This window comes from Acinetobacter sp. AG3 (assembly GCF_022343575.1).
GTDB classification, from domain to species: domain Bacteria; phylum Pseudomonadota; class Gammaproteobacteria; order Pseudomonadales; family Moraxellaceae; genus Acinetobacter; species Acinetobacter guillouiae.
This window is the reverse complement of record NZ_JAKQZD010000001.1, coordinates 2,478,750-2,536,420: the sequence shown is the minus strand read 5'-3', so window position 1 is coordinate 2,536,420 and position 57,671 is coordinate 2,478,750. Positions and strand designations below refer to the sequence as shown.

The following is a 57,671-nucleotide window of genomic DNA, read 5'->3' as shown; positions in this document are numbered from 1 at the left end:
GCGATATGACGACTAGCATAATTTTCAACAGCTACAGGGTAAATAAAATTATTACAACTCAAGTTGCCTGAAGCCCAATGAACCATGCTTGTTACCGCATCTTTACCAAATCCTGACTTATGTCGATCTTCTCGAATCCAAATGCCTAATTCAGATGTTTCCGTTTGTATTTGATGCAGTCCTGCAAGGCCAAGAAACTCATAATTAGCAATGTTTCTGACGACGAAAATTAACTCATTCCCATGTTTAATATTCTCTAGCCATTTTTGCCAGATCTCATCAAACTCTTGACGGTTTTGCGGAGGATCCCAAGCCATATATCGAGTTAAGGTGGGAGTTATATGCTGAAATACCTCATCAGCATCTAAAGATGTAAATGGTTTTAAAACAACTTGAGAAAAATGGATCTCTATATTATTCCAGTTCAAAAAAACCTCGAAAATTCAAAATTACAGTTAATTTATCGTATAGCAGTCAAAAGGTACATGGTTAAAATCAGGATCGGTTTAAGCTAAAACTATCTTAAATTGAAGTCATCAATAGGGATATCGATCCTAACTCTCTGACTTTATTATTCTGAATATCAAGTTTCAATTTAAATCCTGTATTCATAGCAATCAGAATTTTTATTGATTTACTTTAATCAATAACCCGCGGAGTAAAAGGTTTAGTGCTGTTCTTCCAGACTTGAGTCTTTGATTATGGTCGTCACCATTGGCTATCCAAAACGCGGCTTCAGCTAAACTGCCATAAATTAAGCAGGCGAGTGCTTGCGGATCAGTTTGCTCAATGATTCCTTGCTGGATAAGTTGCGCTATCTGTCTTTGCATCGAATCAATACAGTGTTGTTGCGAATCTATAGATGCACTACCCAAGACCGCTCGTGCATCGCGCAGTACGATGCGTTGATATTCTGATTCTATTGCCATGTCCAGATAAGTATGACAACGCTGACTAAATCCTGACCAAATATCTTTAGCTTGTTCGGAGATCACATCTAAACGTTGATCCATTTCATGATCGATTTGTGCAACGACTGCAGCCAGTAATCCTTTTTTATCACCAAAATGGTGATACAACGCACCACGAGTGAAACCTGCCTGTGCGGTGAGATCATCCATTGAGGTATCGGCATAACCACGTTCACTAAAGACTTTTCGAGCCATCGTAATCAGTGCAGCACGGGTTTCTTCCATTTCAATACGAGTACGACGAACCATTAACTTCTCCTTACATACGTTTCGTATGATTATTTACATACACTGCGTATGAATGTATGCTTTATTCATACGCAGTGTATGTATTTTTGCTGAATCCTTATATGTTTGCAAGAGATTGTATTCAGGAGAGTCTGATGATTGGTCTATATAGAGAACTGTTCTGTGTCGCGGGTACCCAAGGTTTTGCTTTGGCTGGCTTATTGGCTCGGATTGCCTTACCGATGACCGGCATTGGTATCATTGTTATGTTATCTCAACTGAGGGGGAGCTATGCGCTGGCTGGTGCAGTGTCTGCGGTATTCGTATTGACATACGCATTAGTGTCGCCCCAAGTATCAAAGTTAGTTGATCAATATGGACAAAGTCGCATACTGCCTATCGTAACAACGATCAGCAGTATTGGTTTATTGATATTGGTATTTGCTTCATGGTGGCAGGCTGCTGATTGGACGTTGTTTGTGGGGGCATTATTGGCGGGTTTTATGCCCAGTATATCTGCCATGGTAAGGGCGCGTTGGACAGCAATATATGCTGGACAAGCTCAATTACAAACCGCTTACTCACTAGAAACAGTACTAGATGAAGTCACCTTTATTATCGGCCCGCCATTGTCTGTTGGTTTATCGGTAGCAGTGTTAGCACAAGCAAGTTTACTGGTTGCAACATTGTTGTTGATTATCGGTGTATTTTTACTGGTGTTACAACGGGGTACAGAACCCCAAATCGACACACAAGATTTAACTCATAAGCGTTCAGGCTCAATCATTATGCTTGTTCAGATACGCTTGCTGACATTGTTAATGGTTGGAATGGGGATCATTGTAGGCACAATTGATATCGTTAGTGTCGCCTTTGCTGAACATCTTGGTCAGCCTGCAGCTGCCAGTTTGGTGCTTTCTGCATATGCATTAAGTTCATGTTTAGCTGGCTTATTATTTGGTGCAGTTAAATTGAAAATGTCTTTACAGCATCTTTTATTATTCGGAGGCGTGGCAACTGCAGCGAGTACATTACCCTTATTATGGGTGAATAGTATTACGATGTTGGCAAGTAGTGTTTTACTGGCAGGGGTATTTTTTGCACCGACAATGATCGTCGCAATGGCACTGGTCGAGCGCATTGTGCCAAAACATCGCCTGACGGAAGGTATGACATGGTTACTGGCTGGGTTAAATGTTGGCGTGGCATTAGGCGCGGCAATCTCTGGACAAATGGTTGATGGCTATGGGTTAAGATCGGGTTTTCTCATTGCATTATGCGGAGGGGGTATGGTGTTGGTGATTGTGTTATGGGGACATTACCGTATGGGTAATGACAACATAGCCATATCAAATGATCCGTCATGATGATCAGCACGATTCTTTTTGCTGTGCTTTCTGGAGTGGTCTTCGATTGAGGACTTTAGTTTAAGTACATGCCATGATTCATAAAAAACCATTTCAGCGACTCAATGCGGAAATGGTTTTTATGAAATATGTGTGCTTAAGATAGCGTTAAAGGGTTTTATCTAAAGCGTATTCTGTTGGTTATAGTATAGTTGGTAATAGCGCGTTGGTTTTGCTGTAAGATAAAACTCTAATTTTTACCATGACTATGTGTTAATTGCGTTTTAATTGCCCAATTCATTTTTTGCCCAGTTTGGGTCATCTAACATTTGATGTACACGTTTCTTATCAACATCATTTTCCCATACACCAATCACTAAAGTTGCGACACAATTACCAATCAAGTTACTTACTGCTCTAAAAATACCAATCAGCCAATCCACTGAAAGGATCAATACCAAGCCAATCGCCGGGATAATAGGAAAGCTGGATAAAGTCGCAGCGAGTACAACGATCGCTGATGCGGGGATGCCATGTGCTCCTTTTGAGGTAAACAAGGTGATTAAAAGAATCATGATAAGGTCTGAAATTGTTAGATGAACGCCTGTCGCTTGTGCAATAAATACAACAGCAAGGGTGAGATAAATTGAAAAGCCATCTAAGTTAAAAGAGTAGCCCGATGGAATGACCAGACTTACCGTGGAGTCTTTTATCCCTAATTTTTTTAGTTTATACATCACTTGCGGTAGCACAGAATCAGAAGATGATGTTCCACATACGATGGTGATTTCCTCTCTAAAATAGCGAATGAGCTTAAAAATATTGAAACCTAAGAGTTTTAATACCAGACCAAGTATGACGATCACAAAGAAAATCACAGTTGCGTAATAAATTAAGACCAAATAGCCCAGATTAAGTAAAGTTTCTATTCCAAACTTTGCTACGGTAAAAGAAATTGCACCAAAAACGCCGATAGGGGCCAATTTGATGATAATGGACATGATTTTAAAAATAACTTGAGATATTTTATCGATAAAAGAGGCGACAGGTTCACTGACATCTTTAGACAGCATAGATAATGCAACGCCAAATAAAATTGAAAAGACAACCACTTGCAGAATATCATTTCCTGTAAATGCACCCACAGCAGTCTGAGGAATCATATTTAAAAAGAAATCAGATACACCTGTAACTGCATGGATATTTTCATTGTACTTGGTCATTTGGGACGCATCTAAAGTTGAAATATCCACGTGCATACCATGCCCAGGTTTAAATATATAGGCTGCGGCTAAGCCTAAAATTAGAGCGATAGTGGTCATGATTTCAAAATAAATCAGCGTTTTTATTCCCACTTTCCCAGCTTTTTTTAAGTCTCCTGCACCATAGATTCCTAACACAATGACGCAGAATATAAGTGGAGCAATCAACATTTTGACAAGTTTGACAAAGCCATTACCAAACACTTGAAAATTGATCGCAATATGAGGCAAAAAGTAACCGAATAAACAGCCAATCACCAATGCAATCATTACTTGTAAAAATAAAGAGCGTTTAATGAGCTTCATTGAGGAGATTCATAACTAAAAGGTCACTTGAAAAAGCAATAGTTATGCCATTTTTTGAATGAATAATTTTTGGTCTTTTCTGTAGTTTTTGTTGTAGTGTTATTTGATTATTTGATACATAGGTTGCTTAATAGCAGTATAGATAGAATAACAAAAAGGATATCTAACAAGCCTTAAAACAATATCCTAAAACATTTAACAATAAGAAGCTAAAACTTGTACATCTACAATCGTATTTTTTGTTAGCTTGAAATATACCGTATTGTTGGAGTAAGAAAATGACTAAAAAAGTACTATTCATCACTTCAAATTCTGGCGTTGAGCATGATGAGCTTAAAAAACCTTTAGACTTTTTGACGAGCAAGGGCATAGAAAGCATTCATGCTGCGATTGAATTAAAAGATGTACGAACCGTTGTTCATGATGATGAAAAATCGGTGTCATATAGTCCGCATGCAATTTTGGAAAAAGTAGATCCAAGTGATTATGATTTGCTGGTTATTCCAGGGGGAACGGTCAATGCCGATCAATTGAGAATTGATGAGAATGCTAAGAAAATCATTCAATCCTTTACAGACCATAAGAAACCGATTGCTGCCATATGTCATGGACCATGGACTTTAATCAATGCAGAAAGAATTAAAGATAAAAATTTGACTTCATATAAAAGTATTCGCATAGATTTAGAAAATGCAGGTGCAAACTGGATAGATGAAGAAGTTCATCGTTGTAATACGGGTGGATGGGTACTCATTACATCGCGTAGTCCAGATGATATTCCTGCCTTTAATGAGGCGAATTAAAAGAATTGGAATAAGTGAATAGAGTAGGCTAGGCAAAGTGTAAATTTTTGAGATAGCCCTTTAATCGAGGGTTATTTCATACAATCTTTGAATATGCTGGGTTTTAATTCCCCACACAGAACCTGATATTCTACGTTGATGATTTTCAAAGCTTTGTCGACTCTCAAAAACTTCATGCACATCCCAAATTAAGGGATTTTGACTTTGTTTAACTTCAAAAGAAACACAACCTCGTTCTTGTCTGGTTAACTTGATATGTTCTGGAAGATACTTGATTACGATATTTAATTCTTGTTCAGACACACAGATTAACTGACCACATAGCTTAACCATCGCATTCTCATTGATAAAATAGAGCTGTTGTTTTATGTAGGCGTAGTACTAGTCTTGCATAAATTATTATTTTTTGCGTAAAAATTTAATGCGCATTTTATTCGATCTTTCATAAATCAAAAATGATCATGTTGAGTGATTTATATTGGTATTGATGGTTAGAATCAAGGAGTGTGTTGATCTATGGTTTAGAAATGACTTATGAAAGAAGCCTATTGAATTGCTTATAGATAACTTAATAAAGAAGCAGATATTAAAAAACCACTTAGGATTAATGCATCTAAGTGATTGTCTTATTTGGTGGGCCCGCCCAGACTTGAACTGGGGACCAACGGATTATGAGTCCGCTGCTCTAACCAACTGAGCTACAGGCCCTTCATCAAGTGAATTGATTAATTATCAACTACTTGGAACGTGTGCAATACTATCTAAGATTTTAGAGTTTATCAAGTTTTTTTTACAAGTAGACTGTAGAGAATAGCTTGATATAGTGTTTAGCATTGCGACAGCTAGAGATTCTATATAGGTCAACACCAAGAGTAAAGCTGACAAAGACATTTATTGATCAATTGGAGCTTAGATCTGCGATTTATCGAGACAAGGAGTTGATTGGCTTTGTTGTACGTGTACATAACAGCGATAAAACTTACTATCGCTGAAAGAAAGTTCTTAGTAGATCTGTGCGCACGACTTTGGATTATATGGAAATATCAGTCTAGGGAAAGCGCATGACTTAGCACAGGGGAAATTGCTACAAATGGCATAAGGGATAAATCCCAACCATAAAAAAGCAAAAAATATTAGAGCAGCAACAACAATTAAATATCGAGAAAAAGAAGTCTACAGCAGCTATAGCAAACCAAGCTTTTATGGATTACCTCAATTTAAAGTCTCTTCAAGCAAGATCAATTATGGACTATACAATCAAAAATAGGTCGTTTAAAAATAACTACACATTACTCTAACTTAGCCTTGCCAGCTCGCAAGCATATAGATCACAATCGCAAGTAAAAATAGACCTACTAAGAGTAAAATATATTTAGGGATTCTACGCTTTTCTTGTGCTTTTTCAGATCTTTCTTGAGCGGTTGATGGGTTGTTATCATGTTGCATATTAACCTCTAAGATTTATCAAGTGATTAATTTATATGGTGGACTAATCTCATCAATACTGTGTGAATAAATGTTGTTCAAAAGTGATCAATGTAGATTAAATGAAAGATTAAGTATTAAATGAAATGATGCTTTAAAATAATGGCTAGTTATTTTTAAAATAAAAACATAGTGTTAATTGGTATTCTGTATTGAGTTAAAATAAATAAGCAGGGCTTAAATTCACAAGCACTTACAACACTAAACAGCGAATAAAATAATCCATGCTATAAAAACAATGCTTTTATTTAACATTATATGGAGAAGTGATTATGTCTGTAGGTGATAAATCAGCATATACAGCAAAGCAGAAAAGACAAGCGCAACATATTTATGAAAGTGAGAAAAAACAAGGTCGCTCAGATGAAGATGCAGAACGTATTGCTTGGGCGACTGTAAATAAGCAGGATGGTGGTGGGAAAAGAAAAACACAGCATTCTTAACTGATTAAATCCACCTCGGTGGATTTTTTATTTGCTAAATAAACTATTAATTTCCAAAAACTAAATGAGAGCATCCTAAAGATGATTTTTAAAGTTTACTTATAGGGTTATTTGAAATATTACACCGTTAGTCATTATCCATATTACTACTTATAAATTCTAGAATAGAAAATATATCAACAAGCAAAAAGAGTGAATATCAATATGCAATTCAATACTGGGGCAAACGCCTTGACCTTATCAATGAAGGCGAAAGACAACGCCAATTAAGGTTAGATGAAGATACGAAAGTCTTAATAATAAGATTTAATCAAATATAAAACGCTCGATGAAATTCATCGAGCGTTTTATATGAAATAAGTGTCAATCTACTTCAGAACGAGACACCTATAAAATTGAATATAACTCAGTTGTAATAGGCCAAATCTATACTTCTAGCCAAGTGTCTTTAACCTCTTGAGAATCTTTGGTTAAGATAACTTTTTCGCCTTTTATCTCACCAACCCAAGATGTTGGGATGAGATGGTGATGTCCATCGCCATGTTTAGTCAGCTTGATTTGGTCTGCTCCAACAAGGTGATCTACCTCACCAACTTTGGTTCCACAAGACGCAATAACATCGGCATGATTCTTAATACTTTCAACATTGATAGAAGTCATTTGATACTTTCCTATTGAAATGTGATTTGAATATTTACCTTATATGAAATAGGTAGGTGAGTCTTGGTCTGAAATGAAAAGGCTACAAGACAGCCAAAATAATTACTTAATGAATTAAATTTTATACATGGTAATTTTTTGAAATTAATTATAAATGAAGCCATTACAGTATTTAAGTTGCTGTAATGGCTTCAGGTTTTAACAGATAGACTTAGAAACGATAACCTACACCAAGGTAAGTGATCAGTGGGTCGATCTCAATTTTAGTTTTAGCCTGAATAAGCTTTGCATTGTTGTTGGTGTTGAGGACTGTAATGGTTGCAGTATTGTCTAACTTCGCATACGAAATAGAGGCAGTCGCAAACCAGTTTTGTTTAAAGTCATAGGTAAAACCAGCAGTAACAATCGGTGCAATGGCATCAGTAGCATCTACCTTAACTTTCATGTTGCCGCTTGATTGCTTTCCTTCTAGAGAAGCACCTGCTTTACCATCATGAATGTTTTGAATCATATGTCCAGCACGTATCAAATCATTTTCAATCCCTGAATTGATTTCGATCTCGTTGAAGTAGGCATACATTAAACCAGCACCTACAAATGGTCTGAACTTATTGACACCAGATTTACCAAAATAGTACTGCGCTTGTATGGCAGGCGTCCAAGCTCTAGCAGATGCAGCAGTGTTATAACTATCTAAATCTGTAATCAAAAGATTGTTTTTTAAATACAAATCGCCTACTAAGCCCTGAAGTGGCTGAGATGTTGCTGAAAAGGGTGCATAGACAGTACCTTTTCCTTTTAGATCAACTTTTGGTGGAATCCCTGCAATCAATTGAACGGCAACATTGTCAGTGACATTATAAGTAAACATCATACCTAGCGTGTCTACATCCTCAACTTCCAAACCAGCATCCGCTGACCAATTGGCAATCCCATTGATTTCAGCAATTCCTGTTAATTGGTCGATTAAGGTTGGGTCGTCTGCCATGATTACATCCAGCAGGTCATCAAATAAATATCGTCCTTCTTCATTACTTGGTGCATTGAGCAAGCTAATTAGGTTGGGATCCATCGCATCAATACGAGATTGATCGACATTATTTAAAATGGTTTGGCCTGTAATTACCCCCACAGCAGCTTTAGTACCATTACCCACAGAGGTATTAATCCTAAAAGGTTGTGCTTTCCCCATTGATGACATATGCAACCAACCCGAAGAAACCGAGAAGCGTTTAAAATCTTCAGCTTGGCTTATTCCCGCAATACACAAGAGTGAGGTAGTAACGATGGCTTTTTGAAAGATCTTTTTTATTTTCACTTTGATTCATCCTTTTAAATACAATCACTGTCTTCTTGACAATGAGATTATTAAAATTACATAAAACAACCAATAAGTAGAGTAAAAACTCTAATTTAAAAATGGTATTAAGACTTAAAAGTTAATAAATAATGATTGAAAAGTAATATAAAAAACATAAAATCATAGAGTTGTTTGAAAATAATGTATTTTTAATTATATTTTTCATATAAATAAAGTATTACAAAATAGTGACATAGTTTTACTTTTTGATAAATTTACTTTACTTTTGATTATATTGAAAAAATTATAAGATAAATTAGTAAATCTAAATTTAATTATTATTCATAGGATATTTTGGATGAATTATTAATATAAGTTGTATTATTTTCCTAGCTATAAAATACAACTTATAAAGAAATGAACGGTTATAAAACAGCGAATAAAGCATAAAAAGATCAGTTAATGCCTATTGATTTGCATTTGTTTAAAATCCAATACATGTGATTACGATTTGAATCGCCAAAATAATAAGACAGATTATTCCAACAGCATAAGAAATACTGCGCCATGGTTGAATTGCACTGAGATAGGTGACTGTATGTGTGATTCTTGCAATCGTAAAAATACAAAAGACCCAAACAATGAAATCACTGCTTAGGTTTAATACAATACAAAGTCCTCCAAGCACCCAAAACACGGGAATATTTTCTAGATCATTTGCCCAAGCTTGGCTGGCTCTGGTTACTTGTGGTAGTTCTTCGGGTCTGGCTTGAACACTGACAAAATTAGCATCTTCGGTATTTTTAAACGCTTTATTCTTTATACGATAAAATCCTTGATAACAAGAGATTGCAAGCATTTTAAAAAAAAGCAAAACCACACAAAATGCATAGATATGTAGTAAATTATTCATAGATCCCCATTTATTTTATATGCTTTAGAAGTAAGTGTATCTATTTAAAGTGATTTTCAAACTTTGTCGAGCGAAATTTTTAGAAGCAGTTTTAATGCTTGATGAGTCTGATTTATTTTTTGGTGAGAATAACTGAAATAGAGCCGAATGATTAAAAGCTTAACCAAAATTGAAAATTAATTGGATAGTTCTAACAATGATCTAAGTTTTGAGTCAATGAGAGCTGCTGCTGAGTGTGTTGCGGTATACGATGATCTAGCGAAGTTTGTGGCTATTGAGCGGGAATAATATGCAGTGTTACTTTTTTCGTTTTTCTAAATAAATTTCAAATACACTCCATGTACAAATCAAAACAAAGACTAAGGCACTTACGCCAAAGAGAGGCATCAACATATTGCAATCCTTTTGCAGGTAAAATTTTTGAGCTTATGGCGCAATTAAGACTAAAGTCTAAATGATTTTAACAAGATAAAGAATATTGATTTGAGTTTTATTATTGAGACTATGATTTATATGAATGTTTTTTATGAAGAATTTATATTTTTGTTCTAAAGTGAGTTAGATGACATTGGTGGATTTAACGATTTTACATTTTAATCACCCATTTCGGTATAGCAAAACAAGTCTTTAAAATGACAAAAATAAATATACAAATGTAAAAATAAGCACAATAGAGATTGTCTTTTTAAGCTTTTACTCGGACAATTCGCAAATTATGATTTTATGATATTAGGTATTTATGAAAAAGATGTTGGGAGAACTTACTTTTAAGCTCTCAGGTTGGTCATATGAAGTTGATCAAAGTGTATTAGAAAAAAAACAAGTCATTATCGGTTTTGAACATACATCCATGATGGATGCTGTATTGTCATTGGCAATTTTTCAAATTCATGACATTAAAATCCATACTTTAATTAAAAAAGAACTATTTAAAGGGCCATTGAAACCGATTTTAGAAAAAATTGGTGGTATTCCTGTAGATCGAAAGTCAAACAAAGACATCGTTTCTCAAATGGTTGATCTGTTTCAGAGTAATGAAGAGTTTAATTTAGTGATTGCACCAGAAGCAACTCGCGCAGAACGTGGACAAGCACGTAAACCGATCCGTACTGGTTTTTGGCATATCGCAAAAGCAGCTGGTGTTCCTATTGTTTTGATGTATGCAAACTCAAAAACAAAACAGGGTGGAATCTTTGGTAAAATTTACCCAACAGATCTAGATCAAGACTTAGCAGAAATTAAACGTCTATATAAACAACATACAGGGCTCGATATTGTGATTCCTGAAGCAAAAAATTCTTAATTTGCATTAAATCTAAAAAATAAGCACTTTCTCATAAAAAAGTGCTTATGGTAGAATTGCCGCAATTTGATATGGCATAAAGCCAATCTACAGGAGCATATTTCGCATGGCGGGTCATTCCAAGTGGGCCAATATTAAGCATCGCAAAGCAAAACAAGATGCAAGTCGTGGTAAAGTTTTTACCAAATATATTCGTGAATTAACCACAGCAGCAAGACTTGGCGGTCCTGATGTGGGAAGTAATCCTCGTCTACGTGCTGTTGTCGAAAAAGCACTTTCAGTGAATATGACACGTGACACGATCAACCGTGCTATCCAACGTGGTGCTGGTGGTGAAGACAACGATGATTTAAAAGAAGTCACTTATGAAGGTTATGGTGTGGGTGGTGTTGCGGTTATCGTAGAAACCATGACAGATAACCTTAATCGTACTGTGCCTGATGTACGTCATTGTTTTTCTAAAACTAATGGTAACTTAGGTACTGCGGGTTCAGTGGCATACTTGTTTACTAAACGTGGTGAGATTACTTTTGAAGATGTTTCTTTAGAAGACAAAATCATGGATGTGGCTTTGGAAGCTGGCGCTGAAGATATTGAAGTGAACGAAGATGAAATCTTAGTGATCACTACACCAGAAAGTTTTGGTGATGTACAAGATGCTTTGACTGCTGCTGGTTTAAAATCTGATAATGCAGAAGTGGTTATGAGCCCATCAACAAAAGCATTGATTGCTGATGTGGATCAAGCAAAACTCATTGTGAAAATGATTGATATGTTTGAAGATCTTGATGATGTTCAAAATGTATATACCAACGTTGAATTCACAGATGAAGTATTGGCTGAATTAGACAGTTAAGTCTGATTTGAGTTGATAAAACGCACCTTTGGGTGCGTTTTTTATTATTACCTGTTTAAATTTAATTTATTAAATAAAAAACAATGATTTATAAGTAGTTTTTCATTTGATTAAATTTAAATTACTTAAATAAAATCCTTCAACAAGATGAGATCAATATTGCTTCTGTTGATCAATCAATCAAAGATTTAATGGAAATTGGACGATTTGAATACTCTTTTAGCCTAAATGAAATTTCTGATGCACTGTCGATTTTAGTTAACACTGAAAATTTTGCCAAAACAATTATAAAGCTTGCGTATGGTGAATTTAAGATCGGATTTTGAGATGAAAACCCACTTACGGTGGGCAATGCTGGAGTTCTCTTTTTAGTTATGGACCACAGTCTTCAATAGTCAAAATTTTTATACATTAGAATGTTTAGGTAAATTAAAAAGAGTTTGAGAAGAATAAAAAAAAGTATACAATTACATCAAAATTACATTGCAATTATTAATAAAAGTAATTGTTTGAATTTTTAAACTAATAAGTATTCTTACAATGAAAAAAGGATTTTTATAATGAAAAAGGTATTTTTATCAAATGCTTTTTTGGGGTTAATCTGTTTTAGCAACCATTTAGTTTATGCAAGTTCTGAAACTTTTCAACCTATGTCAGAAAGTGAAATGTCAGCGACAACTGGTCAGGCTTTAATGAGTATGTCTTTTATTGCACCTAATGATTCAGATAACTTGGAAAGACAGCGTACTGGCGGTAGCCAGAATATCGGTTTTTATCGCTTAGGTTTGGAAGCAGAACTAGAGTTGAATGCTAATATTAAAAAATTACAGCTAGGTTGTGGGGGATTGAACGGGGCTGGTGGATGTGACATTGATATTGATAATTTAAGTTTAAGTGGTATTTCTGATACTAATTCTGGCAGAGCAAGTTCCAGTGCAAAATTAACCAACCCTTTCATTGAGTTTGCAATTAAAAATCCTGGTCAGTCATCAACAAGAGAAATGGTAGGATTGAGACTGAGTGCCGAGAAAATACTAGGTCTGATGACTTTGGGAACAGAAAACTCATCTGTTGCGAATGGACTAAATAGTTTCTCTGGATACATGAAAGTACAGTCAGGTATTGGTACTACTGTTGCAGAACAAAGTAAAATTAAAGGATATGCCGATACTGCTGCACAGTTTATGAATCTAGCTACATATCCAATTAAAGGCAATTTAGTTGCAATTGGATTAGCAAATGCAAGTTTCATCACAACTGGAGGGGGATTCAGTATTCCAGAAATGAATAACCTTCCTTTTGAAACCTCCCAAATTGTTGTTGTAGGAAATCGTAAGACATCAGTTGGTTTATCTGCATCTGTTGATATTCCAACTATCAATTTAGGGACAGGAAATGATTATCCAGCAATAGGTAGAACAACCTTTGATGCAAATGGAACCACAACAGCAGTATACACAGCTGGTAATCCCGTAGACGCTAAGATAACAGGATGTCAAAACACGGTTTTTTTAATTCCTGCTTGTTTAGCAGCACCAACAGGGCGTCAATTTACTAATATCAAAATGAGTGGTTCAGTAAGTGGTGCGAAAGCGACTGTAAATTTTCAAGAAGCTCTTGGCTTTATTCATAGTTTACAGGTGAATTCGGCTGCATCTTTAAGCTTACAAAATCAGAGTTTATTGTGGCCAGGTTCTGAATCCTTAAATATTGCACAGCCAGGTTGGTGGTTAGCACTTGCAGATCCTATCAGTATAGGTCGAGTAGAACCAACCCAAAAATTAAGTATTGAGCCATTGCTTGGTCAATTTGCTACGAAAGCTGGAGATTATTTACAGCAATATCCTGCTAGAACCAATGATCTTGGTGGAATTATTAGTGGAAATGGACTTGATGCAAATATTGGAAATGTAAATTTATCAAATGTTGCTCCCCTACAAATGAATCTATCTAACCTTCAGCTTAATGGGCAAAATTTTGCCCCAAATTGTTATGGTAGTCTTAAATTTTGTTAATCTTAATTTACTGGAATTCGTACAGAATTTAAAAGAGAACATTACGGATACTGACAATCTGAGCATCAGTAATAAATCTTATCCAGTTAAGAGTGATTCAGGCAGTGCAATAATGATAAATTTTTAATAAAACATGATTATTTTTTTAATTTAATAAATGAAAATATTGAGTGCAACAAAAATGCAACATATTGATTTAATTGAATGTTAATCGCACCTTTGGGTGCGTTTTTTATTCAGAGAATTTATTGCTGATTTAAAATTGCGGAAATAAATTTATTTTTTTCAATCCGATAATCGATCATATCTAAATTTTCACAACGCTTTTTTAGATCATTGTACGTTCGCACCAGTTCAGGCGATTGTCTGAGTTTATCTCTAAACTGAATAAATGACTCAAATTCAGAACCTTTGACAACCAATTGAAAGGCGACATCATCACCATTAAGCGATTCCAACATACACAGTTGATCCGTTCTCAGCGTTGCTAATTTTTCTTGAAAATTTAAGCCATAAAGTTTTTGAATTGCATCATTGAATTCAGATTGATCCACTGCAATATAAATATCTAAATCTCCTTTAGAGATTGCATTTGGAATCGAAGAGGCGCCAATGTGCTCAATCTCTGCATTGGTTAAAAGTGCTTTAATTTGAGTTTGATAATACGCAAACCGTGCATTGCATTGTGGTTGATATTCTTCGGCTAAATAAAATCTCATAAAAAGACCCATTCAAATACAATGTGATATCTTTGATTTTTAAATTCTACTTATTTAAAACATCATAAAACCAATGTTTAAGACCAATGAGAGTAGCTTTGCTTCGTAGACTTTTAAGTGCATTCTATTCAACGTGTAGAAACTAAACTAGCTCAATACATAATTTAAATTCGATTGAGTAGGCCAGTACAATTAAACACGCGTTTATATTCTTTAATCACAAAGCTTGAATGTAGTGCAACCACATGCTCAATTTTACCAATCCGTTTGAGTAAAATTTCACTGTAATTCTCCATATCTTTTGCGATAACTTCGACAAGGAAATCAGCGGTTTGCCCAGTCACTAAAAAGGCGTTAATCACTTCAGGGATGTTTTCGAGTTCTTCTAAAAATTTAGCAAAGGTATCGGTGTCATGTTTGCTTAGGGAAATTTGTAAAATGACATGTAATTTAAAGCCTAATTTTTCAAAATTAATATCACGCTTTAGATTGGTCATGATATCAGTTTCGATCAAGTGTTTGATACGACGATGGACAGAACTTACTGACAGGTTAATACGTTCTGACAATTCATTTAGATTGATGTCTTCATGGGTTAAAATTTCTAAAATTTGTTTGTCGTAACGATCCAGTTCCATATTTTTATCCAGCTTGAAAAAATTTTCTGTATTAATGTAGATTGATTTTTATAGTTTTTCAATATTTGAATCATTTTTGAGAATAAATATCATAAAACGCTAGGTTATGGAAAATGAAACAGTTTAAATCTGATTGTATGCTGTATTGAACCATATCATGATGATTTTGCAAATGACCTGTTGAAAACATTGAGCGAATTGCTAAAACTTAACCCAACGAATTAAAGATTATTTTTAGTTATTGCTCCCCTATAAAATTTTTACTTTATACTGTTTAAAATTGAAATGTTTATCCACCCATGCTTGAACACGATCTAGAACTTACCGAATCTGAAATGCATCTCTATTCCCGTCAAATTCTACTGGATGGTTGGGATATTGAGGCACAGGAAAAATTAAAACTCGCCAATGTACTGATTGTTGGTTGCGGTGGAATAGGGTGTACCACTGCCGAATTGTTGGCGCGTGCAGGTGTTGGAAAAATTAGTTTGATTGATGCTGATACGATTGAAATCAGTAATTTACAAAGACAAATTGCCTATGTTGCGCAAGATGTGGGTTTTTATAAATCGGAGATCTTGGCCAAGAGATTACAAACAATTAATCCTTTTATCCAAGTAGAAAGTTATACCAGTAAATTGGATGAAAATAATGCGCAAGCATTGATTGCTCAGCAAGATTTAGTCTTAGATGGTTGCGATAACTTTACCACCCGTTATCTGGTGAACCACATCTGTACCCAGCTGCATATCCCACTGATTAGCGCGTCTGCGATTGGTTTCCAAGGTCAGCTCTTTATGGTTGACGGTGACTCAGCTTGTTATGAATGTTTATTTCCCAAAGCGCAACAACATAATGAAAGTCTACGTTGTGCTGACTCTGGTGTATTGGCCACCACACCCAATGTTATGGCAAGTTTACAGGCACATCATGCACTTCTATATTTAGGTTTGGCGAAAACCCCACTGAAACAAAAACTGATGCTATGGGATGGATTAACAATGAAACAACGAATTTTAGCCTTTGAAAAAGATAGAGATTGTACAAACTGTCAGGCAAGCCATACTGCAAATGCTGATTAATTTGCTACACTTATACAAATTCAATTTAATGTTGACATTATGAAAAATAATATCTTTTTAGATGGTCTGCGTTCAGTTGCCCGAGTTGGGGAAACTGCAGTTATCGCTGCCAAAGCTGGCATTAAATACGCCACTGAAAAACCAAGTAATGCCAAACTGATGCGTGAAACCTTTGAATCATTAGGCTCAACTTATATTAAATTGGGTCAATTTATTGCCAGTACACCATCTTTATTTCCTCGTGAATATGTTGAAGAGTTTCAAGGCTGTTTAGATCAAACGCCTTATTTACCTTTTAGCTATGTTCAGGAGGTGTTGGAACAAGAATTTGCTGGACGTAATTTAAGTGAAATCTTTGCATCTATTGATGAAAAGCCTCTTGCTTCAGCGTCTATTGCTCAGGTTCATGCGGCCAAATTGGTGACCGGTGAAGATGTTGTAATTAAAGTGCAAAAACCAGGTGTAGAAACTATTCTTTATACCGATTTAAATGTATTGCACTGGGCAACAAAGGTGTTGGAAAAAGCGATTCCAAAAGTAAAATTCGCTTCATTGGCAGATATTGTTGATGAAATTAAAACACGTATGGTACGTGAAGTCGATTTTATTGAAGAAGCACAAAATTTAGATGATTTTGTGAATTATCTCAATGTGTCGCAAAACACCGCAGCAACCGCACCAAAGGTCTATCATCAATTTTCAACACGTCGGGTACTTACCATGCAACGCTTGTATGGTGTGCCATTGACTGATTTTGATGTGGTGAGAAAGGTCGCGAAAGATCCATCTCAAGTGCTGATTACCGCCATGAATACTTGGTTTGGTAGTTTGATGTTATGCCAGTCTTTCCATGCTGATTTGCATGCAGGTAATCTGATGTTGCTTGAAGATGGCCGTATTGGTTTTATTGATTTTGGTATCGTTGGACAGTTAAAACCTGAAGTTTGGCAAGCATGTATGGCATTTATGGATGCTTTGCAAAAGACTGATTACAAGTTGATGGCTGAAAATATGTTGGGTATGGGCATGACTAGTACTCAAGTTGATACGCAGGTTTTGGCAGAAGATTTAGAGCGTTTATTTAGTGGGGTACTGCTTGCAGATCCACAAAAAATTATGACGTCTAATCCATCGGATTTAAATGACATCATGATGGACATGGTGGGTGTAGGCGAGCGTCATGGTATTCGTTTCCCACGTGACTTTGCCTTATTATTTAAGCAAATGCTCTATTTTGATCGTTTTATGCGTGTCCTTGCACCATATACCGATATTTATGCTGACCAACGTTTACAGATGGTGCAAAATATTGATCCTGTGTCGCTGTTAAAACATTGATATAGATGTTTCCCCTTTGTGAAAAGCTGGCTGAGTTTGATTGTAAAATCTTACTTGGCCCTTTTAAAAAGGGCATTTTTTATTTAGATTGAGAATTTATAAACGTCATGGATGCAATTATCATTGAAGGGTTGAAAGTTGAGACGGTGATTGGCTGCTTCAATTGGGAACGGCAAATTATCCAACCTTTAATGTTGGATCTCCACATTCAAACCAGTTTAGAACAAGCGTCTAACTCAGATGAATTGGTCGATACGTTGAACTATGCTGAAATTTGTGAAATTTCTGCCAAAGTGATTCAGGATGCTGCGCCAAAATTGATCGAACATGCGGCCAAATTGGTGTTGAATACGCTTTTCTCTACCTTTCCGCCTATTGAATCGATTATGATTACGATCCGTAAGCCTGCCATTATCCCGCAAGCCAATTCTGTAGGAATTCGTCTTGAACGACACCGAAATGATATTCGCCCTAGCTCTAGCGAGTAATCGCGATCCACAACAAAATTTTCAAAAAGCATTTGCTCAGATTGCCCATTTGGGAATGGTGTCATTTTCTTCAATCTATTTAATTCCATGCCGTGATGGAATTGGTGCAGATTATTGGAATGCTGCATGTTTGGTTCAAAGCCAGCTGTCTGTAGATGAAATGCTATCTTTATTAAAAAAGATGGAAGCAGACTCAGGTCGTGTACGCCCATCACATCAAATTTCCTTGGATATTGATCTCATTGCATGGGGATCTCATTTAACTGCAATGCAATTTAATCCAAAGAAACTACCATTGGCGTTGGATGTTAAAGTGCCGATGTCTGATCTTTGGGAAGATGCATTATTCACACATTCTACAGATCAATTTCCAGTTATCATTTTATAGTCTTTAAAATAACTCGGTTAAAAACAATGTATTTTAAGCCCTTGGCATTATTCAGTTGTGTGCTTTTATTCAGTGCATGTCGCCATTTACCTGAACAATCCGTTACACCAGCACAAGCTGTAAGTGAAGTGCAAACCTTACAACAGCGAGATAACAATCTTAAGCAAAAAGTGAATGCTTATACACAAGATCAAGCTTTATTTGATGTGGCATTTGATGATCTCAATCAAGATGGGCAAGATGAAGCCATCGTGCTTTTAAAAGGACAAGATTGGTGTGGGTCTGGTGGTTGTACAATGCTGATCTTTCAAGGCAAACCCAATCAACAGTTTGGCTTTTTAAGTAAAACAACCTTGGTGGATACGCCAGTTTACGCCACAACATATCTGCATAATGGTTGGAAGCAATTGCTGGTTTATAGCCGAAAGCATGGGCAAGTGATGTTGAAATTTGATGGAACTCAATATCCGCTCAATCCATCTTTATTGCCTGTTGCAACTGCAAAGTTGGCACCGAATACAGCTAAATTACTTTTGGGCGTTGCTGAGTAATTTTTTATTTTAATCCATATTGCTACATCAAAATGTGAGTTAGGCAGACCTTTGTAAAATGCTAAAAAAACAAGCCCAGCAAGTGGGCTTGTAAATCAGTTAAATCATGATGTGAGATAAATTAGATAAAATAACTGGTCTTGGTCATCAGTTTAGAAATTGCAGTCATGGTGATCTTCACTGGAATAGGCAGCTCTACACCACCAGCAGTTAATGCTGTATCACGATGATGCAGTTCATCTTCATTCATCTGCACCAATATTTTACGTGAACGTTCGTCTTGAGCTGGAAGCTGACTGATATGGTGTTGTAAATGTAAGCTAACTTGGCGTTCAGTTTCAGCTACAAAACCTAAACTATATTTATCACCAGCAATGCCAGCAAGCGCACCCATACCAAAAGAAAGACCATACCATACAGGATTCAGCAAACTGGTATGACTGTCGAGCTCTTTTAAGCGATCCTCACACCAAGCCAAATGGTCTTGTTCTTCAATTGCTGCAAATTCCATTTCCCGACGTACATTTGGAAGTTTGGCCGTTAATGCTTGCCCATGATAAAGCGCTTGAGCACAGACTTCACCACTATGGTTGACGCGCATTAAGCCTGCAACATGACGTGCTTCACTGACAGCCAGTTTGGTTTCGACTGCATTGGATGGATTGCTTCTTTGTGCCGAAGTTGCACCAGGTACTAAACTTCTTAAAGCTTGGTCAAATGAATTGATCAATTTATCGATGCCAGTATATTGACGCATATTAGTCCTCCAAAGAAACCCGAGTTGTTGCTATTAATGGTTTTAAACGAATTAATAACCAAGTACTAAAAATAGCACTCAGCACAGCTGTGATACAGAATAAGATTTTAATATCTATTTTCAAAATACTTAAGATGAGAATAGAAAAAACTGCCGATGAAACCATGAATATTGCATTAAAAATGTTATTTGCCGCAACCACACGCGCACGGTGTGATTTTGGGGCATAGGCTTGCATCATGGCATAAAGTGGAACGATGTAAAAACCTCCACTGATACCCAATAAGGTCACCGCAAGCATGACATGATAATAAATTGCCCCTGAGTTAAACATATCAGGAATTGCAATCAGATCACTTGTTCGTTCTGGAACAAAGGCCAAACTGCCTGCTAAATAGAGTGCAAATACCGTTAAACCAATCGCACCAAGTGGTACCATTTTGATATTCACCTCAGCTCCGCCAATTTTACGACACAGTAATGAGCCTACACCAATGCCGACAGAAAAAAAGGTAAGCAATAAACTAACGACATTTTCATTGGCATGCAGGTTTTGCTGGGTTAACTGGGGGATTTGGGTGAGGTATGTTGCACCATAAAACCAATACCAAGAATTGCCTAAAAGTACGATAAAAATTAACGGTAAACTTTTAGCATAACGAATGGTTTGGAAACTGGTACGGAAGAAATTCCAATCGATATCTAAGTCTTCATTTGAAGTAGATTGTTTAAGGACAAAACGACTGGATAAATAACCCACCACTGCAATAGAGACGATGGTTAAGCAAATCCAGATCATATTGCCTTGTGATAGCGAAATGACTGCGCCGCCTAAAATCATCCCAATTAGAATCGCAATCGATGTACCTGACTGAAACAGGGCGTTACCAGACATCAGTTCATTGGGTTTTAAAATTTCAGGTAAAATCGCATATTTGATTGGCCCAAAAAAAGTACTGTGCGTACCCATTAAAAATAAGGCGAAGAGTAAAATCCAAAGATTGCCCAATAAAAAACCCGCCGAGGCGATCAACATGATGATGATTTCTAAAATTTTAATATTTCGGACTAAAAATGAGCGTTCGTATTTATCTGCAATTTGACCCGCAGTCGCAGAGAAGATGAAATAGGGTAGAATAAACAATAACGCAGCGAGATTGTTGAGTGTGCTGATATTGGCAGACTGATGATGAATCCAACCATAGGTAATGACGAGTAATAATGATTGTTTATAAACATTATCATTCAGGGCGCCAAAAAACTGGGTAAGGAACATCGGTAAAAAACGTCGGGTCCCTAAAATATGCTCATTTTTTTCCATTGTAGACGACTTCATTTAGTTATATATAAGAAATGTGTTGAAATGGTAACTATCTCTCAAAATCATGTATCATGTTTTTAACTTAAATCATGTGTAAAACCAATTGGTTTGGGTATTTGAAAGATTTTTAATAATTGATCTTTCTACAAATAAATTTAGGTCATTCGAGCTTGGTATGCCAGCAAAAATTAATTTTAAAAAATCTGTGCTTTCACATAGTGTACATTTACACTTTGACCGTTATCATATCAATAAACTGATATGTTCAAGTGTTTTTTTAAGTGTTTTTGCGATCCCTGTCAGTTATGCCGATCAAATACAAAGCAATCAGAACTTGCCATCAAGCTCTGAAACCATCGGTACAAGTTCTGAAAAAATCAGCAATACTCAAGAACAATTAGAATCAGCAGCCATTCAACAAGGTGTACCCAACGAAAAGATCGACCAGTTAGATCAGAAAATTCAACAAGCTCAACAAACTGATCAAGTCGATAGCGTTAAAATGCTTGAACAACAAGAAAAAAATATGGGGGTGCAAGATGATTTTAAGCCGATCCAATTTGAAGATCTTGAAGAGTTACCTGCTGTTGCTGTGGATCAGTCTTTAGCAAATGAAATTTATAAAGTTGCAGAAGATGCAAAAACGGATGCGCAGAATTTTCGTAATGGGGTGACCAAAGCGCCTCAAGTTGAAGTGACTAATGCGACCCAGCAAGAATTGAATGAAATTACGCAAGCGCCAGTCAATGTTGATCAGCTTATACAAACGATTCGTGCGGACAATAAAATTTCTGTAGAGGAAAATCAATCGGGTAAAACCTTGGTTGATAATACACAGAGTAATAGCGATGAAGAAAAGGCTAAACCTGGTTTCTTTAAAAGTTTAGTCAATAAAATCCGTGGGCCGCAAGACAACGGCGTACCAATTCCAAAAATCAGTGTTTCCGTGACGGGGGCGCCTACGGTTCTTGCAACTAACTTAAAAGCAAAATTAGGAACCTTTACCCAAGAAGCATATTCTGACTTTAATGGCTCGGTGCCACAGTTAAGAACACTGGCAGTACAAGCTGCCCAAGCAGTAGGTTATTACAATGCAGAATTCAAGTTTACTAAAATCGATGATACCCATTTAGGGGTTAAAGTCACCCCTCATGATCCAGTTAAAGTGACTGAACAAAATATCGAGTTTACAGGGGCAGGTGCTAAACTGGCACAGTTCCAAGTTATTGGAGTACTTCCTGATTTAGAAGAAGGTGATATTCTCAATCATGGTGCTTATGAATCTACCAAAAGCCGAATAGTAGATGCAGCATCGAATAACGGGTTTTTTGATGGTTATTGGCGTTTACATGATGTCAAAGTTGAACAACCGCAAAACAAAGCCAAAATTGATTTAAAGTACGAAACGGGCGATCGTTATAAATTGCAAGATGTTGAATTTAGAATGAGTGATCCTTCTAAGCCACTTCCGATCGATTTAAAAATCTTAAAAACCTTAGCGCCGTGGGAAGATGGTGCGGATTACACCGCATGGCGTGTCAATGGTTTGGCCAATAACTTAACCAACTCACGTTATTTTAACTATACCTTGGTTGATGCGATTAAACCGGATGCAATTGTAAAACCACTTGAGCTTCCCGCAGATCTGCAAGCTTTAGTAGATCAGCAAAAAATCACTGAAACGACATTGTCAGCGCAAACCAATGCCGATAAAGCGCATTTGTCAGATAAAGAAGTGACCCAAAATGTGGTCAATGAAAATCAGTTTGCGGGAACGCAAGGTGAAGAAGTCAATCCGAACTTAAAGCAACTTCAAGCGCAGCAGAAAGAAAAAGAATCTGATGATGATCTATTAAAAGATCAGGCACGTGAGAATAAAAAGATTCCTGTGATTGTGACTTTAAATGCGGATCGCTTAAACAGTTTAGAGACAGGTATTGGTTATGGGACCGATACAGGGGTACGTTTACGTAGCCAATATAGACGTGCGATTGTTAACCATTTAGGGCATTCTTTTGATGCCAATATGGAATTGTCACAAATTCGTCAAGCGATTGATGCTCGCTATAACATTCCTTATAAACATCCATTAAATGATTACTTCAGTTTGGTTGCGGGTTATGAACGAGAAACCCGTGATGGTATTGGTAATGACATGGATTTGGTTATTGAGTCTGCGGTAGCCGGGGTAGACCGTATTATTAAAGGGTCTAGAAAAGAGTGGCAGCATATTCTTGGTGTGCGTTACCGCTTAGACCGTGTTACTCAAAATGGTCCTGTAGATATTGCCAATATTCCTGATGCTTTTTTAATTCCTGGTTCAAATCAAGAACAGCAGTCATTGTTGTTGGGTTATGAAGCAACCAAAACAACCAGTGATAATCGGATCAATCCAACACGCGGATATAAGCAAAGTTATAAAATTCAACTTGGCAGTCAGTCTTTACTTTCAGATACGGATATGGCGATCACCAGTGCAGATTGGAAAGGCTTATATTCATTTGGTCAAAATGATAATCATCAGGTGGTTGGTGGTTTGAATGTCGGCTATATTTTTGCCAAAGATTTTGAACAGGTTCCTTATAATTTAAGATATTTTGCTGGTGGAGATCAGAGTTTGCGAGGCTTTGATTATAAGAGCTTATCTCCAACGGAATATGGTTATAAAGTCGGTGGTCAAGGTTTGGCTGTCGGTTCATTGGAATACAATTACCAATTTAAAGAGGGTTGGCGTGGCGCAATATTCAGTGACTTTGGTAATGCTTACGATAAATCATTTAGTAACGATACCCAATATAGCTTAGGCTTAGGAATCCGTTGGAAGTCACCAATTGGTCCGATTCGAATTGATGTTGCATCAGGTGTTTCAGATCCTGCTCGCCCAATTCGACTGCACTTCTTTATTGGTTCACAACTTTAATTAACTAAAAATATAAGAGAATTACTGGAAATATTATGGCTGATGAAGAACATCAAGATGTTCAAAATGAACAGCAAAATGATCAACTAAAGCAAGAGCAGACACCGAAGAAGCGCAATATATTGCGTAATATTCTGATGTCATTGCTTTTGGTCATTATTTTATTGATTGCTGCATTGGCTGTGATGTTTAGTACCGATAAAGGCAGTAAGTTTTTATTGGATCGGGTTGCTTCAAGCCAGAAAATTATTGATTACCAATATGAAAGCGGTAACTTGCTTCAAGGGATCATACTTAAAAATGTTTTGGTCACTCTCGCTGCGGTTGATGTCAAAATTGATCGTGCGGATGTTTCCTTGGGTTGGCGCGCAATATTAGATAAAGAAATTCATTTGAGCCATGCTGATGTTAACAATTTAAGAATTATCAGCAAAACACCACCAAGCGATGAACCCTTTAAGTTTAGCGAAATCAAGTTACCTTTTGTTTTACGTTTAGATGAAGCGAATGTAGATCATATGCAGTTGCAAACTGCCTCTACAAAAATTGATTTTAACGATATTCATTTAGAAAATGCATTGTGGTCGGGTACAGAGCTGAAGTTTGAAAACTCTAAAATGGACATGGGCTATTTATCTGTAAAAGACGCGACAGGTAATATGAACTTTAAGCAAGGCGATTATCCACTGAATGCCAAAGCAATTTTGCGGATCCCGAGTTTAAAAAGTTTGAATGTTGAAGATATTTACGTACATGCGCGTGGCTCACTCGACACGATTAAAGCGGGTGTTGCAACGAAAACGCCCGATCTTTTAACGGGCTGGGCGGTGATCCATCCGATGCGTCATGATGTTCCAATGAATGGTGCTTTGGTTTTTAAAGATTATCATTGGCCGTTGTTGCAGGAACAAGAATTACTGTCTAAAAATGGCTTGGCGAAATTTCAAGGCGATGTTAAAGGCTTAAACTTAGACATCAACACAGACATTAGTGGTAAAAATATCCCACAAGGTCAATATACTGCTTTAGCATATACCGATTTAACCAATCAGTTGAATATTAATAATTTAAATGGTCAATTGATGGGTGGTGCTTTAAATCTTGCAGGTTTGGTCAGTTGGCAAGATCATGTGCATTGGGATGTGCAAGGCCGTTTAGATCGAATCAATCCAAAAGATAAAATTATCCCACAAGTGATTCAAGACTTTTTACCTGTTTCCCTTGATGCCAAAATTGGTTCAGTGGGCGAATTAAAACAAGGTATGCATTTAACCGCCAATGTTGATTTTGATAAATATGAAGCTTGGAAGGTTAAATTAGATCAAGCTGAGCAAAAGGGTAAAAAGCCTGAACCGATGTTATTGGGGGTTAACTGGAAAAATATCGACCGAGCCGTGCCTTATGTGGGCTGGTTGAGCAGTGAACAAGGTCAGGTTGAAGTTGCACTGGTTGACGATCAGCAAAATATTCATGTGGCAACCGTTGTACGTCAACATGAAAAAGGCAGTTTACCTGAGGGCAAATACACAGCTCAGTTAGACCTAAAAGGCAATGATCTACACGTACCAGCATTTGAATATGTGGCAACGAAAGGCAGTTTATCTGGAAACGCAGTTGTTGAATTACCTACTGAAAAACGCCAGTTAAAATGGAATGCCTTACTCAATGCAAAAGATTTTAATCCACAAAGTATTGTCGCAACTGCACCAGTAGATTTAATCAATGGGCAAATAAAAGCCAATGGTTATGCGAAACCAAATCAACAATTGATTAATTTTGATGCGATTAATTTAACTGGGCGACTTGCAAATCAAGCCAACCCTGAAACAATCCAATTGACAGGTAAAAGTACAGCCGCAGTTATTTTCAATGATGCCAATGCTGGTGGAGCATTTAAAGGCTTTGCTGTGAATTATGACGGGGCATTAAATGCGTCACAGCTAAAACAAGGCAGTGGCTTGTTAAAGATCAGAGTTGCAGGTACACCAGAGCTAATTAAAATATCTGAGCTACAGCATGATGGTGTTGCTGGAAAAATCTTAGCCAATGGCTTGGTGCATATCAGCAATGGCATCGGTTGGGATATCAACGCATCTTTGGTGCGTTTTAAACCACAATATTTTGTTTCTTCTGTCCGTGGTGAAGTTTCTGGGAATGTGAAGACTCAGGGGAATTGGTCAGATCGTCTGAAGAGAATTAATATTCAACAATTGAATATTGCAGGCATGATCAATAACAAACCATTGAGAGGACGCGGTAACCTTGCAGTTGTTTTAAATTCTGATTTAAAAGGCTTGATGCCACAGCAATTTGAAGCCAACAACTTATTTTTGTCTTATGCCAATAACCAAGTTCAGGCGACAGGAAATGCACAGAATCTACGATTAAAAGTCAATGCACCTGCATTATATGAGCTTTATCCGGGATTACGTGGCACAGCATATGGTTATTTGAATCTACAAGCACAGCCACGTCTGAGTGCAACTGCAAACCTCACAGTCGATAATTTTAGTTTTAATGATAGCCTAAGCATTAAAAAATTAAGCTTAAAAGGTGAATTACCAACTTCTGAAACTGTAGCGTCGAAAATGGTGGCGCAAATGGATACTTTGCGCAGTGGAAACCGTGAGATTCAGCATGCAGGGATTACACTTTCTGGCACACGTAAAGCACATTTATTACAGCTTCAGGCATGGAACTATTATTCCAAGTTTTATGTACAGCTTGCAGGTGGATTTAATGCGCAAAATGATTGGTTAGGGCAGATTCAAAAAGGTGAGTTTGACTCAGTAAGAGCACACTTATTACAACAACAAAATGCACCAGTTATTTTTAACGCGTCAAAATCGGAGTTATATGTTGGGCAGCATTGTTGGTCAAGTCAGCAAAGCCAATTGTGTTTTGATCAACCGATCCGCGCAAGTCAGCAAAATGGTAATGTTTCCTTTGTTACTAAAAATTTAGATCTGAATGATTTTGCTGCGTTTATGCCAGAAGGTTTGGCACTGACGGGGAAATTAAATGGTTATGCAAAAGCATCATGGGCGAAAGGTGCACAACCTAAATTAGATGCTAAGCTGGTTACCCGGAATGGGCAAATTGGTATTGCAGCAGAAGATCCGAATGATCCTTCAACTTCGATGAACTATGACGAAGCCAGTGTAATTGCGAAAAGCATAAAAGATGGCTTGTTGTTGCGTGTTGATTTAAAAGCACCGAATGTCGGAACAGGCTATGCCAGCATCATTGTCAACCCATATGTCGAGTCTAAGCCGATGCGTGGTGAGGTGGCATTTAATGAAGTTCAGCTGAAAATCTTAAAACCATTTATTGCTGATGTACGTAAGCTTGATGGGACTTTATCACTTGCAGGAAAAATTAACGGCACGCTGACACAACCATTGTTTGATGGTGAAATGCGCTTGAAAAATGGTGAAATTAGTATGATTTCACTGCCTGTGAATTTGAATAATGTTCAGATTTACACTTCAATTCGTCAAGACGTTGCAACAATTAATGGTGCATTTAACAGTGGTCGTGGTGTCGGTAAAATTAATGGCAGTATCGATTGGAAAAATGATCCACATATACAATTACGTCTCAATGGCGATAAATTGCTGATTCGTCAAGCACCGTTGATCACTGCAGTTGTCGATACTGATATTGAATTGGATGCTTTACCTTTAAGTAAGAAACTGACCGTTAAAGGTAAAGTTGATGTACCTAGTGCATTAATTTCAATGCCTGAATCCAGTGCAACCGTAGTCAATGTGTCACCTGATGTCCGTATTGTAAAAGAAGGTCAAAATCAGCTAGCAGTGCTTAAAGCAGCACAGCCGTGGTCTATACGTGCAGATGTTTCAGTAAACTTGGGCGATAAAGTTATTTTCCAAGGCTTTAATAGTCGTATTCCATTGGTGGGCCGTCTTTACCTTTCTCAACGTGGTTTGGAAACTGCAATGCGTGCCAATGGTGCGATTGGTGTCAGTCAAAAAGTAACCGTTGAAGCTTATGGTCAGCGCTTAGACTTAAATCGTGCCATTGCTCGTTTTAATGGTCCATTGTCTAATCCTACATTGGATGTCGATACCAATAAGAGTATTTCTGGCAGTACCGTAGGTCTACGTATTACAGGCACAGCTTCTAGTCCAAACATTCAAGTTTATAATGATGCTGGTTTATCAGATCAAGAAGCGATGAATGCTTTAATTACAGGACGTATTAATGAAGGTTCTAGTGGCTTAAGTAATGCTGAAGGATTTAAATCGGATGTAAACAATACGATTGCAGCAGCAGGGATCAGTTTGGGGCTAGGGGGAACGCGCGCATTTACCAATCAAATTGGACGTACATTTGGTTTAAGTGGTTTGTCTTTTGATGCACAAGGGACTGGGGATGATACGCAGGTCAGTTTGACGGGTTATATTACCCCTGACTTGTATATTCGCTATGGTGTGGGGGTATTTACACCAGTGAATAAACTGACTTTACGTTATCAAATGAATAAACGTTTATATCTGGAAGCCAGCCAGTCTTTAGAAAAAGCCATTGACGTGTTCTATCATTGGAGATTCTAGCCAAAACATTTTAAATGCAATCGGTATTGAAATGTAGTTGATCAATATTGAAAAACTCGGATTACGATCCGAGTTTTTTATGCTTAAATCAAATGAGATGAATCATTGAGCTAAACAAAGCGCATCGTAAAATGCTTGATGTGAGCAGCGCAAAGATCTTGTACATAGCTATTAAAAGCCAATAGGCGAGTATATTAAAGATCTTTATATTGCACTTGTCTTGCTGATTTATACTGATTGTTTAAGACTGATCATGGGTTGAATATTTATTTTTTTAGAAGTAGAAAAGCCCAATGAAATATTGGGCTTTCAAAACTGATTTGAGGAAGGCGTTACACCCTAAAGCGCTTCAATGGCGTTATTCAGTTAATAACACATCTCCATATTGTTCACGTAAATCACGCTTTAACATTTTACCGGTACCTGTTAAAGGAATGGATTCAACAAAAATAACTTTGTCTGGGATTTGCCATTTCGCAATCTTATCTGCATAGTAATCCAATAGTTCTTGCTCAGTAATGTGACTACCTTGCTGTTTAATCGCAATCACCACTGGGCGTTCATCCCATTTTGGGTGGTTTGCTGCAATCACAGCAGCCATCGCAATTTCAGGATGATTCATGGCAATGTTTTCAAGCTCAACAGAAGAAATCCACTCACCACCTGATTTAATTAAATCTTTGGCACGATCACTTAACAGCAGATAGCCGTCCTCATTAATCGTGGCGATATCACCGGTATCAAACCAACCATCAGCACTTAACGCTTTTTCAGATTTGCCATAATAAGATTCAATAATCCAATGGCCTTTGACTTGCAGATTCCCCGTGCTATGTCCATCACGGGCAACTTCATGTGTACCATTTTCTTCATCGGTAATACGTAAATCTACGCCAAAAGGTGGGCGACCTTGAGACAAGCGAACTTTAAATTGTTCTTCTTCACTTAAATTTAGGTGTTTGGCTTTAAGTTGGTTGCCTGTGCCCAATGGGCTCATTTCAGTCATGCCCCATGCATGAATAGTTTCGCAATGATAGATGTCTCTAAATGCTTTCATCATCGCAGGTGGGCAAGCTGAACCGCCAACGACATTGCGTTTAAGGCTTTCAAGAGCGCTACCAGATTGTTTTGCTGCGGCAAGCAAGCCTTGCCAAATCGTTGGTACACCGAGCGCAATACTGACTTTATATTCATCAATCATTTGCACTAAGCTGGCACCATCTAAACCCGGGCCCGGGAGTATCAATGTACAACCGACCATTGCTGCGGCATAAGGTGTACCCCAAGCATTGACATGGAACATGGGAACCACAGGTAACATAATATCTTTTGCAGATAAATTTAGTGAGTCGGGCAGTGCGATCGCATAGGTGTGTAAAATGGTTGAGCGATGACTATACAAAGCGCCTTTTGGATTGCCCGTTGTTCCTGAGGTATAGCAAAGCGAGCTTGCGGTATTTTCCTCAAAATTTGGCCACTCGTACTGTACAGAATGTTCTGCAATCAGCACATCATAGAATTTAACATCTGGGAGGGCATCGGCAATATCTTGGTCAAAAGCACCCAGATAAACGAAATGTTCTACATGAGGGGTAAGGGCTTTCACTGCTTTGATTAGCGGTAAAAAGGTTTTATCAAATAACACCACTTTGTCTTGAGCATCATTGATAATAAAGATCAATTGTTCAGGAAAGAGTCTAGGGTTGATGGTGTGACAGACCAAGCCACTTCCGGAAATTGCATACCAAGATTCAAGATGACGATGATTATTCCATGCAATCGTTGCAACTCGGTCACCTAAGCCTAAACCCAGTCCAGCAAGTGCATTGGCAAAGCGTTTAGCGTTTTCGCTTACATGTGTCCAATCTGTCTTTGTAATCGTGCCATCGGTATTTTTTGAAATAATCGCAGTATCACCATGATAACGCGTAGCATGCTCAATGAGGCTACTGATTAATAATGGTTGCTGCATCATACGTCCTTGCATATAAAATTCCTTTATAATCTTGTTGATAGGCTTAAATTGTATTTTTCTCAGAAGCTTTCTAAGTGAAAAAAATTGTTAAATAGAAAAAGCTATCATTTCATCCTATATAAAAGTCAGATTAAATCAAGCTTAAAAACAATATATTTTTGCAACATTTTTATTCTTTTAACCAATAAAAAACAATAGCTTAGTTGGATTATCACAATTTGAAAATTTGATCAAGAAATGTGGGGTATCAGACTAAAGAACTAGGGAAAAGTATTATTCAGATATATGTATATGTGCTAAACATATTACATGTCTTGTTAAGGCATTGATGTTTTAGGATGAAACTATATTGACGTGACATATTAAAAGGAGTTTTAGAATGTTTCAAAAGATCAGAAAATTATTGTGTATCCACAGTTTTGAATATGAAATTGGACATAATATTGTGGTTAAAGAGTGCCGTAAGTGTGGTGCTCATCATTAATTTTCTAGAAGCGATCGCAAAATATCACTATATTATGATCATTCGATAAAATATGGTGATATTTAGAAAGCGTTATATCTCTAAATGAAAATAATAAAAATCTAGTTTTGCAAGCTGATTCATTCAATCTTATGGTGATAGATGTCCTCGTTTGATTGCATATGGCTGTTTTATTTTATTGCTTAAGGCTGTCTTGGTTTTTTAAGTATTGCTAAATTTACGTTAGAATAATGCTATTCTTGTTTTATTGTCTTTGAATCATAATGTCTAAAGATTTTTTAGCTGAAAATTATATTGTCGATGAACATCTTGCTGATACTTTAAATTGGTTATGCCAACATCAAGATTGTTATGATGCTTTTCAATTTGATGTGTTGACTCAAGAACTCAAAGTTCATCATGCCAATGGTACAGATATCATTCGTCAGGGGATGTATCTTACGGCAAAGTACGGAATTTTAATCACATCTTTATAGTGAGTTGGTGTTCAATGATTGTCGCTAAAATCAGCATGTAACATATTCTTGCGCTTAAATTTAATTTATCGTGTTTTTTTACTTTGATTAGTGCGACAAAAAAGTCAAAACACAGCTAAAATATAGCTTGAATAGAGTGTATTGAATCCATAATGAATATGAACGTATCAGAACATCAGCGTAGCATTTTGGCTACGATGGGAATAGAGCTTTGGATCCCCAAGGTTGATGTTCAAACACGTCATTATGAAAATGCGCTATACCGTGATATTGCTCAAGTTGAACAGGATATTGCTGTTGTGCCTGAGTTGAACACGCATTCAACTCAATCAGATGCAAAACCAGAAAATCAAAAAGTACAGCCGCCACAGATTGAAAAAGCTCATCAGCCTGAAGTTTCTTTATTAAAACGCAATCCTGAAACACAGCAAACTGAAGAGATTTCGGCACCTGAGCAAATTCAGCAACAGACAAACTTTACTGTTGAGCCTGCATTACAAATTGCGCCATTTGAAATCCAAGCCTATTGCATTGAAAGCTGTGTCATCTTTGTCGATTGTACTCAAATCAGCGCTGACCAATTCACGCTATGGGGCAATATACAGCAGGCGCTTGTAGGGCAGTTTTATGATTTAAAATGGCCTTTTCCAATGGTGCAGCTTCAAGATGGAAGAGGGGCTGCGATGTATATCCAAGGGTTTGTTGATGCTTTAAGGCAAGAACGCAAAGTCATCAGTCTTGGTCAATTGCCTTATTTAAACAATACTGAAATGTTTGAATTGGCAAGTTTACAAGAGATGATTGAACAACCCCTATTAAAACGCCGTCTATGGCAATTTATGCAAAATAAACTGAATTAGTTTTCAAGATCTGTACTGAGAGGTTTTCTAGGATATGAATAAAAAAGTGGTTGTATTTAGTCAAATCGACTCAGAAGTTCAAGCAAAATTAGCAGAAAAATATCAGTTGATTGTATTGAATCCTAAGCAAGGCGATATCAATGCACAAATTCGTCAAGCGGTTGTTGATGCAGATGCAATGATTGGTGCGGGTCGTTTGATTAATGAAAGCAATATAGCCACTGCAGAAAAATTAAAAATTATCTCCTCTGTCAGTGTGGGCTATGATAATTACGATGTTGATTATTTAAATCAAAAGAAAATCTGGTTGTCGAATACACCACACGTATTAACCGAAACGACTGCGGATTTAGCGTTTACTTTGTTGATGAGTGCTGCGCGTAAAGTACCGAGTCTAGATCACTGGACCAAACAAGGTGAGTGGCAACGTACAGTCAATGCGACACAATTTGGTCAAGAAATTTTTGGTAAAACTTTAGGAATAATCGGTTTAGGTTATATCGGTGCTGCTATTGCACGACGTGGATTTTATGGCTTTAATATGAATATTTTGTATCATAATCGCCGTGAAAAAATCGAAGTTGCACAACAGTTTAATGCACAATATAAAAGTCTTGAAGCACTGTTAAAACAAGCTGATTTTGTTGTGGTTGCGGTAGATTTAAATAGCCAATCTAAAGCCTTAATCGGTGCTCAAGAATTTGCTTTGATGCAAAAGCATGCTGTTTTTGTCAATATTGCACGTGGTTCGGTGGTGGATGAACAGGCATTAACAGAGGCTTTACAGAACCGTCAAATTTTTGCTGCGGGTCTAGATGTATACCAAAAAGAACCGTTGCAACAATCGCCATTGTTTGAGTTGGATAATGTCGTGACTTTACCGCATATCGGTTCAGCAACCGCCGAGACGCGCAAGAAAATGGCGGAACTGGCTTTTCAAAATTTAGTCGATGCTTTGGAACAACGCACACCAAGATATTTAGTCAATGAAAACTTCTAGTTGACGTTGAATGTTTGCTGACAATGCAAATTACATATGAAATGTTTACAGCCCCCTAACACTTCATTGCGAATTTGTACTAAATTCAATGTTATATTTAGAATATTAAAATAATTGGGACGATCAATTGAACAAGACCTTTCTCAGCCTTTGTCTCTGCTTAAGCACTTCAATTAGCTCAGCTGATGATTTTCTGCAAACTCAGAATAGTACTCAATTTGAAGTACCTGAGATTGGCAGTGGGGTGGGGTTTCTTGATCAACAAAAAGAAAAAACCATTGGTGAAACAGTTTATCGTCAAGTGCAACAGCGAATGCCAGTTCTGCAAGATCCTTGGCTGGAAGACCAGTTTATGCTGGTTTTTTCAAAAATTCTCAGGCAAACCCAACTTTCACAACCTGTAGGGTTGGTGGTGATTAAAGATGCTCAGATCAATGCATTTGCAGTACCTGGGGGGATGTTTGCCTTAAATAGTGGAATGGTTACAGCTTCAAGTAACATGGATGAAGTTGCCAGTGTAATGGGACATGAAATTGCCCATGTCACACAACGTCATTACAGCCGTTCACAGGAAGCATTTAAAGGTCAAGGTTTGTTGGCGCTTGCTGGAATCATTGTTGGCGCTGCATTGGCGTCCAAAGCGGATGGTGATATTGGTGGTGCAGTGATGATGGGTACACAAGCTGCATTGATGGACAAGCAACTCAGTTATAGCCGAAATCAAGAACGTGAAGCTGATCGGATCGGCATGCAGTTTATGTATGGGGCTGGATATGACCCAGAAAGTATGGCTGATTTCTTTGAAACCATGCATCGTTCTACCAGTCGGTTAAGTTTTTTACCTGATTTTTGGTTAACTCATCCCTTAACAACAGAGCGTATGAGTGAAGCAAGATTAAGGGCAAATCAATTTCCAAAAGTTCCTTTTCGTGCTCAGCAATCTGATTTTGATATTATTAAATGGTATACCGCAGTGATTTCGGGACAAGCCACTGACCGTCAATTGCTGGCTTTAGCACAATCGAATAATTTAGCGGGTTTATTGGCTTTAAGTGAATTTTATTTGCTGCAAGGTGATTATGACAATGCGCAGACGCAGCTGAATTTAGCCAAGAAGGTCAACGCTGAGCATACTTTGGTCACTTTGATTCAAACTGATATTTATTTAGGGCGAAATAAATTAGATGATGCCTATCAAACCATCATCAGTAAGCAAATCATAACCCCAGAAAATCGTGCATTAAGTTATAAATTAGCCGAAGTTTATATTCGACAGCAGAAGCCCAAAGAAGCTGAGCAATTGGTTAATCGTTTTGTGAATAAAAATAATAAAGATATTATTGGCTGGCAACTGTTACAACAAGCGGCAAATTTAGATAAAAAGAATCCAATGCGTACAGTCAATGTGCTGAGAAATCGGGCAGAAGTTCAGTATTGGTCTGGTGATGAAGAAAATGCGATTAAATCACTTTTACATGCCAAGCGTTTGGCTAAAGAGAATAATGCGATGAGTGCCCGTATCGATACACGCTTAAAAGTGATGCAAGATGAGCTGAAGTTAAAAATTTAAAAATAACATTTAAAGAACTTAAAACTTGAGTTAAAAACTAAAAAATAATGGGTAATTTTAAATGTGCCATTAAAGAAAATTTACTTTCTATTCTTGCTTGAACAGGTTAAGCTAAAATCACTTAAAGTTATAATAAAGTATTTGATTCACATGAAGAAAATTTTAATCGCATGCAGCATTTTTTTCTATGCTCACTCAACATTTGCAGCAGTACCAGAAAGCTATGTTCGAGAAGTTGAGCGTATTTCGACGCAATACAGTGCCGACATGAAATTTTTTTTGCGTAGTCTAGATCCGAAATTGAGCCAGTTTAACCCGCAACAAGAGTCAGAATTCTGCGGTATTGTTAAAAAATATGTCGATGATATGTATAAAACGACAGATGAAAATCGTCAATACCTCCCACCATCAGCGCAATCTATGACCAAACAAAATGTGATTGATAAAGTGATGTTGTCACCTGAAATGCAGTTACTAAAAAAATATAATATTCAGTGTGATTTGAAATAGGTTTATCTTTAACATCTTACATCTGAGCCACATCATTTATGGATTTTAGCCAATTTCAAATTGAGAATGAGCAGATTGTTCTCAACATCATTCAAGTATCTGATGCTGAAGATTTATATAGTGCAATAAAAAATACTTTAACCGAGCTTAGAAAGTTTCCTGCAAGTCTCGCATGGGCATTGGAAGAGCCTAATTTGCCAGCTTCAATGGCATTCTGCCAATCTCGTTTGGTGGCGTTGTTAAATAAAGAGAACTTTGTATTTATTATCCGTTTAAAAGAAACTGATGATTTTTTAGGGGTTGTCGATATCCATGCAATTGATTGGTTGCAAAATACTGCATCTATTGGGTTTTGGGGAAACTCAAAATTTAAACAAAAAGGTTATATGGCACAAGCGCTAACACTATTTGTAAGTAGTTTATTCTCGAAATGGAATTTTTGGGGTTTAAATGCTTATGTCGATGTAGAAAATATATTGGCACGAAAATTATGTGAAAAAGCAGGGTTTTTGCTTAAAGATATTCAATATCAATCTGTACAGAATCCAGTCGATGGTGGCTTTAGAGATATTTGCCATTATCAGATAGAAAATAAATTAACTGATATTGTAGATTGACGATTTTGGGCTATTTAACAAGAAACTATTTCATTGCAAAATAATTTTTATTTAAGTTGTTAAATAGACCAAATCAAACAGAAATTCAGATTTAAGAACGTTGGGTTTAGCCAAGTTTTGCTTTAATTTTTGCAGAAACTTGTGCTGGATCGGCACGTCCGGCTATGATCGGACGTAGAGAATTCATCACCTTACCCATATCTTTCATGCTAGTTGCACCTTGCGCAGTAATTGTTTGCGCAATGAGAGAATCAAGCTCGTCCTCTGACATAGCTTCAGGTAGAAACTGAGATAACACCTCAATTTCGGCTTGTTCTTTACTAGCTAAATCTTCACGGCCTGCACCTTCAAAGGCTTTGACCGATTCTTTACGTTGTTTGATTTGCTTTTCAATGACCGCAAGAACCTGAGTATCGTCAAGCTCTATGCGCTCATCGACTTCGATTTGCTTGATTGCTGCCTGTAGACCACGAATTACCGTTAACTTACCCATTTCTTTAGCACGCATTGTTGCTTTTAAAACATCAGTTATTTGGTTTTTTAAAGTAGTCATTTATCTGTCCAGGTGAGTCAATCAATCACAAATTAATCTTAGTAAAGGCGAGTAGTACGTACTGATTCACGCGCCAATTTCTTTTGGTAGCGTTTAACAGCAGCAGCTTTTTTACGTTTACGTTCTTGAGTAGGTTTCTCGTAGAATTCACGTTTACGAACATCAGCTAAAACACCAGCTTTTTCGCATGAACGTTTGAAACGACGGATAGCTACGTCTACTGGTTCGCCTTCTTTCAATTTAACTTGTGGCATGAAGAATCCTCATTAAGTTATGGATAAGATCAGGGTCGAATTACCCTAGATCACAAGTGAAGGTCAGTATTTTACTCATTTACATCTCATACCACAAGTCTATAATAGCTTTAGCAATATTTTGAAATGGGTAAAAGGCAATTTAATGATCGTTCTGGGCTTAGAAACTTCATGTGATGAAACAGGATTAGCGCTCTATGACAATGAAGTCGGCTTAAGAGGACAGGTGTTATATAGTCAAATTAAATTGCATGCAGAGTATGGTGGTGTGGTCCCTGAATTGGCCTCTCGTGATCATGTTCGGAAGTTAATTCCTCTGATTAATCAGTTGCTTGAGCAAAGCGGTGTAAGAAAATCAGAGATCGATGCAGTGGCGTATACGCGCGGCCCTGGCTTAATGGGTGCACTGATGACAGGGGCATTATTTGGTCGCACCTTGGCTTTTGCGCTGAATAAACCCGCAATTGGCGTGCATCATATGGAAGGTCATATGCTTGCTCCATTATTATCCGAAAATCCACCTGAATTTCCGTTTGTCGCATTATTAGTGTCAGGTGGACACACTCAATTGATGGCAGCACATGCAATAGGTGAGTACGAAATTCTAGGTGAGTCGATTGACGATGCCGCTGGTGAAGCTTTTGATAAAGTCGCAAAAATGTTGAAATTACCTTATCCGGGTGGTCCAAATATTTCAAAATTGGCGGAACAAGGTGACAAAAACGCGTTTGAATTTCCACGTCCAATGTTGCATCAAGGGCTAGATTTTTCATTTAGTGGTCTAAAAACTGCTGTTTCAGTGCAGTTAAAAAAATTGGGTGAAGAACAACGTGATGCAGATATTGCAGCTTCATTCCAAGAAGCTTTAGTGGATACTTTGGTCAAAAAGTCGATTAAAGCATTAAAACAGTCGGGTTTAAGACGTTTGGTGATTGCGGGCGGTGTCAGTGCCAATAAACGTTTAAGAGAGCGTTTAGAAGCAGATTTAGCTAAAATTAAAGCAACGGTTTATTATGCAGAACCTGCTTTATGTACAGATAATGGTGCAATGATTGCGTTTGCAGGTTATCAGCGTTTAAAAGCTGGACAAAAAGATGGTTTATCGGTGACGACAACACCACGTTGGCCAATGACTGAATTGACTAAACCTGAATTAGTTTAAGTCCGATATTGAACGGATTGTTAAATTTAACAAAGAGGCGAAAGCCTCTTTTTTTATGGATCTAAAATTTAACGAGAATAAGGCTTCCATGTTTTGCTTTTGTTATCATAGTGATATTGAACCTGATCATCGTAATTTGATTCAAAGTTTGTATGGCCATATTGATGATTGATACTAAAACAATTTTTAATATTGCTATAGGTTTCATGTGTGCCAGGGTGATCACCATCGAATTGTGAACCCATTAAGCATAATTTTGAGTCATTCAATGCAAATGTATAAGTGGGCTTCTTTTTGACATTGCCTTCATTATCTTCCCAACCCGTAAACTGATAATTGAGTGGATAGGCAATACCCGTTTGGGTATCTAAAGCAACCATTTCTAAAGAATCTGAAGTTCCCGTATTGAGTAAAATATATTTTTTATCAAAATTGGGCTGCATTGTTTTAAGCGCATTTTTATATTTGGCAAGATTGGCTTTAGAACAGTAATCGCCATTAAAATAATCACTCTGACACTCAGAAACTTTTTTAAACGTCGTCCCAGCATATGCCAATTGTAGCGATGCAGAACAAACAATCAGTGATAGGGCGAAAAATCTTTTCATTTATATTGACTTTGAAGGTGTTTCTACACAGTTTATCGCATTTCTTTTACTGTGGTTTATCTGATTTCATGATAAAAAATAATCAGAATATTAAAAAATGAGATTGGAACATGGACTTATTGTCTTCTGAACAGCATATCCACCCAAACAATATTGATACAGATCCTCAGCTTTATAAAAAATTTAGCCAAGGCGTGCGTTTACCTTATGAAGTTTTAAACATTCACAATATTCCTGATGGTGCAAAACCTGGCCATTTTATCGAGATTCGTTGTGGTGGGTTTGGTTCAGAAATTTCAGCACACCCTACAGAAAAGTATCAATTCTATGCACTTACAGATCGTGGGCCGAATACCACATATAACGTTAATCAAGATCATGGCAAAATCTTTTTAGAGCCTGACTATACTCCTAAAATTGGATTATTTGAGTTAAAAAAAGATGGAACTATTCAGAAAATAAAAGAAATTTTATTAAAAGATCCAACGGGCAGAAATATTACTGGTTTGCCCAATCAGCATTTTGGTGCAAGTAAAGAAATCGCCTATGACCAAGATGGCAAGAAATTAGCCATAGGCACAGATGAATTTGGATTGGATGCTGAAGGTTTGGTTGCACTCAAAGATGGTACTTTCTGGGTCAGTGATGAATATGGTCCTCATATTGTGCATTTTAATGCAGACGGGCTAGAAATCGACCGTATCAATGCCTATGTCTTAGATGAGCGCAGAACATCGGGGTATTTATTGCCCCAAGAATATGCCAATCGACGCCAAAATCGAGGGATGGAAGGTTTAACCATTACACCTGATCAAAAAAAGCTGGTGGGCATTATGCAATCCACCATGAGTAATCCCGATGCTTCAGTAAGCAAATCAGATCTTGTGCGTATTGTGATGATTGATTTAGAAAGCAAAGTCGTTTCTCAGTATTTGTATCAACAAGAAGGGGGTCCGAAGGCTTATTCAAATACGGCAATAACCGCATTGAGTGCCTCACAATTTCTAGTCGCAGAACGCGATGATGATTTCTATAAAGATAATCCTCAAGCATTTAAACGGATTTATAAAATCAATCTGCAACATGCCACTGATTTGGAAAAGCTAAAGCCAACTTCAACGATTCGGCAAGATGAACAATTCGGCCTGTTGATAGCAGAACAAACCCTTGAACAATATGTGTTAACAGCAGGCTGGAGTGGTCTGGCTCAACAGGGTATCTACCCAGTAGAAAAAACCTTAGTGGTGGATTTGGTTGCGCGTTTACACTATCCGCACGATAAAATTGAAGGTCTATGGGTGATTGATGAACAGCATTTAGCAGTGCTCAATGATGATGATTATGCTTTTTCTGAAACGGATGGGGTATTGGAACAAAAGTATTTGGATCAAGATAAAACTATCATCGATGGCAATACACTTTATATCCTTGATCAATTGGATTTAACAGCGGATTAAATCATTATCCATTCAAGATAAAATTAAACCGCCAAATTTATTTGACGGTTTAATGCATAGTTTCACGCTTAACTTTGTGCTGGTTTTAAACTTGATTCAAGTATTAAGCTTGATTCAAAGATTAAACTTAGTATTCCCAGAACATCCGTTGAATTTCTTTTGCATCTTTGGTTTTGGTCAGCGCCAAAGCAGCTAAAAGTTTTGCTTTTTGCGGATTCAAATCGTGAGCAACCACCCAACCATATTTATCATCAGGCTGTTCAGCATTACGTAATACAAAACCTTGTGGAACGCGTGAAGAACGAATGATTTGTACACCTTGTTGCTGGAGTTGGTTCAATGTCGGAACAATATAATTCGCAACGGAACCATTACCTGTACCCGCATGAATAATGGCTTTAGCACCCGCTTTCGCATAGGCCACATAGGCATCTGGAAGCATATTGCCTGAACCATAAACGATTTGAACGATTGGTAACGCATCACCTTGAATGTTCTCAATATTAAACTCAGAGCTATTGTTAAAACGTTTTGCAACATTTCTAAACCAATAAGGTTTACCTTCAACCAGTGTACCTAAAGCACCCCATTGGCTGACAAAAGCATCGGTATGAATATTGATGGTCTTTGACACATCACGTGCTGCAAAAATATCATCATTCATTAACACAAAAACGCCTTTGCCTTTGGCACTGTCTGCGGCAGCAAGCGCAACAGCACTATACAGGTTCAAAGGGCCGTCAGCTGAAAGCGCTGAAGGTGGACGCATAGAACCAACAACGACAATTGGTTTATCTGTATGAACTGTAAGACTTAGAAAATAAGCAGTTTCTTCTAAAGTATCTGTACCATGGGTAATCACCACGCCATTCACATCAGGCTTTTTAACCAATTCGTTCACTTTACGTGCAATGGTTAAAAGCTCTTTGTCAGTGATGCTTTCTGAAGCAACCTGTAAAGCCTGTACGCCTGTAACATTAGCAAGATTTTGAATTTGTGGAACTGCATTCAACAAATCATCTACAGGAACTTTCGCAGCAGTATATGTTGCGCTATTTGTAGAACTTGCTCCAGCACCCGCGATCGTACCGCCAGTTGCGACGACAACGACATTATTTTTTGCATAACTCGTAAAGGGTAAAAGCATGCCAATTGCAAGTGTAAGTGCAGTAACCGTCTTTTTCATAAACTATCCTTTTCAATCATTGTTCTGGTCATAAGCATTTTTTGTACCAGTTTTTAAATCTATATAAATACTGAGCTGTTGCCCATACTTATTTAAAAATGTAATTTTTCAAATAATCACTCAAATTTATAGTTACATACTATTAAAACTGGATAAAGTGCTTGCCAGTGCGTTTTTTCAGCATTCAATGAAGATGTTGTACAATATAACGTCAATGACTAAGTTTTTAGTTGTACAGATGAATTGGGTAATTAAAAAAGGCATTCAATTTTGAATGCCTTTTTTAGCTTATCTTTACTTTATAAAGATTAACGCATTTTTGCCAAGAAACGACTTAAGCGGTTCATTGCTTCACGTAATTCATTTTCTGCAGGAAGGAATACCACACGGAAATGATCAGGTGTAGGCCAGTTAAAACCTGTTCCTTGAACCAGTAAAACTTTTTCAGCTTTGAGGAAATCTAACATGAATTTTTCATCATCTTCAATTGGATAGATTTCAGGATCTAGCCTAGGGAAACAATACATTGCACCTTCTGGTTTTACGCACGACACGCCAGGAATATCGTTAAGCATTTCCCAAGCAATATTGCGTTGTTCATATAAACGACCACCTGGGCGGATCAAATCATTAATTGATTGATAGCCACCTAAAGCGGTTTGAATCGCATATTGGGCTTGGTGGTTGGCACATAAACGCATAGAGGCAAGCATGTCCAAGCCTTCAATGTAATCCATTGCACGAGACTTATCGCCCGTAATCGCCATCCAACCAGAACGGTAACCTGCAATACGATAGGCTTTAGATAAACCATTAAAAGAAACACATAAATGGTTTCCTGCTAATGCTGCAACAGAGACATGTTCGATACCGTCATAAACAATTTTGTCGTAAATTTCATCTGCAAATAAAATTAGATCATGTTTTTTTGCTAATGCGACGATCTGTTCTAAAACATGGCGCGGATAGACTGAACCCGTTGGATTATTTGGGTTAATCACCACAATACCACGAGTATTTGGGGTAATTTTACTTTCCATATCCGCCATATCAGGATACCAGTAGTTTTGGTCATCACATTTATAGTGAATCGCTGTACCACCTGATAGATTTACGGCTGCCGTCCATAATGGGTAATCCGGCATTGGAACCAGCATTTCATCGCCATCATCCAATAAACCTTGCATCGCCATAACGATCAGTTCAGACACACCATTCCCGATATACACATCTTTGACATGTAAATCCAAGATACCTTTTTGCTGATAATACTGACAGATGGCTTTACGCGCAGGGAAGATCCCTTTTGAATCTGTATAACCGACAGCATTAGGCAAATTTAAAGCCACATCATTGATAATTTCTTGAGGGGCTTCAAAGCCGAACGGGGCGGGGTTACCGATATTTAATTTAATAATTTTATGACCGGCTTCTTCCATCTCATTGGCCGCTCGTAACACTGGTCCACGAATGTCGTAGCAAACATGCTCTAGCTTTGACGATTTCTTGATTTCACGTGGGGTTGTGTTACCTAAAACGGACATAATTTTATCCAATTATTTTGAGTTAAAAAAATAGATTACTGAAATATCACAATCTATGTTGAAATTTAGCTAGAAATTTTCCAAGCTCTAGCGTAAATATGGAAGTACTGAAGCATGACATTGAATGTCAAAGATTTAAAGGAGTTTAATGATGGGAAAACTCAATAAAACAGACCGAGAATGGCAAAGAGAGTTATCACCAGAGGAATTTAAAATCACTCGACAAAAGGGCACTGAAGCTGCCTTTACTGGAAAGTATTGGAATTCCAAGCAGCATGGAACCTATGTATGTCGATGTTGTGGGGAAGAGTTATTCTCTTCAGAAACCAAATATGACAGTGGTTGTGGTTGGCCGAGCTTTTTTAAACCGATCAATAATACTGTTATAGAAGAACAAGATGATCATTCGCATGGTATGGAACGTGTAGAAATTATATGCCATCATTGCGACGCTCATTTGGGGCATGTATTTGAAGATGGACCACAACCAACGGGCTTACGCTACTGCGTAAATTCCGCTTCTTTAGAATTAAAATCACAAGAAAAAGGCGACGAGGAAACGTATCCATGACCAACATTTATCAGTTTGAGGCTGAGCTGTTAGAGGGTGAAAATAAATCTTTTTCTGATTATGAAGGAAAAGTTTTATTGATTGTAAATACTGCAAGTAAATGTGGCTTTACTCCACAATTTGCAGGATTAGAAAAGGTTTACGAGAAATATAAAGACCAAGGTCTTGAAGTTTTAGGATTTCCTTGTAACCAGTTCGGTGGACAAGACCCCGGTACAAATGAGCAAATCGGCACTTATTGCCAACGCAATTATGGTGTTTCTTTTCCAATGTTCGCTAAAGTGAATGTAAAAGGACCTGAAGCGCATGTGATATTCCGTTATTTAACCAATAACAGTAAGGGCATACTCGGCAGTGGCATTAAGTGGAATTTCACCAAATTCTTAATAAATAAGAAAGGTGAAGTGATTAACCGCTATGCACCAACCACGAAGCCTGAGGATATAGAACAGGATATTGAAAAAGCTTTAGCAGAATAACCTGTTGTACAGATCAAAATAAGACTGAGGATATGATGCAATTAGACACTGCAGTTGAATTTTGGACTGATCCGCAAATGCCCTATGTCGAAACACGTAGGGCATGTCAAAGCCGTATTTGCTATAAATCACATAGCCTCCGACCTTTTCGATTGGTGCTGTGGATTGTGGAATAAGTCGCTTTAGTAGCTATTTTGCCAGCGAAGAGCAAATTCAAACAGGAAGCGTAGTAATCATTCCTGCTGAGGTGGAACACGCATGTAATCCACTGGAAAATCAAGCATGGAGTTATCAAATGATGCATTTAGATGCACATTGGGTTGCTCAACTTTTTTCAGAATTAGTCAAAGATATTGAGCAGCTTTATCCCCATCATCTTCCGTTGCTAAAACCACAAATTTTAACAAACCCACATATATACCAAGCATTTACGCAGTTAAATCAGCTGTTATTTGATCCAACTATATCGATTTTATTCAAACAACAACAATTAATTGAAGTCCTGAGTGAAATATTATTGCCCAATTTTGAATTTACGTTATTAAAGCAGTCTGATTATTTTCAAAAGCATTTGGGTGCAATGATTGATGATATGAATCACAGTAAACAGATGCTTTCTTTAGAAGATCTCAGTCAAAGTCTAGGGATTAGTCGTTATGCCATTATTCGCTTGTTTAAAAATAATTTTGGCTTAACACCACATGCGTATCAATTAAATCAAAAAATAAATATAGCCAGAAAGCGTTTGAAGTCTGGAGAAGCAATTATTCAAGTTGCTCATGATTTGGGGTTTACAGACCAAAGTCATTTTCATCATGTGTTTAAATCGCATACTGGAATCACACCGAAGCAGTTTCAAGCTCAGTTTGTCATGCTCTAACTGCGCAATTATCTACAAGATAATAGGTTCTAAAAATATTTAAGCTCATCTAAATATTTTTTTGGATCGAGTAATGCAACTGTTCTTTATTGTGATTGTCACCCATTTCATTGCTTTACTTTCACCCGGCCCTGATTTTTTTCTTATTTTAACCTCATTGTTTCGAAATGGGCCACATGCGGCGAGAGCTGTTTGTTTAGGGATCGTCTTGGGAAATGTTGCCGTGATAGGCCTTATTTTGAGTTCATTGTTTTTTCTTGGCAAACTCGATGATGATATTTTAAAGCTGGTAAAATGGGGCTGTATTGCTTATTTAAGTTATTTGTCTTATCGGTGTTTCATATTTGCACAACAAGCTAAACTAACAGTGGATTACCATATAGAACACCAAAATAAACCCACCTTTGCATGGATAAAATATGTCTTGCTGGGGATACAGTCGAGTTTATTAAATCCTAAAAATATTCTGTTTTATAGCAGTATTATTATGGCAATTTATCAGCACTATAATGTTGTTCAACTGACTTTAACCTGTTTGTGGATGGTGAGTGTAGTTTTGATCTGGAACTTGCTTCTGGTGCGATTGATGACCCAAAATAAAGCTATGCATTGGTTTAAAACCAAAATCAAATATATTTATTATCTTTCATCCTTATGCTTTGGCTTATTTGCTGCGGCTTTGTTGCTGAATTAATCAAATAAAATTAGCCCAAATAAAAAAATGTCTATCTAATAAAGATCTTTGATAAATCAAAAAATGATCATGTGGAGTGAATCATATTGGTATTGAAAGTTCCTTCTCCCTTTGGGAGAAGGCTAGGATGAGGGCGCTTTTATGTTGATTTATGGTTTTAAAAAGGACTTATGAAAGAAGTCTAATAAAGATCTAGATAGGCTTTCTCTTTTACATTATGTTGTCATCTCATTCAATTTTAAAAATCAAGAATGAGATACGCTTGCTTCTTTCGATTTATTGGCTTTATTGCGCTTAAATAACATGTTGTGAATATCATCAATAAAGGTATACACAACAGGAATAACCAATAATGATAAAAAGGTACTGGTAATCAGTCCACCAATTACAGAGATTGCCATCGGTGCTCTAAAACTTGGATCTGTACCTATTCCTAAGGCAATCGGAAACATACCTGCACCCATCGCTAAAGTGGTCATAATAATGGGTCGTGCACGCTTATGGCAGGCATCTAAGAGCGCATTCATACGTGAATACTGCCGTTCATTGCGGGCGATAATTGCATAATCGACCAAAAGAATCGAGTTTTTACTGGCAATTCCCATCAACATGATTAAGCCAATCAAACTTGGCATCGAAAAACTACTTTTTGCTAAAAGCAGTAGCACAAACGCACCACCCAGTGCCAAAGGCAATGCTACTAAAATGGTGATCGGTTGTAAGAAGTCTTTAAACAGGAGCACCAAGACCACATAGATACACAATACGCCTGTGAGCATAGCTAAACCAAAGCTTGCAAAGAGCTGTTCCATCACATCGGCATCACCCAGATTGGTACGTTTTACTGTCGGAGGTAAGTTTTTGATGGTTGGAAGTTTATCTACAGCAGCCGCAACATCGCCTAAAGGCTGATCATTGAGCTCAATATTAAAGTTGATGTTACGTAAACGGTTAAAGCGGTCAATTTGTGAAGGACCACTTTCAATATTAACTTGTGCAATGGTGCTTAACATCACTGGACCTTTACTGCCTGTAATCATCAAGCGTTTAATCAGGTCTTGGTCTTGACGTGCAGACAGGGGCAGTTTGATGACGATCGGAATTTGCCGTTGCGAAAGGTTTAATTTTGCCAAATTCTGATCAAAATCTCCCGCCGTGGCAATACGCACAGTTTCAGCGATATTTTGTGTGGTAATGCCTAAATCCGCAGCTTTTGCAAAGTCAGGGCGAATCACCAATTCAGGGCGAATCAATGCTGCGCTTGAGGTAATACTACCAATATTTGGAATAGTCCGGATTTCTCGTTCTACTTGACGTGCTGTACTGATTAATACATCTGGGTCATCACCTGACAGCGCAATTTGATATTGGCTGTTATTGCCTGCAATACCGACTTGAATCCGTGCACCAGGCAATGGAGCTAAACGTTGGCGCAAGTCGTTTTCAATTTTTTGCAAACTTGCAGCACGGTCTGAACGTGCTGTGACTTGAATGGTTAAGGTTGCTTTTCTTGGTTCACTTGATGCACCACCCGCAAAAGGATCTGTACCTGCTGAACCACCACCAATCGTGGTATAGACACTTTTAATTTCAGGATGATCCTTAATTAAACTACGCGCGTATTCTGCTGCTTTTAAGGTATCTGGAAATTGTGAACCTGGTGGAAGCTCAACACGCACTTGGGTCTGCCCAGTGTCAGGTGGTGGAACAAAGCCTGTAGGGAGTAATGGAATGAGCATCAGTGAAGCAATAAAGAAAATGATGGCACTGCTTAAGGTGATCCAACGATGATTTAAACACCATGTGACCATCCGCATATATGCGCGCATCACCCGACCATCTTTGGCACGATCATGTTGAAGTTCAAGATCACCATGATCTTTGATTGCTTGGCTTTGATCATCTAATACTTGGTTGTCATGATGACTTTCAACTTTGCCAACCCAAGGTTTAAGAATATAGGCTGACATCATAGGTGTCAGTAAGCGTGCCACCAAAAGTGAGGCAAAAATAGCCAAAGCCGCTGTCCAGCCAAATTGCACAAAGAATTTACCCGCAATACCACTCATAAAGGCAGTGGGTAAGAACACTGCAATCAAGGTGAAAGTGGTGGCAATCACGGCTAAACCAATTTCATCGGCTGCCTCCATGGCCGCTTCATAAGGCGTTTTCCCCATTCGAAGATGCCGGATGATATTTTCAATTTCTACAATGGCATCATCGACCAGTATCCCAACAACCAACGACATGGCTAACAGTGTGACAATATTTAAAGTAAAACCTAAGTAATACATGCCAATTAGGGCGGGTAGAATGGACAAAGGTAGGGCAGTTGCCGCAATGATCGTGGCACGCCAATCACGTAAAAACAGCCAAACCACCAAGATTGCAAGCAGTGCGCCTTCATACAGCAAGGACATTGAGCCTTTGTAGTTATCAACCACAGGATTTACAAAGTTAAATGCTTCAGTGATTTTAATATCGGGATGCGCCGCTTTTAATGTTTCAAGTGCCTCTTTTACTCCGATTTCAACATCAACTTCACTTGCACCTTTACTGCGGGTAATTTCAAAGCCAATCACAGGGTGGCCATTTAACAGTGCAGCAGAACGTCGTTCAGCAATGCCATCACGAATGCTGGCAACTTGATCCAGCCGAATATGGCGACCATCACTCAAGGCAATATCCATTGCTGCAATTTCAGCAGCAGTTTTTACTGTGGCGATGGTACGAATAGACTGTTCACTGCCGCCTATTTTGGTTTGTCCGCCAGATGCATCTTGCTGAACAAGGCGTAATTGTCGGGTGATGTCTGTTGCTGTGGCATTTAATGCTAAGAGTTTTTCAGGATCTAATTCAACTTCAACTTGACGCGTGACACCGCCTACACGAGAAACCGCACCAACGCCTTTGACTTTTAACATTGCACGTGCTACATCGTAATCAACAAACCAAGACAGTGCTTCTTCATCCATACGAGGGGATTGGATGGTGTAGGTGAGAATCGGTGAACCTGAAAGGTTGATTTTACTGACAATTGGATCACGAAGATCTGCAGGTAAATCTGAACGTACTTGTGAAACCGCATTACGGACATCATCAACAGCTTCTTGCAGTGGTTTTTCCAGTTGGAACTCGGCAGTTACGGTAACTACACCATCTTGGATATTGGTATATTGATTTTTAAGTCCCTGTAAAGTTGCAATCGAGTTCTCAATTTTACGTGCAACTTCTGTTTCCAGTTGCGGTGGTGCTGCACCGGGTAAAGCCGCAGTAACCGTAACCATCGGTAATTCAATATCGGGGAATTGTTGGATTTTCATCCAATGAAAACACATCAAACCCGCTAAACCTAGCATGATAAAAAGCAAGATACCGGGAATCGGATTTTTAATCGACCAAGCGGAGAAATTCATGTTATTTCTCCTGCGTGCTAACGAGTTGTTTGGTCAATGGTGTATCTGGAATGGCATGACCACGTTTGATTAAATCACCATCTGACAAGAATCCTGTTCCAGAGGCAACCAGTTGAGTGTTTGCTGCTAAATCAACAATTTCAACACGATCATTTAAACGTCGACCAAGTGTGACTTTCTGTTGAGTTACTCGATTATCTTTATTGACAATAAACACATAAGAGAAACCATCACGTAAAAGTACTGCGGTTTGAGGCACTGTTAGTGCTGGCTTTTCGCCTAGATCAAACTCACCTTTGACAAACATACCCATACGAACAGCATCAGTGGTAGGTATATCCACATAGACCAAGCCATAACGTGTTTGCGGGTCAATGACTGGTGCAATCATCCGAACGCTACCTGAAACGGCTGAACGGCTAGGATCAGGTGAGGTGATATGCGCTGTCATGCCTTTTTTAAGTTTATATAAGTCTGTCGAGGTTACTTCGGCACGCCATTCCAAACGGTTATCACGGATCAAGCGGAACAGTTCTTGTCCCGTTTGTGCCAATGAGCCAACTGTTGCTGTACGTGCTGAAATAACCCCATGATCGGGTGCAATCACTTGGGTTTGTGTTAAACGAAGCTGATTACTGTCAATTTGGGCTTTGGCAGCATCTAAACGGGCTTGTGCTGTACTTTGAGAAGTCAGGTATTTTGTCGCTTCTTGTTGTGAAATTGCACCAGTATTTTTGAGTTGTTGAATACGTTGATTATTGATACTGGCATCAGCTAGCACAGCTTTCGCTTCTGCATAATTGGCCTTTGCTGTCGCCAATTCAGCACGAATACTTTCACTGTTAATTTCAGCCAAAACTTGCCCACGTTGTACGCTATCACCAACGTTGACATTGACTTTGGTAATTCGTTGCCCCGAAAGTTCACTGCCAATCACCACTTCTTGCCATGCAGCAATATTGCCATTGGCTGTAAAGTTTTGCTTCCAGTTTTGTAGCTCGGGTTGTATCACCGTTACAGTCAGTGCTGGTTTTGCGCTAGAAGCGGATGTTGCTGCATTTTCTGGAGAAGGCTGCTTTTTATTTGAAGATTTCCATCCAATAAAAGCCACGATTAGCACAATAAAAATAATTGCAATAATGATCCCGAGTTTTGAGTTTATGCGCTTTTTTTTCATTGGGTCATGCGATTTCATTTTAGTTTTTTAAATGAGTAGAGATAAGTTGAGTATCTCTAAAGGCTCTATGTTTGGTCAAGTTGCAATACAGCGCTTAATGTGATTTTTTGAAAGTTAAGCGGTTAAATTTTGCTATAGAGAGGCCGTTGAAGTTAGTGATATTTGTTGTTTTAAAGCACTGATTATTAGATCACGTGAATGAATAAAATTATTTATATGTTTTTGATATAAAAACCATCAAAACCAGCATAATTTTGTATAAAAACTACAAAAACTTTCTCAATTTATAATATTTTTTAATAAATAAATACCATGAGTTCTTGCTTTTTTATTTGAAAAAACGTGCTTATAAAATGAGAAAGCAAGTTTAAGTAATAGTGATTATCATTTAATATTGCGACTTAATTTAGATGACTGTTTTAGAGCCTCCTATGCGAAAAATTAAACCCTTAATTGTGATGATGGCAGTGGCGACAAGTGCTGCAATTGCGCATGCTGAACAACAAGATGCTCCATCGACTCAATCGAGCAATGGTAATGCAAAACAACTGAGTACGATTACAGTAGTCGCAAGTGCAGATGCATCAGCAGAGGGTTTAATGCCAGCATTTGCTGGTGGACAAGTGGCTTCTGGCGGTAAAGTTGGAATATTTGGTAATCAGAAAAATATAGATACGCCGTTTAATCTAACCAGCTATACCAATCAATATATTCAAGAGCGACAAGCAAAAAGTGTTGGGGATGTTTTAAAAGTGGATCCAAGTGTTCGTGTCGGACGTGGTTTTGGTAATTTCCAAGAAAATTATTATATTCGTGGCTTTAACTTGGGTTCAGACGACACAGCCTATAACGGTTTATATTCAATTTTACCACGTCAATATATTCCTGCGGAGCTGTTTGAACGTGTTGAGGTATTAAAAGGGGCATCCTCATTTTTAAATGGAGCCATGCCAAGTAATGGTGGGATTGGTGGTGCAATTAACTTATTGCCGAAACGTGCAAGTAACGAACCACTTAATCGTGTCACAGTAGGTACGGACTTTAATGGCGGTTATATTGCCAATGATATTTCTCGCCGTTTTGGTGAAGATCAACAATTCGGCGTACGAGTAAACACAGCATATCATGGCGGTGATACTGCTGTTGATAATGAAGAAGCATCTTTAGGCTTAGCTTCTATAGGTTTGGATTACCGTGGTGATCGTTTACGTCTTTCTGGCGATATGGGTTATGTGAATAATCGTTTAAAAGCGACTCGACCAAATGTGACTTTAGGCGCGGGTATTACCGAGATTCCGAAAGCAATTGATGGCTCAGATAACTTTGCACAAAAATGGACGTATTCAAATGAAGAGGATGTCTTCGGAAGTTATCGTGCTGAATATGATTTAGCAGATAATTTAACAGCTTATGCTGCTTATGGTTTTCGACATGGCGAAGAGCAAAACAGTTTAGCAAATATGACATTGACCAATCAGACAACAGGCGCGGGAACCATTTATCGATTTGACAATGCGCGTGTAGATATGGTCAATACTGGTGAAGTTGGTGTGCGTAGTAAAGTAAACACAGGTTCAATTGAACATAATTTAGTGCTATCTGCATCGGCATTTCAACAGAACACCCGCAATGCTTATGTGATGGACTATAAAAATACATTAGCCAACAATATCTATAATCCAATCCAGTATGATCAACCTGCTTATTCACAAAATGCGTTGTTTGGGAATAACTTAGATACACCTAAATTAACGACTCGGACGCGTTTAAGAAGTATTGCCATTGGCGATAACCTCAAAGCTTTAGATGATAAATTAACAGTCATGCTCGGTGGACGTTATCAAACCATCATGCAAGAAAACTATAATTATGGAACTTCAACTAAATCAGGTGAGTATGATGAAAGTAAGTTTACCCCTGCTTTGGGTCTAAGTTATAAAATCCTGCCTGAAGTTTCAGTTTATGCAAATTATATTGAATCTTTAGCTACAGGTTTGAGTAATACCAATTCAACGACGAAAGAAACCACAACACTCAAACCATTCGTTGCTAAACAAAAAGAAATTGGTGCCAAATATGAAAATGATCAGTTTGGTGCAAGCCTAAGTTTGTTTGATATCGATAAGCAGCGCGCAGTACTTGAAAACAGTGTTTTTAGTGATGCGGGTAAATATGTACATCGTGGTGTTGAACTCAATACTTTTGGTCAATTGACTGATTCTTTAAAAGTGTTAGGTGGTGCAACTTGGATTGATGCAAAGCAAAAAAATACAGGAAATGTTAACTACGATAATAAAAAGGAAGTGGGTGTTGCAGAATTTCAAGCAAATGTTGGTGCTGATTGGAAATTACCAACAGTTCAAGATGTGTCTTTAAATGCTCAAGTCACTTATACAGGTTCGACTTATGCAAGTTTAGACAACAAATTGAAAGTAGGTGATTGGACAACTTTAGATCTTGGTGCGACATATAAAACTCAGTTGGGGCAAACACCGACAACTTTTAATTTCCGCGTAAATAATGTCTTCGATAAAAATTATTGGTCATCAGTTGGTCTATTCGACAACATCAACAGTACTTCTAACACCAATAACGGCTACTTGGTTGCTGGGCAACCTCGTACATTCATGCTAAGTGCTGCATTTGATTTTTAAATACCATAAAAAAATGCCCCCAAATTTGGGGCATTTTTTATAACAGCATATTTTTATAAAATAGCTTTTAGACGTTGGATCACTTGCTCACATTGAGCAATATCTGCGACCAATGCCATACGAACATGACCTTCACCAGGATTGCCTTGTTCAGTATCACGAGACAAATAACGCCCCGGTAAAACTTTAATGTTGGCTTTTTCCATTAACATTTTGGCAAAGTTTTCATCATGATCGACTTTTAACCAATAATAGAAACCTGCATCGGGCTTTTGTAATGCTAAAAGATGACCGAGTTCATTTTGGAACAAATCAAATTTGGCACGATACAGTCTACGATTTTCTTCAACATGTGTTTCATCGTTCCAAGCAACAATTGAAGCCAATTGATGTTGGACTGGCATTGCAGCGCCGTGATAAGTACGAAATTTTAAATAAGGTTTAAGTAAGTTTGCATCCCCAGCAACAAAACCTGAGCGCATACCCGGTAGGTTTGAACGCTTAGACAGAGAATGGAACACGATACAATTTTTATAATCGTTACGACCTAATTCAGCACAGACTTCCAATAAACCGATCGGTGCTTCATCAAACCACAATTCTGAGTAACATTCATCAGACGCAATCACAAAGTCATATTGGTCAGAAAGTGCAATTAGCTTTTTAAATTGTGCTTTTGAAAGTACCGCACCAGTAGGATTTCCCGGCGTACAAACAAACAAAAGTGCAGTTTTTTCCCAAACTTCAGCAGGTACAGCATCAAAATCACCGAGGTAATTGTTATCTTCGGTACAGTTAACAAAGTATGGCTTGGCGCCAGCTAAAAGTGTTGCACCTTCATAAATCTGATAGAACGGATTAGGCATTACCACATAAGGTGCGTCATCACGATTAATCAAGACTTGTACAAAAGAGAAAATCCCTTCACGTGTACCTGTAACTGGAAGGACATGATCTTCGGCACTGATTGCATTCAGTTTAAAACGACGGGTTAGCCACTGAGCAATACTTTCACGAAGTTCTGGTAAACCTTTACTGTTTGGATAAGTTGAAAGGTGCTGAAAATTATCAATGATCGCTTGCTTCACAAACTCAGGAGCAGGATGCTTTGGTTCTCCAATTGAAAGTGGGATCAAAGGTAAATCTGCAGGTTTTACATCCTGAAAAAGCTGGCTTAACTTTTCAAATGGATAAGGATGTAATAAAGACAAACTAGAGTTCATGAAACAATTACCACGATAGAAAGTAAGATTAATGTTGCCCACAGATTTGATTGGATGCTTCATCTAATGCCGCTTTTAATTTTGCGGTAAAGACTTCAGCCTCAGCTTCAGTGAGGGGGGTGCCATCTTTTTTGGTGACAAAGAAAATATCTTCTGCTTTTTCACCCAGCGTGGCGATTCTAGCAGAATGTATGTCTAAACCTTGCATCATAAATAAACCACCAACGCGTGCAAGTAAGCCCGGTTGGTCGAGGGTAGAGATTTCTACCATATTTTGCTGCAAAGCTTCGTTAAGTGTTACATCCACGGTATTTTCAATATCGAAGTGGCGAAGTTGACGTGGAATACGACGTTGCATCAAACCCGGATATTTATCTGATTCGCTTAAGGCTTTAATTAACGCCTGTTTGACTGTTTCTTCACGTTCAGGATCGGTTAATAAGGTACCGAAACGATCCAAGACCACATAAGTATCTAAACTAAAGGCTTTGGTTGCAGTGATAATCCGTGCATCTTGGACATCCAGATTCATACGATCCAAAATTGCCACTGTGGTGGCAAACAGATTGGGTTGGTCTTGGGTATAAATAAAGATCTGTACAGCATCTTGTGCTGCTTTACGGTGCGCACGCATGAGCACCAATGGTGCAGGGTTGTCGCCGTGTTGCAAAATCGCGCGGGTATGCCATGCAATTTCATCTGCGGATTCTTTAAGGAAGTATTCGTCCCCAAGCTCTTGCCAAACCTTTTCAACTTGATCAAGTGGAAACTCATCTACCAAGACTTCGCTTGCAGAGAATTTGGTATCTTCAATCAGCATTTGATAATCAACAGGACGACCCAAACCAGAACGAATTACATCGCGCGCATGGGTATAGAGTTGACGCATCAAAGAAGAGCGCCATGTATTCCAAAGTTTTGGATTGGTGGCATTGATATCGGCAACCGTCAGCGTATAGAGATAATCTAAATGCTCCATATCACCAAGCTTTTCAGCAAACTCTTTCACCACATCTGGGTCAGAAATATCTTTTTTCTGTGCGGTCATCGACATCAGTAAATGGTTTTGGATGAGCCAAGCAACCAGATTACATTCGCGTTCGGTAAATCCATGCGCAAGACAGAATTCAATTGCATCTTCGGCGCCAAGTTCACTGTGATCTCCACCACGGCCTTTGGCAATATCATGGAATAATGCAGCAAGGAATACGATGTCACGACGGACTAAGCGTTGAAATACAGAACTGACAACAGGATAGTCTTTGGCAAAGCCGGGTTCTTTAAAACGATTTAAATTACGAATTAACAGTAAGGTATGTGCATCGACGGTATAAATATGGAACAAGTCATATTGCATCAGTCCCATGATTTGCCCAAATGCAGGGATATAATTTCCTAATACACCATAACGTTTCATTGCCACCATGGTTTCATATAAACGATATGGAGAGCGAATGATCGCCATGAATAATGCTTGATGGGTCGGATTATCACGAAATGCTTGATCAATGCGTTTTGCTGCTAAAGTCAAAAGACGTAATGTACGTGCACGAATACCCTCGATTTCAGGGCGATTCGCCAAGATATAAAAAATCTCTAAAATAGCGCTTGGATTTTCGGAAAAGGTTTTATGTTGTTGAACGGCAAGCTTGCCATCAACCAATTTAAAATGTTCGTTAATATTTTCGATTTTACGTTCATAGTCGGGTAAACGTGGGGTAATCACCGATTCATTGAAATAAGCCAATAACATTTCATTTAAGGTCGAAACCTGTTGCGCGGTACGATAATAACGCTTCATGAACTGTTCAATTGGATAATTTGGATGATGATCATCTTCTCGTGTATAGCCAAATTTAGCTGCAATATCACGTTGATAATCAAACAATAGGCGATTTTCATCACGTTTGGTTAAACGGTGTAAATGATGGCGAATTTCCCAAAGAAAGTTTTCAGCTTCTTCCAGAACGCCCAATTCAAATTCAGAAATAAAACCCAAATGAACCAAGTCGTAAATACGATTGACTCGGAAATGTCGTTTGGCAATCCAGCCAATTTGGTTAATGTCCCGAATACCGCCGGGTGCATTTTTAATATCGGGTTCTAAATTGCTTTCAGTATTGTTATGTTGTGCATAGCGTTGCGCTTGTTCATCCATCTTGGCATCAAAGAAAGTCTTGTCTGTCCAAGTTTGGGAAACGACACGACGAGGCCATCTTGCCAGATGTTGATTGCCAATAATTAATCGCGCTTCAATCAGCGAGGTTGCCACAGTGAGATCATTGGTGGCTTGTTCAAAACAACTTCGGATACTCCGTACACTGACACCCGGTTTAAAATTCCCCACATCCCAAAGTGTAGAAATAAATTGCGTCACTGTTTGTTCTTGTTCAGGAGAAAGATCTTCTTCTGAAAGAATCATGATGTCGACATCAGAATAGGGCAACATTTCGCGTCGCCCATAGCCACCAACAGCAAATAAACCGAGATCTGTTTGATCTAGCCCCGAATGCTTCCAGAGAAACATAAGGGCTTCATCTACCACATTTGAACGGGTACGGACAATTTCGCGTATTGTTGTACCATGATCATAGGCCTCATTTAACTGTTGCTCAACATCGCTACGCCATTGATTAATCGCTTTAATGTCATGTATATCAGTTACATATTCCAATAGAGGAGAGGTGTTGATCATGGATGTCTTGTCCGCAAATATATTGGCTAGTTGTTTAAATGAACAGTGACTTTTGCAGCCGTTTCTTGTGCAAGTTCACGTGCTTGGTCTGTTGTTTCAGCACGTGCTGTTGCCACGCCCATACGACGACGTTTAAATCCTTCAGGTTTACCGAACAGGCGTAAGTCTGTCGCAGGATTTTGCAAAGCAAGATTTAAGCCAGAGTATGAAAGATTCTTTGCATCCATACCTGCATAGATTACAGCACTTGCAGCAATACTATGTCGTTCAGTATTGACAGGTAAACCCAAAATCGCACGTGCATGTAATTCAAATTCGCTTTGGAATTGTGATGCAAGTGTGACTAAGCCTGTATCGTGTGGACGCGGTGATACTTCACTAAACCATACTTTATCACCTTTTACAAACAGTTCTACCCCAAAAATCCCACAGCCACCAAGTGCTACAGTGACTTTATTGGCAATGCGTTTGGCTTCATTTAAAGCTGCTTCTGTCATTGCTTGGGGCTGCCAACTTTCTACATAGTCGCCTGAATCTTGACGATGCCCAATTGGATCACAATAAGCGGTTTCAATTTCACCTGTTTCTGGATTTTTCGAACGTACAGTGAGTAAGGTGATTTCAAAATCAAAGTCAATTTGTGACTCAACGATGACCGTACCTTGATTTACCCGACCACCCGTTTGAGCATATTCCCAAGCCGCGTCTACTTCTGCATATTCTTTGACACGAGATTGCCCCTTACCAGAAGAAGACATTACAGGTTTAACAAAGTTCGGATAACCAATGTCATCACATGCAGAACGGAAGCTTTCTAAAGTATTGGCAAAACGGTAAGCGGAAGTCGGTAAACCAAGTTCTTCTGCCGCTAAGCGACGAATCCCTTCACGGTTCATGGTTAAATTCACCGCTTTTGCCGAAGGGATCACGGTTGCAATATTTTGTTGTTCGATTTC

The 57,671-nt window shown here is 38.0% G+C and carries 48 protein-coding genes, 1 tRNA gene and 1 pseudogene (2 of these 50 cut by a window edge); 26 read left to right on the top strand and 24 right to left on the bottom strand.

What is annotated here, in order from left to right; genetic code table 11:
- Together L3V46_RS11855 and L3V46_RS11850 are read right to left on the bottom strand one after the other, a co-directional pair.
- Nucleotides 1-428 carry the 5' portion of a GNAT family N-acetyltransferase gene (locus tag L3V46_RS11855; RefSeq protein WP_239045778.1) on the bottom strand. The gene continues 88 nt to the left of window position 1, outside the view, so only the first 428 of its 516 coding nucleotides appear in the window; its start codon is at nt 426-428; its stop codon lies off the left edge, out of view.
- A 198-nt stretch (nt 429-626) separates the two neighbouring features.
- On the bottom strand, nt 627-1,220 hold the full coding sequence (locus tag L3V46_RS11850; protein WP_239045777.1) for a TetR/AcrR family transcriptional regulator: 594 nt from the start codon (nt 1,218-1,220) through the stop codon (nt 627-629).
- Between the two features lie 134 nt (nt 1,221-1,354).
- Between L3V46_RS11850 and L3V46_RS11845 the strand changes: the two genes are divergently transcribed.
- Complete coding sequence (locus L3V46_RS11845; RefSeq protein WP_239045776.1) at nt 1,355-2,566, top strand: MFS transporter; 1,212 nt, start codon at nt 1,355-1,357, stop codon at nt 2,564-2,566.
- Nucleotides 2,567-2,829: 263 nt separating this feature from the next.
- Here the strand turns inward: L3V46_RS11845 and dctA are convergent, their stop codons facing one another.
- Nucleotides 2,830-4,113, bottom strand: a complete 1,284-nt coding sequence (dctA, locus tag L3V46_RS11840; RefSeq protein ID WP_239045775.1) for a C4-dicarboxylate transporter DctA — start codon at nt 4,111-4,113, stop codon at nt 2,830-2,832.
- A 278-nt stretch (nt 4,114-4,391) separates the two neighbouring features.
- Between dctA and L3V46_RS11835 the strand changes: the two genes are divergently transcribed.
- Nucleotides 4,392-4,916 (top strand): type 1 glutamine amidotransferase domain-containing protein, encoded by a 525-nt coding sequence (locus L3V46_RS11835; protein ID WP_239045774.1) that lies wholly within the window; start codon nt 4,392-4,394, stop codon nt 4,914-4,916.
- Between the two features lie 60 nt (nt 4,917-4,976).
- Here the strand turns inward: L3V46_RS11835 and L3V46_RS11830 are convergent, their stop codons facing one another.
- The 3 genes from L3V46_RS11830 to L3V46_RS11820 form a co-directional block, all read right to left on the bottom strand.
- Nucleotides 4,977-5,249: an antibiotic biosynthesis monooxygenase gene (locus L3V46_RS11830; protein ID WP_239045773.1), complete on the bottom strand. Its 273-nt coding sequence runs from the start codon at nt 5,247-5,249 to the stop codon at nt 4,977-4,979.
- 298 nt (nt 5,250-5,547) lie between these two features.
- Nucleotides 5,548-5,624: transfer RNA gene (locus tag L3V46_RS11825), tRNA-Ile, on the bottom strand.
- A 591-nt stretch (nt 5,625-6,215) separates the two neighbouring features.
- Nucleotides 6,216-6,362: a hypothetical protein gene (locus L3V46_RS11820; protein ID WP_239045772.1), complete on the bottom strand. Its 147-nt coding sequence runs from the start codon at nt 6,360-6,362 to the stop codon at nt 6,216-6,218.
- Between the two features lie 311 nt (nt 6,363-6,673).
- On the opposite strand from L3V46_RS11820, the gene L3V46_RS11815 reads away from it, so the two are divergent.
- A complete protein-coding gene (locus tag L3V46_RS11815; RefSeq protein ID WP_004821078.1) occupies nt 6,674-6,844 on the top strand; it encodes a hypothetical protein in 171 nt (56 codons plus the stop codon).
- A 426-nt stretch (nt 6,845-7,270) separates the two neighbouring features.
- Here L3V46_RS11815 and L3V46_RS11810 read toward each other — a convergent pair whose 3' ends face one another.
- The 3 genes from L3V46_RS11810 to L3V46_RS11800 form a co-directional block, all read right to left on the bottom strand.
- The gene (locus tag L3V46_RS11810; protein WP_004721027.1) at nt 7,271-7,504 is read right to left on the bottom strand and encodes a DUF2171 domain-containing protein; all 234 of its coding nucleotides are present in this window, start codon (nt 7,502-7,504) and stop codon (nt 7,271-7,273) included.
- 211 nt (nt 7,505-7,715) lie between these two features.
- A complete protein-coding gene (locus tag L3V46_RS11805) occupies nt 7,716-8,822 on the bottom strand; it encodes an OmpW family outer membrane protein (RefSeq protein WP_004821080.1) in 1,107 nt (368 codons plus the stop codon).
- A gap of 466 nt (nt 8,823-9,288) precedes the next feature.
- The gene (locus L3V46_RS11800) at nt 9,289-9,717 is read right to left on the bottom strand and encodes an MAPEG family protein (RefSeq protein ID WP_239045771.1); all 429 of its coding nucleotides are present in this window, start codon (nt 9,715-9,717) and stop codon (nt 9,289-9,291) included.
- A gap of 739 nt (nt 9,718-10,456) precedes the next feature.
- On the opposite strand from L3V46_RS11800, the gene L3V46_RS11795 reads away from it, so the two are divergent.
- The 3 genes from L3V46_RS11795 (at nt 10,457) to L3V46_RS11785 (ending at nt 13,891) form a co-directional block, all read left to right on the top strand.
- A complete protein-coding gene (locus L3V46_RS11795) occupies nt 10,457-11,020 on the top strand; it encodes a 1-acyl-sn-glycerol-3-phosphate acyltransferase (RefSeq protein WP_004721021.1) in 564 nt (187 codons plus the stop codon).
- Between the two features lie 106 nt (nt 11,021-11,126).
- Complete coding sequence (locus L3V46_RS11790; protein WP_004821088.1) at nt 11,127-11,876, top strand: YebC/PmpR family DNA-binding transcriptional regulator; 750 nt, start codon at nt 11,127-11,129, stop codon at nt 11,874-11,876.
- A gap of 560 nt (nt 11,877-12,436) precedes the next feature.
- On the top strand, nt 12,437-13,891 hold the full coding sequence (locus L3V46_RS11785; RefSeq protein ID WP_034612843.1) for a hypothetical protein: 1,455 nt from the start codon (nt 12,437-12,439) through the stop codon (nt 13,889-13,891).
- 245 nt (nt 13,892-14,136) lie between these two features.
- Here L3V46_RS11785 and L3V46_RS11780 read toward each other — a convergent pair whose 3' ends face one another.
- Together L3V46_RS11780 and L3V46_RS11775 are read right to left on the bottom strand one after the other, a co-directional pair.
- Nucleotides 14,137-14,610: a GrpB family protein gene (locus tag L3V46_RS11780; RefSeq protein ID WP_239045770.1), complete on the bottom strand. Its 474-nt coding sequence runs from the start codon at nt 14,608-14,610 to the stop codon at nt 14,137-14,139.
- A 164-nt stretch (nt 14,611-14,774) separates the two neighbouring features.
- Entirely contained in the window at nt 14,775-15,248 is a 474-nt protein-coding gene (locus tag L3V46_RS11775) for an Lrp/AsnC family transcriptional regulator (RefSeq protein WP_004721004.1), read from the bottom strand.
- A 299-nt stretch (nt 15,249-15,547) separates the two neighbouring features.
- Between L3V46_RS11775 and L3V46_RS11770 the strand changes: the two genes are divergently transcribed.
- The 5 genes from L3V46_RS11770 to L3V46_RS11750 all read left to right on the top strand — a co-directional run bounded on the left by L3V46_RS11770 (nt 15,548) and on the right by L3V46_RS11750 (nt 19,095).
- Nucleotides 15,548-16,330, top strand: a complete 783-nt coding sequence (locus L3V46_RS11770; RefSeq protein WP_151801723.1) for a HesA/MoeB/ThiF family protein — start codon at nt 15,548-15,550, stop codon at nt 16,328-16,330.
- 39 nt (nt 16,331-16,369) lie between these two features.
- Nucleotides 16,370-17,668: an AarF/UbiB family protein gene (locus tag L3V46_RS11765; protein WP_004821095.1), complete on the top strand. Its 1,299-nt coding sequence runs from the start codon at nt 16,370-16,372 to the stop codon at nt 17,666-17,668.
- Between the two features lie 107 nt (nt 17,669-17,775).
- Nucleotides 17,776-18,156 (top strand): dihydroneopterin aldolase, encoded by a 381-nt coding sequence (gene folB, locus L3V46_RS11760; protein ID WP_004720998.1) that lies wholly within the window; start codon nt 17,776-17,778, stop codon nt 18,154-18,156.
- Entirely contained in the window at nt 18,113-18,544 is a 432-nt protein-coding gene (locus tag L3V46_RS11755; protein WP_239045769.1) for a 2-amino-4-hydroxy-6-hydroxymethyldihydropteridine diphosphokinase, read from the top strand. The genes folB and L3V46_RS11755 overlap by 44 nt, the downstream gene beginning before the upstream one ends.
- 26 nt (nt 18,545-18,570) lie before the next feature.
- Nucleotides 18,571-19,095 (top strand): hypothetical protein, encoded by a 525-nt coding sequence (locus L3V46_RS11750; RefSeq protein WP_239045768.1) that lies wholly within the window; start codon nt 18,571-18,573, stop codon nt 19,093-19,095.
- 121 nt (nt 19,096-19,216) lie between these two features.
- Here the strand turns inward: L3V46_RS11750 and coq7 are convergent, their stop codons facing one another.
- Both coq7 and L3V46_RS11740 read right to left on the bottom strand, forming a co-directional pair.
- Nucleotides 19,217-19,852: a 2-polyprenyl-3-methyl-6-methoxy-1,4-benzoquinone monooxygenase gene (gene coq7, locus L3V46_RS11745; protein WP_004720993.1), complete on the bottom strand. Its 636-nt coding sequence runs from the start codon at nt 19,850-19,852 to the stop codon at nt 19,217-19,219.
- A 1-nt stretch (nt 19,853) separates the two neighbouring features.
- On the bottom strand, nt 19,854-21,173 hold the full coding sequence (locus tag L3V46_RS11740; protein ID WP_239045767.1) for an MFS transporter: 1,320 nt from the start codon (nt 21,171-21,173) through the stop codon (nt 19,854-19,856).
- A 175-nt stretch (nt 21,174-21,348) separates the two neighbouring features.
- Between L3V46_RS11740 and L3V46_RS11735 the strand changes: the two genes are divergently transcribed.
- Complete coding sequence (locus L3V46_RS11735; RefSeq protein ID WP_239045766.1) at nt 21,349-24,093, top strand: BamA/TamA family outer membrane protein; 2,745 nt, start codon at nt 21,349-21,351, stop codon at nt 24,091-24,093.
- Between the two features lie 35 nt (nt 24,094-24,128).
- A complete protein-coding gene (locus L3V46_RS11730) occupies nt 24,129-28,670 on the top strand; it encodes a translocation/assembly module TamB domain-containing protein (RefSeq protein ID WP_239045765.1) in 4,542 nt (1,513 codons plus the stop codon).
- Nucleotides 28,671-29,028: 358 nt separating this feature from the next.
- Here L3V46_RS11730 and L3V46_RS11725 read toward each other — a convergent pair whose 3' ends face one another.
- Nucleotides 29,029-30,657 carry a long-chain-fatty-acid--CoA ligase gene (locus L3V46_RS11725; protein WP_034612804.1) on the bottom strand — a complete coding sequence of 543 codons (1,629 nt, stop codon included), beginning with the start codon at nt 30,655-30,657 and terminating at the stop codon, nt 29,029-29,031.
- Nucleotides 30,658-31,392: 735 nt separating this feature from the next.
- Here L3V46_RS11725 and L3V46_RS11720 point away from each other — a divergent pair.
- The 6 genes from L3V46_RS11720 (at nt 31,393) to L3V46_RS11695 (ending at nt 36,162) form a co-directional block, all read left to right on the top strand.
- A complete protein-coding gene (locus L3V46_RS11720; protein ID WP_004720981.1) occupies nt 31,393-31,605 on the top strand; it encodes a hypothetical protein in 213 nt (70 codons plus the stop codon).
- 152 nt (nt 31,606-31,757) lie between these two features.
- Nucleotides 31,758-32,465: a hypothetical protein gene (locus L3V46_RS11715; protein ID WP_239045764.1), complete on the top strand. Its 708-nt coding sequence runs from the start codon at nt 31,758-31,760 to the stop codon at nt 32,463-32,465.
- A gap of 34 nt (nt 32,466-32,499) precedes the next feature.
- A complete protein-coding gene (locus L3V46_RS11710) occupies nt 32,500-33,465 on the top strand; it encodes a D-glycerate dehydrogenase (RefSeq protein WP_239045763.1) in 966 nt (321 codons plus the stop codon).
- Between the two features lie 172 nt (nt 33,466-33,637).
- Nucleotides 33,638-35,035 (top strand): M48 family metalloprotease, encoded by a 1,398-nt coding sequence (locus tag L3V46_RS11705; RefSeq protein WP_239046772.1) that lies wholly within the window; start codon nt 33,638-33,640, stop codon nt 35,033-35,035.
- A 150-nt stretch (nt 35,036-35,185) separates the two neighbouring features.
- Nucleotides 35,186-35,545: a hypothetical protein gene (locus tag L3V46_RS11700; RefSeq protein WP_239045762.1), complete on the top strand. Its 360-nt coding sequence runs from the start codon at nt 35,186-35,188 to the stop codon at nt 35,543-35,545.
- 38 nt (nt 35,546-35,583) lie between these two features.
- The gene (locus L3V46_RS11695; protein WP_034612787.1) at nt 35,584-36,162 is read left to right on the top strand and encodes a GNAT family protein; all 579 of its coding nucleotides are present in this window, start codon (nt 35,584-35,586) and stop codon (nt 36,160-36,162) included.
- A gap of 106 nt (nt 36,163-36,268) precedes the next feature.
- Here the strand turns inward: L3V46_RS11695 and L3V46_RS11690 are convergent, their stop codons facing one another.
- The gene (locus L3V46_RS11690) at nt 36,269-36,715 is read right to left on the bottom strand and encodes a GatB/YqeY domain-containing protein (protein ID WP_004720970.1); all 447 of its coding nucleotides are present in this window, start codon (nt 36,713-36,715) and stop codon (nt 36,269-36,271) included.
- 38 nt (nt 36,716-36,753) lie between these two features.
- Nucleotides 36,754-36,969, bottom strand: a complete 216-nt coding sequence (gene rpsU / locus L3V46_RS11685) for a 30S ribosomal protein S21 (protein ID WP_001136722.1) — start codon at nt 36,967-36,969, stop codon at nt 36,754-36,756.
- A gap of 145 nt (nt 36,970-37,114) precedes the next feature.
- Here rpsU and tsaD point away from each other — a divergent pair, with 145 nt between their 5' ends.
- The gene (tsaD, locus tag L3V46_RS11680; RefSeq protein WP_239045761.1) at nt 37,115-38,131 is read left to right on the top strand and encodes a tRNA (adenosine(37)-N6)-threonylcarbamoyltransferase complex transferase subunit TsaD; all 1,017 of its coding nucleotides are present in this window, start codon (nt 37,115-37,117) and stop codon (nt 38,129-38,131) included.
- 68 nt (nt 38,132-38,199) lie between these two features.
- Here the strand turns inward: tsaD and L3V46_RS11675 are convergent, their stop codons facing one another.
- The gene (locus tag L3V46_RS11675; RefSeq protein ID WP_239045760.1) at nt 38,200-38,739 is read right to left on the bottom strand and encodes a hypothetical protein; all 540 of its coding nucleotides are present in this window, start codon (nt 38,737-38,739) and stop codon (nt 38,200-38,202) included.
- 110 nt (nt 38,740-38,849) lie between these two features.
- Between L3V46_RS11675 and L3V46_RS11670 the strand changes: the two genes are divergently transcribed.
- Nucleotides 38,850-40,196, top strand: a complete 1,347-nt coding sequence (locus tag L3V46_RS11670) for an esterase-like activity of phytase family protein (RefSeq protein WP_239045759.1) — start codon at nt 38,850-38,852, stop codon at nt 40,194-40,196.
- 127 nt (nt 40,197-40,323) lie between these two features.
- Here the strand turns inward: L3V46_RS11670 and L3V46_RS11665 are convergent, their stop codons facing one another.
- Together L3V46_RS11665 and L3V46_RS11660 are read right to left on the bottom strand one after the other, a co-directional pair.
- A complete protein-coding gene (locus L3V46_RS11665) occupies nt 40,324-41,382 on the bottom strand; it encodes a type II asparaginase (protein WP_004720964.1) in 1,059 nt (352 codons plus the stop codon).
- 308 nt (nt 41,383-41,690) lie between these two features.
- Entirely contained in the window at nt 41,691-42,926 is a 1,236-nt protein-coding gene (locus L3V46_RS11660; RefSeq protein WP_004720962.1) for a pyridoxal phosphate-dependent aminotransferase, read from the bottom strand.
- Nucleotides 42,927-43,077: 151 nt separating this feature from the next.
- Here L3V46_RS11660 and msrB point away from each other — a divergent pair, with 151 nt between their 5' ends.
- The 4 genes and pseudogenes from msrB to L3V46_RS11640 all read left to right on the top strand — a co-directional run bounded on the left by msrB (nt 43,078) and on the right by L3V46_RS11640 (nt 45,550).
- The gene (msrB, locus tag L3V46_RS11655; RefSeq protein WP_004821128.1) at nt 43,078-43,497 is read left to right on the top strand and encodes a peptide-methionine (R)-S-oxide reductase MsrB; all 420 of its coding nucleotides are present in this window, start codon (nt 43,078-43,080) and stop codon (nt 43,495-43,497) included.
- Nucleotides 43,494-43,976, top strand: coding sequence for a glutathione peroxidase (locus L3V46_RS11650; RefSeq protein ID WP_004720960.1), 483 nt, complete (start codon nt 43,494-43,496; stop codon nt 43,974-43,976). Before msrB ends, L3V46_RS11650 begins: the two co-directional genes overlap by 4 nt.
- A 35-nt stretch (nt 43,977-44,011) precedes the next feature.
- Nucleotides 44,012-44,856 (top strand): annotated as a pseudogene (locus tag L3V46_RS11645) (AraC family transcriptional regulator).
- 73 nt (nt 44,857-44,929) lie between these two features.
- Complete coding sequence (locus L3V46_RS11640; RefSeq protein WP_239045758.1) at nt 44,930-45,550, top strand: LysE family translocator; 621 nt, start codon at nt 44,930-44,932, stop codon at nt 45,548-45,550.
- 245 nt (nt 45,551-45,795) lie between these two features.
- On the opposite strand, the gene L3V46_RS11635 is transcribed toward L3V46_RS11640, so the two are convergent.
- Both L3V46_RS11635 and L3V46_RS11630 read right to left on the bottom strand, forming a co-directional pair.
- A complete protein-coding gene (locus tag L3V46_RS11635) occupies nt 45,796-48,966 on the bottom strand; it encodes an efflux RND transporter permease subunit (protein WP_239045757.1) in 3,171 nt (1,056 codons plus the stop codon).
- Between the two features lies 1 nt (nt 48,967).
- Nucleotides 48,968-50,161 (bottom strand): efflux RND transporter periplasmic adaptor subunit, encoded by a 1,194-nt coding sequence (locus L3V46_RS11630; RefSeq protein WP_171501854.1) that lies wholly within the window; start codon nt 50,159-50,161, stop codon nt 48,968-48,970.
- A 413-nt stretch (nt 50,162-50,574) separates the two neighbouring features.
- On the opposite strand from L3V46_RS11630, the gene L3V46_RS11625 reads away from it, so the two are divergent.
- On the top strand, nt 50,575-52,797 hold the full coding sequence (locus L3V46_RS11625; RefSeq protein ID WP_239045756.1) for a TonB-dependent receptor: 2,223 nt from the start codon (nt 50,575-50,577) through the stop codon (nt 52,795-52,797).
- A gap of 53 nt (nt 52,798-52,850) precedes the next feature.
- Here L3V46_RS11625 and dapC read toward each other — a convergent pair whose 3' ends face one another.
- The 3 genes in view from dapC to purT are tightly spaced (at most 28 nt apart) and all read right to left on the bottom strand, a layout consistent with a single transcriptional unit that may run on beyond the window.
- Nucleotides 52,851-54,020 carry a succinyldiaminopimelate transaminase gene (dapC, locus tag L3V46_RS11620; RefSeq protein ID WP_239045755.1) on the bottom strand — a complete coding sequence of 390 codons (1,170 nt, stop codon included), beginning with the start codon at nt 54,018-54,020 and terminating at the stop codon, nt 52,851-52,853.
- A gap of 28 nt (nt 54,021-54,048) precedes the next feature.
- Nucleotides 54,049-56,715, bottom strand: a complete 2,667-nt coding sequence (glnD, locus tag L3V46_RS11615) for a [protein-PII] uridylyltransferase (RefSeq protein ID WP_004821140.1) — start codon at nt 56,713-56,715, stop codon at nt 54,049-54,051.
- 26 nt (nt 56,716-56,741) lie between these two features.
- Nucleotides 56,742-57,671, bottom strand: the 3' portion of a protein-coding gene (gene purT / locus L3V46_RS11610) for a formate-dependent phosphoribosylglycinamide formyltransferase (protein ID WP_034617391.1). The gene runs 279 nt beyond the window's last position; 930 of the gene's 1,209 nt are visible here — the last part of the coding sequence; the start codon falls outside the window, past its right edge — the gene reads right to left on this strand; the stop codon is at nt 56,742-56,744.

Excerpts from the sequence above, each read along its gene's own strand:
- L3V46_RS11850 (WP_239045777.1), bottom strand. The coding sequence starts at position 1,220 with ATGGTTCGTCGTACTCGTATTGAAATGGAAGAAACCCGTGCTGCACTG.
- L3V46_RS11845 (WP_239045776.1), top strand. The coding sequence starts at position 1,355 with ATGATTGGTCTATATAGAGAACTGTTCTGTGTCGCGGGTACCCAAGGT.
- dctA (WP_239045775.1), bottom strand. The coding sequence starts at position 4,113 with ATGAAGCTCATTAAACGCTCTTTATTTTTACAAGTAATGATTGCATTG.
- L3V46_RS11835 (WP_239045774.1), top strand. The coding sequence starts at position 4,392 with ATGACTAAAAAAGTACTATTCATCACTTCAAATTCTGGCGTTGAGCAT.
- L3V46_RS11830 (WP_239045773.1), bottom strand. The coding sequence starts at position 5,249 with ATGGTTAAGCTATGTGGTCAGTTAATCTGTGTGTCTGAACAAGAATTA.
- L3V46_RS11820 (WP_239045772.1), bottom strand. The coding sequence starts at position 6,362 with ATGCAACATGATAACAACCCATCAACCGCTCAAGAAAGATCTGAAAAA.
- L3V46_RS11815 (WP_004821078.1), top strand. The coding sequence starts at position 6,674 with ATGTCTGTAGGTGATAAATCAGCATATACAGCAAAGCAGAAAAGACAA.
- L3V46_RS11810 (WP_004721027.1), bottom strand. The coding sequence starts at position 7,504 with ATGACTTCTATCAATGTTGAAAGTATTAAGAATCATGCCGATGTTATT.
- L3V46_RS11800 (WP_239045771.1), bottom strand. The coding sequence starts at position 9,717 with ATGAATAATTTACTACATATCTATGCATTTTGTGTGGTTTTGCTTTTT.
- L3V46_RS11795 (WP_004721021.1), top strand. The coding sequence starts at position 10,457 with ATGAAAAAGATGTTGGGAGAACTTACTTTTAAGCTCTCAGGTTGGTCA.
- L3V46_RS11790 (WP_004821088.1), top strand. The coding sequence starts at position 11,127 with ATGGCGGGTCATTCCAAGTGGGCCAATATTAAGCATCGCAAAGCAAAA.
- L3V46_RS11785 (WP_034612843.1), top strand. The coding sequence starts at position 12,437 with ATGAAAAAGGTATTTTTATCAAATGCTTTTTTGGGGTTAATCTGTTTT.
- L3V46_RS11780 (WP_239045770.1), bottom strand. The coding sequence starts at position 14,610 with ATGAGATTTTATTTAGCCGAAGAATATCAACCACAATGCAATGCACGG.
- L3V46_RS11775 (WP_004721004.1), bottom strand. The coding sequence starts at position 15,248 with ATGGAACTGGATCGTTACGACAAACAAATTTTAGAAATTTTAACCCAT.
- L3V46_RS11770 (WP_151801723.1), top strand. The coding sequence starts at position 15,548 with ATGCTTGAACACGATCTAGAACTTACCGAATCTGAAATGCATCTCTAT.
- L3V46_RS11765 (WP_004821095.1), top strand. The coding sequence starts at position 16,370 with ATGAAAAATAATATCTTTTTAGATGGTCTGCGTTCAGTTGCCCGAGTT.
- folB (WP_004720998.1), top strand. The coding sequence starts at position 17,776 with ATGGATGCAATTATCATTGAAGGGTTGAAAGTTGAGACGGTGATTGGC.
- L3V46_RS11750 (WP_239045768.1), top strand. The coding sequence starts at position 18,571 with ATGTATTTTAAGCCCTTGGCATTATTCAGTTGTGTGCTTTTATTCAGT.
- coq7 (WP_004720993.1), bottom strand. The coding sequence starts at position 19,852 with ATGCGTCAATATACTGGCATCGATAAATTGATCAATTCATTTGACCAA.
- L3V46_RS11740 (WP_239045767.1), bottom strand. The coding sequence starts at position 21,173 with ATGGAAAAAAATGAGCATATTTTAGGGACCCGACGTTTTTTACCGATG.
- L3V46_RS11735 (WP_239045766.1), top strand. The coding sequence starts at position 21,349 with ATGCCAGCAAAAATTAATTTTAAAAAATCTGTGCTTTCACATAGTGTA.
- L3V46_RS11730 (WP_239045765.1), top strand. The coding sequence starts at position 24,129 with ATGGCTGATGAAGAACATCAAGATGTTCAAAATGAACAGCAAAATGAT.
- L3V46_RS11725 (WP_034612804.1), bottom strand. The coding sequence starts at position 30,657 with ATGCAAGGACGTATGATGCAGCAACCATTATTAATCAGTAGCCTCATT.
- L3V46_RS11720 (WP_004720981.1), top strand. The coding sequence starts at position 31,393 with ATGTCTAAAGATTTTTTAGCTGAAAATTATATTGTCGATGAACATCTT.
- L3V46_RS11715 (WP_239045764.1), top strand. The coding sequence starts at position 31,758 with ATGAATATGAACGTATCAGAACATCAGCGTAGCATTTTGGCTACGATG.
- L3V46_RS11710 (WP_239045763.1), top strand. The coding sequence starts at position 32,500 with ATGAATAAAAAAGTGGTTGTATTTAGTCAAATCGACTCAGAAGTTCAA.
- L3V46_RS11700 (WP_239045762.1), top strand. The coding sequence starts at position 35,186 with ATGAAGAAAATTTTAATCGCATGCAGCATTTTTTTCTATGCTCACTCA.
- L3V46_RS11695 (WP_034612787.1), top strand. The coding sequence starts at position 35,584 with ATGGATTTTAGCCAATTTCAAATTGAGAATGAGCAGATTGTTCTCAAC.
- L3V46_RS11690 (WP_004720970.1), bottom strand. The coding sequence starts at position 36,715 with ATGACTACTTTAAAAAACCAAATAACTGATGTTTTAAAAGCAACAATG.
- rpsU (WP_001136722.1), bottom strand. The coding sequence starts at position 36,969 with ATGCCACAAGTTAAATTGAAAGAAGGCGAACCAGTAGACGTAGCTATC.
- tsaD (WP_239045761.1), top strand. The coding sequence starts at position 37,115 with ATGATCGTTCTGGGCTTAGAAACTTCATGTGATGAAACAGGATTAGCG.
- L3V46_RS11675 (WP_239045760.1), bottom strand. The coding sequence starts at position 38,739 with ATGAAAAGATTTTTCGCCCTATCACTGATTGTTTGTTCTGCATCGCTA.
- L3V46_RS11670 (WP_239045759.1), top strand. The coding sequence starts at position 38,850 with ATGGACTTATTGTCTTCTGAACAGCATATCCACCCAAACAATATTGAT.
- L3V46_RS11665 (WP_004720964.1), bottom strand. The coding sequence starts at position 41,382 with ATGAAAAAGACGGTTACTGCACTTACACTTGCAATTGGCATGCTTTTA.
- L3V46_RS11660 (WP_004720962.1), bottom strand. The coding sequence starts at position 42,926 with ATGTCCGTTTTAGGTAACACAACCCCACGTGAAATCAAGAAATCGTCA.
- msrB (WP_004821128.1), top strand. The coding sequence starts at position 43,078 with ATGGGAAAACTCAATAAAACAGACCGAGAATGGCAAAGAGAGTTATCA.
- L3V46_RS11650 (WP_004720960.1), top strand. The coding sequence starts at position 43,494 with ATGACCAACATTTATCAGTTTGAGGCTGAGCTGTTAGAGGGTGAAAAT.
- L3V46_RS11640 (WP_239045758.1), top strand. The coding sequence starts at position 44,930 with ATGCAACTGTTCTTTATTGTGATTGTCACCCATTTCATTGCTTTACTT.
- L3V46_RS11635 (WP_239045757.1), bottom strand. The coding sequence starts at position 48,966 with ATGAATTTCTCCGCTTGGTCGATTAAAAATCCGATTCCCGGTATCTTG.
- L3V46_RS11630 (WP_171501854.1), bottom strand. The coding sequence starts at position 50,161 with ATGAAATCGCATGACCCAATGAAAAAAAAGCGCATAAACTCAAAACTC.
- L3V46_RS11625 (WP_239045756.1), top strand. The coding sequence starts at position 50,575 with ATGCGAAAAATTAAACCCTTAATTGTGATGATGGCAGTGGCGACAAGT.
- dapC (WP_239045755.1), bottom strand. The coding sequence starts at position 54,020 with ATGAACTCTAGTTTGTCTTTATTACATCCTTATCCATTTGAAAAGTTA.
- glnD (WP_004821140.1), bottom strand. The coding sequence starts at position 56,715 with ATGATCAACACCTCTCCTCTATTGGAATATGTAACTGATATACATGAC.